The following is a 56,308-nucleotide window of genomic DNA, read 5'->3' as shown; positions in this document are numbered from 1 at the left end:
GGTCTTCATCCTGTTCTTCGGCGGCCTGGCCTGGCTCGCCGCTGTATCGAACTGACCGCCATGACCGCCTCCGACAGCACTGAACGCTTCAGCAGCCGCGTCGCCGACTACGTCCGCTACCGGCCCGATTACCCGCCCGCGCTGCTGCAATGGCTGCACGGCCCGATGGGCGTCAGCCATCAGGCGCAGGTGGCCGACATCGGTGCCGGCACCGGCATTTCCAGCCGCCTGTTCCTGGCCACCGGCCATCCGGTGGTGGCCGTTGAGCCGAATGCGGCCATGCGTGGCGCCGCCGAAGCATGGCTGGCACCGCAGTATCCGCAGTTCCGGGCGGTCGACGGCCGCGCCGAAGCAACCGGCCTGGACGCTGCCAGCATCGATCTGGTCAGCGTCGCGCAGGCCTTCCACTGGTTCGACACCGTGGCGGTGCGCGCCGAGTGGCAGCGCATCCTGCACCCGGGTGGGCTGGCGCTGATCTACTGGAACTCGCGCCTGCTCGACGCCAGCCCGTTCCTGGTCGGCTACGAGCAGCTGCTGCTGGACTACGGCACCGACTACAGCGCGGTGGCCGAGCGCTACCAGGACGATGCCACCATGCAGGCCTGGTTCGGTAGTGGGCTGCGCGGCATGGTGCAGCTGCCGAACGTGCAGTACCTGGACCTGGACGCCCTGCGCGGTCGATTGCTGTCTTCCTCCTACGCACCGCAACCTGGTCATCCGCGCCACGCGCCGATGATCGATGCCCTGCAGGACCTGTTCGCCGCCCACGCGGTCGACGGCCAGGTCGCTTTTGAATATCAAACCCGAGCCTTCCTCGGCACGCTGGACTGAACCGACGCATGTATTCGCTTGCCCGCCCCTTCCTGTTCTCGCTCGACGCCGAGCGCGCCCACGGCCTCGGCCTGTCCGCACTGGACCTGGCCTATCGCACCGGCACCACGCCGCTGCTGGCCGCCCGCATCGCGCCGATGCCGAGCACCGTGTTCGGGCTGACCTTCCCCAATCCGGTCGGCCTGGCTGCCGGCCTGGACAAGAACGGCGAGCACATCGATGCGCTGTTCGCGCTCGGCTTCGGCTTCGTCGAGATCGGCACCATCACCCCGCGCCCGCAGGCCGGCAACCCGCAGCCGCGCCTGTTCCGCCTGCCGGAACACAACGCGATCATCAACCGCATGGGCTTCAACAATGCGGGCGTGGATGCGCTGGTGCGCAACGTCGAGCGCGCGCGCAACCGCCGTGGCCTGCTCGGCATCAACATCGGCAAGAACAAGGACACCCCCAACGAACAGGCCGTGGATGACTACATCGCCTGCCTGGACAAGGTGTACCCGTTGGCGGACTACATCACCGTCAACATCTCCTCGCCCAACACCGCCGGCCTGCGTGAACTGCAGGAGGAAACCGCGCTGCGCCAGCTAGTCAGCCAGCTGCGCGACCGCCAGGAGGCACTGGCCGCACAGCACGGCCGCCGCGTGCCGATGCTGGTGAAGGTGGCGCCGGACCTGAGCGAGCGTGACATCGATGCCGCTGCGCGCGTGCTGGGCGAACTGAAGGTGGACGGCGTGATCGCCACCAACACCACCGTCGACCACAGCAAGGTGGCCGGCGACCCGTTGGCCAACGAAGCCGGCGGCCTGTCCGGCGCACCGGTGCTGGAGCAGTCCACGCTGGTGCTGCGCCGCCTGCGCGCGCGCCTGCCCGAGTCGGTACCGCTGGTCGGTGTCGGCGGCATCCTGTCCGGCGCCGATGCAGTGGCCAAGATGGCCGCCGGTGCCGCGCTGGTGCAGTGCTACAGCGGCCTGATCTTCCGCGGCCCGGCGCTGGTCTCCGAGTGCGTGGAGGCGATCCGTCGCCGCCGCGAAGCGCCCAGCCGTGGCGCGGTGGCGCCTCTGTGAGCGCGCCCATGGACACCGCCGACGGCGCCGCACCGCTGCGCTGGACGCTCACCCGCAATGCGCCGCTGCAGGCGCTGAACACCTTCCACGTGCAGGCCAGCGCCGCACAGCTGCTGGAACTGCACGACCCCACACTGTTGCCGGACGTGCTGGCGCTGCCCGAGGTGGCCAACGGGCCGCTGCTGGTGCTGGGCAGCGGCAGCAACGTGCTGATCGCCGACGACCTGCCCGGCACCGTGCTGGTGTTCGGCAACCGTGACATCAGCTTCCTCGAACACCGCGCCGATCATGCGGTGATCCGTGCCGGTGCCGGCGTGCCCTGGCACGGTCTGGTGATGTGGTCGCTGCAGGAGGGCCTGTCCGGGCTGGAGAACCTGGCGCTGATTCCCGGCACCGCCGGTGCCGCGCCGATCCAGAACATCGGCGCCTATGGCGCACAGATCGGCGAATTCATCCAGGCCGTCGAAGCCTGGGACTGCCACGAGCAGGCCTGGGTGCGGCTGGACAACGAACAGTGCGGCTTCGGGTACCGCGACAGCGTGTTCAAGCAGCAGATGGACCGCTACCTGATCACCGCCATCGAACTGAAGCTGCCGCTGCTGCATGACCTGCGCATGGACTACGCCGGCATCCGCGAGGAACTGCAGGCGCAGGGCGTGGAACTGCCCGGTGCGGTGGACGTGGCCAATGCGGTGATCGCGATCCGCCGCCGCAAGCTGCCGGACCCCGACGTGCTCGGCAACGCCGGCAGCTTCTTCAAGAACCCGGTGCTGCCGCTGGAGCAGGTCGATGTGCTGCTGCAGCACTTCCCCGATCTGCCGGTGTTCCCGTCCGACCAGGAAGGCAAGCGCAAGGTCTCGGCGGCCTGGATGATCGAGTCCTGCGGCTGGAAGGGTTTCCGCGAGGGCGATGCCGGCGTGGCCCCCAGCCATGCACTGGTACTGGTCAACCACGGCAACGCCACTGGCGCTGAACTGCTGGCACTGGCGCGCCGCATCTCGGCCTCGGTGCTGGAGAAGTTCGGCGTGCCGATCGAACCGGAGCCCCGCCTGCTCGGCGCACAGTGGTGAACACCCCCACCCTCTCCCCAGGCGCCACCCCGATGCGGGCGGCGCTGCTGATGCTCGGCAGCACGATGGCGTTTGGCCTGATGGCGGTGGCGATCCGCTATGCCACCCGCTACGTGCCGACCCAGGAAGTGGCATTCTTCCGCAACGCCTTCGGCCTGCTGGCGCTGTTGCCGATGCTGCTGCGCCCGGGCCACGCACCGCTGAAAACCCAGCAGTTGCCGCGTTATTTCCTGCGCAGCGCGATCGGCCTGGGCTCGATGCTGTGCGCCTTCTGGGCGCTGGGCCATCTGCCGCTGGCGCAGGCGGTTTCCCTGTCCTACTCCACCCCGCTGTTCGTCACGATTGCGGCGGTACTGTGGTTGGGCGAAACCGTGCGCGTGCGTCGCTGGGCAGCGGTGGTGGTCGGCTTCATCGGCGTGCTGGTGATCGTGCGCCCGGGTACCGCCGGCTTCACCGCCGGCAGCCTGGTGGCCGTGGCCGCCGCCCTGCTCAGTTCACTGGTGGCGATCCAGATCAAGCAGCTCACCCGCGTCGACAGCGCCGACACCGTGGTGCTCTACACCTACGTCTTCTGGGTGCCGCTGTCGCTGGTTCCGGCCCTGTTCGTCTGGGTCTGGCCAACCGGCACCGCCTGGTTGTGGCTGCTGGCCACCGGCGTGCTGGGCACCATCGGCCAGCTGTTGTGGACACGCGCGTTGCGTCTGGGCGAAGTCTCGGCACTGACCCCGATCAGCTTCCTGCAGCTGCCGCTGGTGACGCTGTTTGGCTGGCTGCTGTTCAACGAAAGCGTGGACCGCTGGACGATCATCGGCGCCGGCATCATCCTTGCCGCCAACGCCTACATCGCCCACCGCGAAGCCGTGCTGTCACGCCGCGCCGCCAGTGCCGCCGCCTCCGCCGCAGCCAAACCTGCCGAGTAGGTCTCCCTGTAGCGTCGAGCCATGCTCGACGCATCGCGCGCAGCGCGAAGCCTCATCAATGGCAGGTGACGTGCGTTTACAGCGCCCGATACGCCCGCTCCGCCGCATCGAACACATTGCCCGGAGCAAACTGCTCGCCCAGGTAATGCAGCGATTGCCGGCGCAACTGCGGAGAACGCTCTTCTCCATCGCTGCCCAGCAGGACCTGCTGGAACTCGATCAGGTCCTGCAGGATGCGCCAGTGGCGGTACCACGCGATCCAGCGCGGATCCCCCAGGTCGCTGCCATAGCCCGCTGCGAAATCAAGCGGATTCTCGCGACCCCAACGCCCACCCACGGCGCCACCGATGAACATCAGGTCGCGCTCGCGTGGCGCCAGCGACAGGCCATCCCAATCGATCAGATGCAGGCCACCATCGTTCCCCATCAGTAGATTGCCGGCATGCAGGTCGGTGTGGCACAGGTGCAGATCGACCGGTGCATCCTTCAATGCAGCGTGCAGCTCCAGCGCGCTCGCATGCAGCGCCGCGATGCGCGCATGCTGCTGATCCCAGACCGAAGCGAATGCGCGGCCCAGACCGTCCTGCGCCACCGCCAGCCCCTCACCCACCAGCCACTGCCCGACCGTCTCCAGGGCGCCGGTTTCCATCCGCACGGTGGGCAGCGCCTGCTGCAGCTCCGCTGGCAGCTGCGCCGCGTGCAGGCGCTGCAGCACTTCGCCCAGCCGCTGCCACTGCGTGCGGCTCAGCGCCGCCTCGAAGCCGGACTGCCCTTCGATGTAGGGGAACAAGGTGAACTGCAGCCCCCAGCGTTGTACCGACGCGCCTCCCGTCAACGCCGGCCAGGGCGCGACGATCTCCTCGATACCCAGCGTGCCGCGCAGCCAGTGCAGGCTGTCCCAGACTGCTGGATCGACCTGGTAGGTGCGGCACTTCAACCACCATTGCCCGCGCCGCGCATCGACGCGATACACGCTGGCGTTGGCATCGGCGCCCACCGGGCGCGGCACCACTGCGTTCGCCGTGATGGCATAGGACTGCTGCAGGACTTCGCCGAGATGCTGCGCCGAAGCGGATGACATGGATGCAAACGGAAAGTATTACCTGCCGCTACTATCGCAGATGCGTTCGCTACGACACAGACATGTCCGTCACAACATCGTGCGTCGCGACCCAAGGGCTAACCCGCGATGCGCCGCATCACCATTTCCAGAGGGCCGCGCGCGAACTGCCATGACCACAACCACGCCGCCCCGGTCGCCAGCAGCAGGAACAGCAGCGCCCACAGCAGCACCGAGGCGAGCGAGGCACGGCCATCCAGCAGGCCCAGGCTTTCCAGCGTGCCCATGCCCAGCAGGATGTGCGCGACGTACAGGGTCAGGGTCATTCGCCCGGCCGCGGTGAACGGTGCCAACCACTCGCCCGAGCGTAGACGCGCCAGCCACAGGCAGGCCGCGATGACACTGCAGGCCGCGCCCGCGCCCGTCAGCACATAGGCCGGCCCCGGCGGCATCGGCTGCGTTCCCAGCCACGGCTGCCAGGGCGTTCCCTGCGCCAGCTGCTGCACGCCATGCCCGGTCCCGATCAGCAGCAGGCCCAGCACCAGCAGTGCGCGCTGCGCCCGAGGCTGCGACAACGGCAGGCGCGCCAGCAGCATGCCCAGCAGAAAGAAGCACAGCCACGGCAGCAACGGATGGAAGCCGTTGAACAACAGGTTGCGCGCCATGCCAGGCCACCGCCACAGGCCGGCATACTCCAGCGTCTGCCAGTTCCAGCCTTCGCTGTAGTCCCACTGCAGCAGCGCCCAGAACGAACCCGCGGCCAGGCCGACGATGCTGGCCAGCAACAACCATGGCGACGCACGCAGCCACAGCACCGCCAGCGCGAAGTACACCGCGTAGTAGTGCAGGATATCGGCCGGGAACAGCGTCAGGTTGAGCAGGCCCAGCACCAGCAGGAACAGTGCGCGCCGCCAGGTCTGCACGCTGGCCGGCCACCATCCCTGCCGCCGCGTGGCCAGCACCAGTCCCAGCCCGGCCAGCGTAACGAAGGTGGCCGAGGCCTTGCCTTCCAGCAGGTGGAAGAAGCCTGCCAACCCACCCGTACCCTCTGCGGGCACGGCCATCGCCAGGCGGAAATTGACCAGCACCATGCCGGCCAGTGCGAGGTAGCGTGCCAGGTCCAGGCCGTGCAGGCGCCGGTCATCGACGCTCATGCGCGCGCACCCAGCAGCAGCGCCAGCAGCCCGATATCCAGCGGCTCACCATCCGCCTCATCGGCCTCGCCCAGCCCTCGGCGCAATGCATCGCTTTCGATGGCATCCAGCAGCACCTGCGCCTGCAGTGGCGGAGCCAGCGCCGGGCGCCGCCGCTCGCGCTGTGCCACGCGCTGCAGGGCATCGGCCAGAGCCTGTTGCAGCTGCCTGCGATTGGCCGCGAAAGCCTCGGCCACGGCGGGGGTACGTGCACTCTCGGCCAGCACCTCGACCGCAAGCGTCGCCCACTGCGGCTGCCGGCACAACGCATGCAGATCCAGCAGGAACGCCATCACCTGTGTGCGCTCGCCGTCGGCGGCCGCCAGCCGCTGAAGCATCGGTGCCAGTTCTTCGCTCTCGGCCACTGCTACCGCGAGGATGATCGCCTCCTTGCCCGGAAAATGGTTGTAGAGGTTGCCCAGGCTGACGCCGGCCGCCTGCGCGATGTCGCGCATGCTGGTCTGGTGGAAGCCCTTGGCCAGGAAGCACTGCAGCGCCGCCTGCAGGATCAGGGCCACGCGCTGCTCATTGCGTTCGATTCGGCTCATGGCGCGAATAATGAACGAACGTTCGTCCATTTCAAGCGCCCGCGAAGCCACCGGCAGGCCGGCGTTCAGCCCCCGCTCGCTTCAGAAGAACTCGTCGAGCAATCGATAGAACGCCAGCCGCCGCTCATCGGCGATCACGCCGTAACGCTGGAACAGCGGCGCCACCCAGCGCGTGTCACCAAAATTGTGCACGAGGCTGCGCGCGGCCAATGCCAGGTCCTGGTAGCGGTCGGCCACGCCCAAGCGCCCGCAATCGATGAAACCGCTGAAGCGGCCGTCAGCCACCATCAGGTTGGGCAGGCAGGCATCGCCATGGCAGACCACCCGGTCTTCGTGCGCCGGCCGGCTCGCGCAAAGCTCGACAAAGACCTGTTGCGCGCTCTGGCCCAGGCGTTCGTCATCGAAGTCGTCGGCGTCGACCACACCGGCTTCGACGCGTGCCTGCGCGGCATGGAGGCGCGACGCCAACCGCTGGTCGAACGGACAGGCTGACACCGGCAAGGCATGCAGGTCGCGCAATGCGTCAGCCAGCACCACTACCACCTGTCGGGGTGGCAGATCCACTGACGTGGCCAGGTCGCGGCCTGGCAGCGCACTCATCAGCAACCAGCGCCGGCCCGCTTCTTCGGCAGTGGCCATCACCGTCGGTGCGGGCTGCCCCTGTGCCTGCAACCAGCGCAGGCGTGCGATCTCATCACCCAGTTCACTGAAGGCATCGATCACTTCCGATTTCAGGAACGCATCGGCCTGCCCGGGCCGGTGCACGCGGGCAACATCAGCGCGCGAAACGCCGATCGACTGCCGCTCAAAACGCGCGCCGGCCAGCGCTTCCTGCCAGGCGTGAGGCAGGGGCATGCCATCCATGCGCGCGTGGGTTGCTTCCATGCCGGGAAACGCCTGTTGCCGATGACTGCACGGATTCTCGCTCATCCGGCATGCCCCCCGTCAACAGCACCAATGATGGAGCTGTGCCTGGCGCGCTGAACATTCCCGTTACGGAACGGCATGCATGGATGGACGAACGGCCACGCGCCGTCCACATTGTCGCCGACTGCCACGGGCCCTGCTGCGTGCTGTCCAACGATGCGCTGGCGATGCTGGACGAGGCCGGACTGGCGGCGCAGCAGCTCCCCGCCGGCTACCCCGAATGGAAGGCGTCCGGCCTGCAGGTGAATCTGCCCCGGCACTGAGCGAGACCACTGTCATGGATGATGCGTTTGCCCCGATGATCGATGCCAGCTGGCGGCGCATCTGCGGGGGTGAGCGCATGCTGCAGGACGATCCCCTGCTGTACCTGGCCTGCAGCGATGATTTAGACGAGGGTGAGGACGGCATGCTGCTGCAACCGTTTGCTGGTCCTGCGCGCGCGGTGCTGCGCCCAGTCCTGGCGGAACGCCTGCAACTGTACGCACGCGCGCATTGGACACTCGCACAGCTGCGGCAGCGGCTGATCGACGTCGGCCAGCGCACGCATGGCGCCGACCGCCTCTTCTATTTCCCTGCTGCAGAACTTGCGGCACTGGCCGAGCACCCTGCACCGCCCCACATCCGCCGCCTCGCTCCAGCCGACACTGCTGTGTTCAGTGCGTTCCAGGCCAGCGCCAGCAAGGGGGATCTCGATGCGGCCTGGGTCGAGCTCGACCACTGGCAGGTGTTCGGTGCCTTCGACGGCGAGCAGCTGGTCGCGGCCGGCAGCCTGTACCCGTGGAGCCTGGATCCGGCACTCGCCGACATGGGCGTGCTGACACTGCCCGAAGCCCGTGGGCGTGGTCATGCACGCCGGCTCGTGCAGACGATGGCCATATCCGCCCAGGCCTCCGGGTTGCAGCCGCAGTACCGATGCCAGCTCGACAACACGGCCTCCATCACCACTGCCGAACGCAGCGGCCTGCGCGCGTTCGGCGACTGGGACCTCATCCTGGCGGCCCACTGATGCCGCCACTGCACAACCAAGGAAGCAACATGAAATTGATGATCATCGGCGCTAGCAGAGGCCTGGGACGCGCGTTCGTGGAAGGCCTCTGTGCCCCGGGTGACACTGTGATTGGTGTCTCGCGCACCCGCCCGCGCGGCATCGCCTGCCCTGACGACGTCACTCTGCAATGGATCGAAGCAGACCTGTCCCGGCCCACCGCAGCGGCCGACCACATCGCAGCGCAGGCACCGGCCGATATCGATGTGCTGATCCACAACCTGGGCATCTGGGAAGACAAGGCCTTCAGCGACGAATACGCCTTTCTCGATGAAAGCGATACCGCGCTCGCGCAGCTGGTCGACGTCAACATCACCGCCACCCTGATGCTGCTGCAGCGCCTGTTGCCCCGTGTATTGAATGCAGCACGGCCACAGCTGGTGCTGACCGGTTCCACCTCGGCACTGCCGCGCAGCGGCCGCCCGGAAGTGGCCTTCGGCGCTTCGAAGTTCGCGCTCAACGGCATCGCCGATGCGCTGCGCGAAGGCTTCCGCGAGCGCCGCCTGGCGGTCACCAGCCTGCAGCTGGGTTATCTCAATACCGACGACGCACTGGCGGTACCGGTGGCTGACGCCGCAGCGCGCGGCGAAGGCGGGCTGGTGCCCGTGCACGACGTGGTGGCCATGGTGCGTGCACTGCTGCAGCTGTCGCCCTCGGGCTTCGTGCGCGAACTGGTGCTACCGGCCATCGCCGACCCGCGCTACTGACCACGGCGGCCAGCGCAGGGAGGCGTCAGTGGCCGCGCGCGCGGCCGTGGTTTACCCTGCTCCTCACTGGCCGTCGGTCACAGGCGGGAACCTGCTATGGATGCGCTTTCACGGGTTACGGCCCAGGTCCTGGACAGTGCCCTGCCCAGCCTGCCGCTGTACCTGCTGCAGGCCACCGCCGTCATCGGCATGATCGGCGTGCTGCTGATCGCCACCCGCCGCGCCGGCCATGCCATCGAAGGGCGCCGCCTGTATGTGGGCGTGGCGCTGGGCCTGATCTACCTGTTCAATTCCTGGTTCGTGGCCCGCTATACCCAGGGCGTGGTCAAGCTCCACCTCGGCTTCGACATCCTGCTGGTCAGCGGCCTGCTCGGTGGCTGGCGCGGCGGCCTGGCCTGCCTGGCCGCCAGCCTGCTGGCCCGCTACCAGTTCTCCGGCACCCAGTTCTTCCTGCCCGCGGCCCTTGAATCCCTGCTGCAGATGCTGGCCGGCATCTGGCTGCGCAGGCGCCTGCACCCGCGCATGCTCAACGAACTCTCGCTGCCGATGATCCTGCAGGCCTGGGGCGTGCGCATCGGCGTGACCGCGCTGGGCCTGGCCCTCGGCGTGGCGATCATCGGCGCCGATCAGCTGCCGGTAACAGAACTGGCGATCCAGCGCCTGCTGGCATTGCCCGTGTCGCTGTTGATGCTGGGCGCCGTGTTCGCACTGGTCTACAACGATGCGCAGATCGATGCCCAGCGCCAGCGCGAGCAGGCCTGGCTGCGCATCGACCCGATCAGCGGCCTGCCCAACATGCGCGCGCTCGGCGAACGCCTGCAGCACTATTGGCGCGACAACGACGGCATCGGTCATGCATGCCTGATCGTCGCCGAGATGGGCAACCTGCGTGACCTGCGGCTGCGTTATGGGCCGCTGCAGGACAACGGACTGTGGCGGCGCGACAGCGGCGACGATGTGCGCCGCCTGCTGCCATCACTGCCTGCGGACAGGCTGGAGATCTATCAGTTCGGTGATGCCGCGCTGGCGATCCTGGTGCAGGGCCTGTCGTTGCCGGAACTGCGCACGCAGCCCCGCATCACCGAACTGGCGTCCGGGCTGGCCGAGCGCATCAGCGAGGAGTGGCCAGGCTTCCGGCCGCTGGTCCGCTGCGCGGTGGTCGAACTGAAGCCGCCCGGTGACGCCGACGACGGGCACCTGCCCTTCCGCGCGATCACGCTGGCGTTGAGCGCGATCAAGTCGGGCGTCGTGTTCTTCGACGATCCGGTCCAGCGCGACAGCGAGATCGACGTGCTGATCGAAGGTGCACTGGAACGCTGGCTCCGCCAAGGCGACGCGCCGTTGTGCTACCAGCCCAAGCATCGCCTGCAGGACCGGCGCCTGGTCGGTGCCGAAGCGTTGCTGCGCATGCGCGACGGCGAGGGCCGGATGGTCACGCCGATGCGGGTGATCTCGCTGCTGCGCCGCCAGGGCCGCCTGGCCGACCTGGAATGGGCCACGCTGCAGTCAGCCATCCACTTCCTGCAGCAGTGCCGGGATGAGGGCCTGCAACTGACCGTGGCGGTCAATGTCTCCGCCGAGTCGCTGCGCCTGCCCGGTTTCGGCCTGCGCCTGCAGGAACTGCTGCAGCTGCATGATGTGCCCGGGACAATGCTGCGCCTGGAAATCGTCGAGTGGACCGAGATCGTCGAACGCGATGTGGTCGATGCCAACATCGCGCAATTGCTGGCCGCCGAAGTGACCTTGTCCCTGGATGATTTCGGTGCGGGCTACTCGACCCTGATCCTGCTCTCGCAGCTGGCCATCGCCGAGGTCAAGATCGAGCAGGCGTTGATCGCCACGCTGTCCGATGCCAAGTCACAGTCGATCGTGCGCTTCATCGTTGAAGTCGCGCATCGCTGCGGCGCGATCGTGGTGGCCGAAGGCACCGAGACCCTGGCACAGGAACAGCAGCTGCGCGCACTGGGCGTGGATGTCGGCCAGGGCTATCTGTACTCGGCTGCGCTACCGGCGGATGAATTCCGTCGTTTCGCCGCCGGCTAGATCGCGTAGTAGCCCAGGAACATCGCCACCGCCGACTCGGCCACGCGCGCGCGTTCCTCGGCGTTCAACGGCGCCTGCCCCATCGTCACCTGCGGCCAGAACGCAAAGCTCTTCACCAGGCCGTGCAGCTGGTGCCCGGCAAACTCCGGATCGACCGCACGCAGGCGCCCATCGGCAATCGCCGCACGGATCCACGCACTCTCGCCGCTTTCCTTCTCGCCCATGCGGCACACGATCGCCTGCGCGCGTTCCGGCGAATGGATGATCTCGGCCATTGCCACCCGCGCCAGATCGATGAAGTTGGCGTCGCTGAGCAGCTCCAGCTTCTGCCCCACAAGCTGCAGCAGCTGTGCCGGCAGCGGCTGGTCGGCGCGGTACGGCAGCGTGTCGCTGGCCACGCTGCGCTCCCACAGCTCCTCCAGGATCATCGAGAACAACGCTTCCTTGCTGGGGAAGTGGTTGTAGACGGTGCGTTTGGAGACCCCGGCCGCTTCGGCGATGCGGTCCATGCTGGTGGCTTCGTAACCCGACGCACGGAACTCCTCCACCGCCGCGCGCACGATGGCGTCGCGTTTGCGGTCGGTCAGGCGTTGCGGGGCACGGGGCATGGCAGGGACCAGTCAGCTGAACGGATGCGCGCATTTTACACCGAGCAGTGTACTTTTGAAAAACACGAAACTACACTGTGCAGTGTACTCAGCGGACGTCACCCATGAAGCGCCTGCTCCTTGTCCTTTTGCTTGGAATCCTCGCCGTGACCGCCTACACCTTCTGCAAGTCCTGGTCCCTTCCCGACTTCCCCGATTCGCCGCAGTACCGCGACGGCAAGTTCCGCAACGCCCTGCCGCGGCCGGCAATGGGCCTGCGCGACGGCGCGGAGATCTGGTGGACGTTCCTGTTCAACAAACCCAAGGGCACGGTGCCGGCGCACCCCATTCCGGTGCTGCCGCTGGACCGCGCCCGCCTGGACGCCGCGCCCGACCGCAGCCTGTTCCGGCTCGGGCACTCGACGATCCTGCTGAAGCTGCGCGGCCAGTATTGGCTGACCGACCCGGTATTCTCCGAGCGCGCCTCTCCGGTGCAGTGGATGGGCCCGGCGCGTTTCCACGCGCCCCCGATCAGCATCGACGAACTGCCGCCGATCGCCGGTGTGATCCTCTCGCACAACCACTACGACCATCTAGACCACGCCGCGGTGATGCAGCTGGCCGGCAAGACCGCGCGTTTCATTGCGCCGCTGGGGGTGGGCGACCAGCTCATCGCCTGGGGCGTGGATGCCGCCAAGGTGGAACAGCTGGACTGGTGGCAGTCGACCGAAGCCAGCGGCCTGCGCCTGACCGCCACCCCGGGCCAGCACTTTTCCGGCCGTGGGCTGGGCGACAGTGATCGCAGCCTGTGGGCGTCCTGGGTCATCCAGGACGGCGACTTCCGCATCTTCTTCAGTGGCGACACCGGCTACTTCGATGGCTTCAAGGCCATCGGCGAGAAGTATGGCCCGTTCGACCTCACCATGATCGAAACCGGCGCCTATGACCCACGCTGGGCGTTCGTGCACATGCAACCGGAACAGACCCTGCAGGCGCACCTGGATCTGCGCGGCAAGTGGCTGCTGCCGATCCACAACGGAACCTTCGATCTGGCCCTGCATGCCTGGCAACAACCGTTCGAGCGCATCACCGCCCTGGCGAAGGCAAACAGCGTGCCGGTGGCCACGCCGATGATGGGCGAAGCGCTGGACATGCAGGCGCCGAGCGCCGGCACGCGCTGGTGGGAGCAGGTGCAGTTGTAGCCTGCCACCGCGCCCTGCCTGGAACCCTCTGCCGCCCCCGCCTCGCGCGGGTGCTGCAGCAGCACAGCTGTGGCGGCCCGGGCGGGGACGTACAGCGGGTCGGCGGCCTGATTGTTCGGCTACCCGGATGATGTTGCCGGATCAAGGGGGATTATCCGTCCGGCAATTACGCTCAGGATGACCGTGCGCCATGTGGGTGCGCCTTCCTGGATCTGAACATGAACATCGCTTCCTCAGCCCCCGTTGCCCTTGTCACCGGCGGCTCGCGCGGCATCGGCGCCGCCATCTCCCGCCGCCTCGCCGCCGACGGCTTTGCCGTTGCCATCAACTATGCCGGCCGTCACCAAGAGGCCGAAGCACTGGCCAACGAGCTGATGGCCAATGGCGGACAGGCCATCGCGCTTCAAGCCGATGTCGCCAAGCCGCAGTCCGTGCACTCCCTGTTCGATGCGATCGAGGCACGTTTCGGCGGTGTCGATGTGGTCGTGAACAGTGCCGGGGTACTGGAACTCGCTTCGCTGGCCGAGAGCGAAGACACCCTGTTCGACCGCCTCATCGCCATCAACCTGAAGGGCGCGTTCAATGTGCTGCGCGAGAGCGCACGCCGTGTCCGCGACGGCGGCCGCATCGTCACCCTGTCCACCAGCGTGGTCGGATTCAAGCTCGAGCGCTATGGCGTCTATGCCGCAAGCAAGGCGGCGGTGGAAACCATGAGCGCCATCCTCAGCAAGGAACTGCGCGGCCGCGGCATCACCGTGAACGCGGTCGCACCGGGCCCGACGGCAACGAGCCTGTTCCTGGAAGGCAAATCAGCCGAGCTGATCGACCGGTTGGCAAAGATGAGCCCGCTTGAACGCCTGGGTACGCCGGATGACATCGCCGCTGCTGTGGCCTTCCTGGCCGGTGCCGACGGCGGATGGATCAACGGTCAGGTCCTGCGTGCCAACGGCGGCGCGGTCTGAGCCACGGGGAGACGCCATGAATCCGATCCCTGTTTCCCGCAGTGCCTACGCCCTCGTCACCGTGACCGCGGCGCTCACCGCGGCCTTCGCCGCAGCCGGAGCGCTGCATGCCGGCTGGCCGGTGTGGACGATGTTCATCGGTTGGATTGCCTTTTTCACGCGGCTGCAGGGCACGCGCTCGACGATCGAAAACCTGGCCTGCGTCTGGTTCGGGCTGGGCATCGGCGCATTGGCAACACTTGCAGTGGGCCTGCTCTCTCCCTCACTGGGTCCCTCGCTGGCCGTGCCCGCCGTCGTGCTGGTCGTAGCGCTGTGCGTGGTCGCCCTGCGTGGCCTGCCGGTATTGAACAACCTGCTGGGGTACTTCCTCGGTCTGGTCAGCTGGTTCGCGGCCCACCTCGAGCCCTCGCTGGCCCATCTCTCCGAACTGGCCGCGGCCAGCGCCCTCGGTTCACTGGCCGCCTGGACCGCGCACACCGTGCCGCAGCGCCTGTTGGCCCGCGCCCGGCAATGACCCTCTCTTCTTCTGGAGTTTCCATGTCGCACACCATCCTGATCACCGGCGCATCCTCCGGCTTCGGCCTGATGACCGCCAAGGCACTGGCCCTTGCCGGCCACGTCGTCTACGCCTCGATGCGCGAAACGCGCGGGCGCAATGCAACCCGCGTGGCCGACATCGCACAGTGGGCAGACGCGCATCACGCCGACCTTCGCAGCGTTGAACTGGACGTGCAGTCGGACGCGTCCAGCCAGGCGGCGGTCGAACAGGTTCTGGCCGAAGCAGGCGCGCTCGACGTCATCGTGCACAACGCCGGGCACATGGTGTTCGGGCCGGCTGAAGCATTCACCCCGGAGCAGCTGATGCAGCAGTACGACGTCAATGTGCTGGGCACACAGCGGGTGAACCGCGCCGCGCTGCCACACCTGCGCCGCCGTGGCAGCGGCCTGCTCGTCTGGATCGGCTCGTCCTCCACACGCGGTGGCACGCCACCGTTCCTTGCGCCCTACTTCGCCGCCAAGGCCGCCATGGATGCACTGGCGGTGTCCTATTCAACCGAACTGTCGCGGTGGGGCATCGAGACCACGATCATGGTGCCGGGTGCATTCACCAAGGGCACCAATCACTTCCTGCATTCGGGCACGCCCGCCGATACCGCCATCGTGGACGACTATGAGAATGGCCCGTATGCAGGTGTCGCCGACCAGGCACTGAAGGGCCTGGCAGGGCTGGAGCCTGCAGATGCCGATCCCGAGGAGGTCGCGCGGCAGATCGTGCGGGTGGTGGGCCTGCCACACGGACATCGGCCATTCCGGGTACATGTAGACCCCTCACAGGACGGCGCCGAAGTGGTCAATGCCGTTGCCGATCGCATGCGACGCGAAATGTACGCCTCCATCGGTCTTGCAGACCTGCTCTCGCCACGAGGCTGAGCCGGGAAGATCAATGCACCTGCGGGGCGCCTTCGGGCGCCCTTTCTGCAGGCCCCCAGCGCGCGGGTGACAGCGCTGATGCGGCAGCCTGGCACTACGCCTTCGGCTGCAACCTGCGCCCTTCCCGGGCCAGATTCAACTGCAATGCGGCCGCGGCCAGTTCGGCCATTTCCGTGGTGACCTTCTCGCTGCCACGCGCGCGCAACCAACCCAGAATGTCGGCCAGATGCCAGATGGAGGTTGAGCCGTCATGCACCGGGGACGGAAACGACTGCGGGTTGGCCAGCATCAGCTTCCGCATGTTCTGTCGCGACATCCCGAGCAGATCGGCCACATCCGTAAGCCCAACCAGATCGGGGCTCACCTCCACCAGTTCGGCACCCGGCACGGCCCGCTGCACATCATCCACTGCCGAGCACAGGGCGACCGCCGCGCTGTCGGCGTCACGGCAGAAGGCCAGCGCCATCCTTCCCGGCAAGCCGCTGCCCAGAAGCGCGTCGTCACACCCCGCCTCCACCAGCCGCCGCTCAAGCACTCCGACGTCATCGTAGAGTTCGGGCAAGCGGTACTTCAGGGTGAAATTGAATTCCATCATCTGCCACCTCGCTTCCGTCGAAGCCTGATTTCATTGCTCACGACTGCAGTTCTCGACCACGCGGCGCAAGGCGCGCGCATGGTTGCCAGGACTGCGCGGCGTGCTCCAGATGCTCACGACACAGAATTCTCCGCATCGGCAGTCGGTGTCGTTGTAAGGGCAATACATCCGGCCCCACGCATGGCTCCCACCTACACGGAGGCTCCAGCCTCGAGCTTCCGCGAACCGCAGCACCGATTCGATGTCCTTGTCGGGATGACGAGCACGAGACATTCCTTGTTCTCCCTAGTCTGCACATGACAGGCCAGGGTTGTCAAATGACAACCTGCATGCTTTGCCTTGAGCAATGACCCTAGCCAATCCCGGTCATGCGTCCAGAGCCACATCCGTCAGCACTCGTTGCATCGCCTACCGCAGCGCGTCATGTAAACGGTTACAACCCTTGCTAGCGTAGCGCTCGCCCGATCCCGGCCGAACCTGCGAGGTTGTCTGTAATGGCATTTCGCGTTGAACGCTCCACTGTCCTCAAGCTGCCCTCCTCTTTCCGCCTCACCGCAGCCCTGCTGTTTGTCGGGCTGGCGTTCTCCGCGCAGGCCCAGAACCTGCCGGCCCGCGACCAGTGGCGTGCAAGTGCTTCATCGCAGCAGGTCCCGGCCATGGCCATCAGCCACCTGATCGACAACGATCCGAACACGGTGACCGGCGGCGCGTTCAGTCCCGGCCACTGGTTCCAGATCGACCTCGGCGCACCGGCCACGCTCGCTGGCGTGCGCCTGACCTGGGATGTCTCCAATCCCGAGGGCTACACGTTGCAGACCTCGCTGGACGGGACGCAGTGGCAGACCGCCTACACCATGGGCGATTCACTCGGCGGCGTCGAAACGCTGTACTTCGCGCCACGCCAGGCCCGTTACCTGCGCCTGGCCAGTCCGCGGCGCACCTCCGACTGGGGCGTGTCGATCTTCGAAATGGAACCGCTCGATACGTCGCTCAGCGCGCGCGTGGTGGGACTCGATGCCACGCAGTCAGCGGCGCTGTGGCAAGGCGGCAGTGCAGTAGCAATTCCCGCCGGCAGGGGTGGCGTCCATACGCTCGACATCACCTTGCCACGGCCGCAGCCGAGCACCGGGCTGGCGGTGGACTGGGCCAGCGTGCATGGCGCCGCTGCGCTGCAGGCCCAGGATGCAAAAGGCCGCTGGCATGCGCTGGCGATGGATGCGCACGCCGCGACCCGGCAGCAGAGCTGGCTCGCGGCCAGCGCGCCGCTCGACATCCACGCACTACGGTTGACGGTGCACGGCGACGCTCCGCAGATCGCCCGCATCCGCCTGCTGGGCCCGAAGGCGGTGATGACGCCGATGAAGCGTTACCAGATTGCCGCCAGCGGTGCGCAACGTGCCTTGTTCCCCGCCTCGCTGCAGATGCAGCAGACCTACTGGACCGCCGTGGGTGTGCACGCGGGTCGGCAGAAATCGATCTTCGACGAATACGGCAATCTCGAAGCCTTCAAGGGCGCACCGCTGGTGCAGCCGATCTGGCGCAATGCCGACGGGCACGCTGCAGGCGCGGCGGGGCAGACGGTGCAGCATGCCCTGCGCGATGGATGGAAGCCGATGCCGTCGGCCACCTGGGCACCGCAGCCCGGACTGGAGCTGCGCAGCGAGGCCTTCGCCATTGAGCGCGACGGGCAGCCGGTCACCCTGCTTCGCCACCGGCTGCACAACAGCGGCACGACCACGATCAACGGCACGCTGACCCTGGTTGTACGCCCCATGCAGATGAACCCGCCGTGGCAGAACGGTGGCCTGTCACCGATCCGCGATGTGTCCGTCGAAGGTCAGGCGGTGCGCATCAATGGCCGTATCCTGCTGCATTCACTCACCCCGGTGACGGCGTCGGGCGCCGCGCCCTTCGGTGCGGAAGGTGCAAAGGAAATCACTGCCGCCATCGCCACCGGCACGCTGCCCGACACGCAACAGGCACGGGATGACCAGGGCCTTGCCGCAGCGGCCCTCAGCTATCGCGTTTCGCTGGCGCCCGGGGCCAGCGAGGCCATCGTCGCTGCCTTCCCGTTGGGCACCGCCGCCGCCGATGCCAACGGTGCACTGCCGGACGCTCCTCCGCTCGACCTGTCCTCGCTGCCACACGACGCCGATGCAGCGTTCAACACCCTGGGCGCGCAGGCCTCAACGGATTGGCAGGCACGGCTGGGCCAGGTTGGGCTGCGCCTGCCCGATCCTTCGCTGGTCGACATGCTGCGCGCGCAGGCCGCCTACATGCTGATCAACCAGACCGGGCCGGCCATGCAGCCGGGGCCACGCAACTACAACCGCTCCTTCATCCGCGACGGCATGGCCACGTCGGCGGTGCTGCTGCGCATGGGCGAAGCCAAGGTCGCGCGCGACTACCTTGCGTGGTACAGCGAGCACGGCGTGCACGCCAACGGACTGGTCTCGCCGATCCTCAACGACGATGGCAGCGTCAACACCGGTTTTGGTTCGGACATCGAGTACGACAGCCAGGGGCAATACGTCGCACTGGTCGCCGATGTCGCCCGCCTCGATGGCGGGCCGGAGTCGGTGCGCGCGTACCTGCCGAAAGTGAAGGCGGCGCTGCGCTTCCTGCAGCAGCTGCGCGAGCGCACGCTGGTAGCGGGTTACATGGCCGACCAGCCGTCGCCGGAACGCTTCGCCGGCATACTTGCACCATCCATCAGTCATGAGGGCTATCCATCACCGACCCACAGCTACTGGGATGACTACTGGGGCCTGAAGGGCTGGCACGATGGCGCGTGGCTGGCCGACGCACTGGGCGATCACGAAACCGCGGTGTGGGCGCGTCAGCAGCACAAGGCGCTGTACGACGCGCTGCACGCATCGATCCGCGCGACGATGGCGTGGAAGGGCATCGACTTCATCCCGTCCTCGGCGGATCTGGGTGATGGCGATCCCACGGGCGTCTCGATCGCCCTGGATCCGACCGGCGCGCAGAGCGTGTTGCCTGCCGATGCGTTGCGGACCACCTTCGCCCGCTATCTGGAGGACGTGCGCAAGCGCAACCAGCCCGGTGCGCTGTATGCCTACACGCCCTATGAGATCCGCAACGTATTGAGCTACGTACACCTGGGCCAGCCCGAGGCCGCCGATGAACTGCTGCAGGGCCTGCTGCATGACCGGCGCCCGCTGGAGTGGCAGGTGCTGGCCGAAGTCGTGCATTCGCGGTTGCGTTTCCCGCGCTACCTGGGTGACATGCCACACACCTGGATCGGTGCCGAGTATGGTCGCACGCTGTTCGGCATGCTGATGCGCGAAGACGATGATGCGCTGTCATTGCTGCCGGGCACTCCGCCGTCCTGGGTGGCCGGTGATGGGCTGGCGGTGGAGCGACTGCCCACCGCATATGGCACCTTGCAGATGCAGGCGCGGCAGCGCGACGGCGCGCTGACGGTCACGCTGGGCGATGGGCTGCGCAGAGGCACGGCGGTGAAGGTCTGGTGGCCGCAGCGCACGATACCGAAATCGGTGCGTGTGGATGGGCGGCCAGTTGCCGACTTCAATGCCGAGGGCGTGCGCCTGACGAAACCGTTCCGGACGCTGGAAGCGCGCTGGTAGAGTCGAGCTTGCTCGACTGCACTTCGCCGCCCCCCACCCCAGTCGAGCAAGCCCGACGCTACAGGGCCGCGCCGGGCCACACCCGGCGTCAGAGTGCAGGCAACCCCGGAGGATTGGTCTGCGACTGCGGCACCGCTTCCTCGGCCACGTTCCAGCGCGCCAGCGCCTGCGCATACGTGCCGCTGCCGATCTGGGTGTTCAGCGCCTGTGTCACTGCGTCGGCAAGGCCGCTGCCCTTGCGCGTGGTCACCGAGATCGCCGCAGCGTTTGGCCAGCCACCGGGGAACAGGCCGACGCGCCGCACCTTGCCGTCGCGCGCCGAGTAGGCGCCGGTAGCATTGGGTTCGAAGGAGACGTCGGCGCGGCCGGTGATCACCGCAAGCCGCCCCACCACCGCATCATCGAAGTACTGGTATTCCACCGGCTTCAGACCGGCGGCGATGTTCTGCCGGTCCCACTGCCGCAGGATCTGGTCCTGGTTGGTGGCAGCACCGACCACCACCTTCAGCCCGGCCACGTCGGCGGGCTTGTCGATCTTCCGGATCGGCCCATCCCTGCGCGTATAGATGCCCAGCAGGTCGTAGCGGTAACTGGAGAAATCGAACTTCTTCTTGCGTTCCTCGGTGACCGTCACGTTCGACAGCACCGCATCGTACTTGCCCGATTCCAGCCCCAGCGGCCAGTCGGCCCAGGCCACCGGCACGATCACCAGCTTCAGGCCCAATGCATCGGCAATCAGTCGCGCGATGTCCGGCTCGATGCCGACCACCTCCTTGCTGTCAGCACCATAGTCTGCCAGTGGCAGCTGCCCCGGGTGGGTGGCCACGGTGAACGTACCGGGCGTGACGAAGCGGTAGCCCGCGGGAATCAACGCCTGCGCCTTCGGATCGAGTGTGCCTTCCAGCACGGCGGTGTTCGCGCCGGCCAGGCTGGCCACCGCCACGGTGCCGGTATCCGGTGCCTGGCGCACGCGCGAATAGACAATGCCGGCGATGCCGATGACCAGCACGCCCACGATCAACAGAGTGCTGCGCGACGGTCCACGCGATGCTGCAGGGCTCATGGCGTTCCTTTCGGGGTTACGGAGTCTTGGCCAGGAAATCGGCGGTGCGTTGCTGGCGCGGGCGCTGGAACAGGGCCTCGGGCGTGCCCTGCTCGATCACCCGCCCCTGGTCCATCATCACCACGTGGTCGGCCACGCGACGGGCGAAGCTCAACTCATGGGTAACGATCACCAGCGTGGTGCCGGAGCGGGCCAGTTCCTCGATCACGATCAGTACTTCGGCCACCAGCTCCGGGTCCAGTGCCGAGGTCGGCTCGTCGAACAGCAGCACCTTCGGCTGCAGGGCCAGCGCGCGGGCAATCGCCACGCGCTGCTGCTGGCCGCCCGACAGTTGGCGCGGGAAGGCATCGGCCTTGTCGGCCAGGCCCACCCGCTCCAGCAGCGTGCGCGCCTGCTGCTCGGCCTGCGCGCGCGGCACGCCGCGCACCGCGATCGGCGCCTCGATGATGTTCTCCAGCGCGGTCAGGTGCGGGAACAGGTTGAAGCCCTGGAACACCATGCCGACCTCGGCGCGGCGGCGGCGGATCTCGCGCTCCGGCAGCTCGTACAGGGTGTCACCGTCACGGCGGTAGCCGATCAGCTGGCCGCCGACGGCCACGTAGCCACTGTCGGCGCGTTCCAGGTGGTTGATCAGCCGCAGCAGCGTGGACTTGCCGGCACCGGACGGGCCGATCAGTACGGTCACGCTGCCCGCGCGCAGGTCCAGGTTCACGTCTTCCAGCACCGGCTGGTCGCCGAACACCTTGCCTACGCCATGCAACGACACCGATGCACCCTCGCCCGCCTCGACCTGCGCGGCGATGCGCGGGCGGCTGGTGGCGCGCGGCGTGGGATCGTGCTGTGTACGCGTCGGCGACGATACACGCGACACCGAGCGCTCGCGCTGCAGCTGGCCGCGCGCAAAGCGCTGCTCCACCCGTCGCTGCAACAGCGACAGCACGGTCAGGATCACCAGGTACCAGACCGTGGCCACCATCAGCAGCGGCACCACCTCCAGGTTGCGGCGGTAGATCACCTGCACGGTGTAGAACAGCTCTGGCAGCGCCAGCACGTAGACCACCGACGTGCTCTTGGCCAGCCCGATCACATCGTTGAACGCTGCCGGCAGGATCGAGCGCATCGCCTGCGGCAGGATGATGCGGCGCACCTGGCGGCCACGCGGCAGGCCAAGTGCGGCTGCCGCCTCGTACTGGCCATGGTCGACCGACAGGATGCCACCGCGGATCACTTCGGCCGAGAATGCGGCCTGGTTCAACGTAAGGCCCAGCACCGCCGCCGTGAACACACCGATCAGTTGGGTGGTCGGGTACGAGAACAGGCTGATGCCGGTGAACGGCACGCCCAGCTCGATGGTGCTGTACAGGTAGCCCAGGTTGTTCAGCAGCAACAACAGCACCAGCAGCGGGATCGAACGGAACAACCAGACGTAGCCCCACGACACCGCCGACAGCAGTGGCGAGCCGGAGACGCGCGCCAGCGCAAGCAGGGTGCCCAGCGCGAAGCCAAGGCCGGTACCCAGTGCGGTCAGCAGCAGCGTGCGGCCCAGGCCTTCCAGCACCGGGCGCGCGAAGAACCACTCGGCGAACGTGCCCCAGCCCCAGCGTGGATTGCCCAGCACCGATTGCAGGGCAATCAGGATCAGCGCCAACGCCAGCAGCGTTCCGAACACCTGCAGTGGATGCCGGGCCGGCACGATCTTCAGCGCGGGCGCCGGTGCGGGGCGTGCGGCAATTCCATCCAGCGCGGTCGACGGCGTGCTCATGCGTGGGCTCCATGCAGTACAGCCTGCGCCTGCGCGACCCGTGACGCGGGCGCCTGCAGATACTTCTCGAACGGCAGGTGAGCGATGGTTTCCGGATCCGCCTGCAGATCGAACAGCGCGGTGTAGCCATGGCTGAGGTACAGGCCGACCGCTTCGGGCTGGCGGAAGCCGGTGGTCAGGAACACCCGCCGATAGCCCTGGCGCGCGGCCTGCGCCTCCAGCTCCTGCAAGACGCGCCGCGCGATCCCCTGCCGCCGCAGCCCCGGCAGCGTCCAGATCCGCTTGAATTCAGCGGTCTCCGGATCGCGGTGCGGCATGAAGGCACCCCCGGAGATCGCAACGCCGTCGCGCAGCAACAGTACGAACGCGCCTACCGGTGAGGCGAATGCCTGCGCGGGGTATCGCTGCAGCTCCTCGCGGGCACTGCCACCGATGCGTCGGCGCACGTCGGCGTAGCGGCTGTCGTACTCCTGCTCCAGGCCATCGAACAGGGGCCGCGCCAGCGGATCATCCACCGAGGTATAGAAGAAGCGTTCGTTGCTGCTCATGCCACGTCCTTCACCAGGTAGTCTTCGGCCAACCGCGCCCACAGGCTGGCGGCCGGCGCGATGGCGGCGTCGTTGAACACATAGCGCGGACTGTGCAGCGGTGCGCTGTCGCCGTTGCCGACGAACACGAAACTTCCGGGGCGCGCCTGCAGCAGGAAGGCGAAGTCCTCGCTGGCCGTGCGCGGCGCAAAGTCAGGCACTACCTGTTCGGCGCCGAAGCCACGCAAAGCCACCTCGCGGACGTAGGCGGTCTGCTGCGGATGGTTGATTACGCTGGGGAAGCCACGCGGGAATGCAATCTCGGCCCGCGCACCGAAGGCGGCGGCGGTCTGCTCGGCAATCTCGATGGTCCGACGGCGCAGGGTGTCGCGCACCTCGGGCAGATAGGCGCGTACGGTCAACGTCAGTTCGACCACGTCCGGAATCACATTGGCGGCCTGCCCGCCATGGATCGAGCCGACCGTGACCACGCCCATCTGCCGTGGATCGACATTGCGCGATACCACGCTCTGCAGCGCGGTGATGATGTGCGCCGCCACCAGGATCGGATCGACACTGCCCTGCGGCTCGGCACCATGGCCGCCCTTGCCGATCACTTTCAGCCGCGCCCAGTCCACCGACGCCATCGCCGGACCGTCGACGAAGCCGAAGTGGCCCACGGGTACGCCCGGCCAGTTGTGCAGCCCATAGATTGCATCCACCGGGAAGCGCTCGAACAGGCCGTCGGCAATCATCTTCGACGCGCCCGAGCCGGTTTCCTCGGCCGGCTGGAATACCAGCTGCAGGGTGCCGTCGATACGGCCATGGTGAGCCAGGTAATGCGCGGCCGACAGCAGGATGGCGGTGTGGCCATCGTGGCCGCAGGCATGCATCAGGCCGTCGGTCTGGCTGGCATAGGCCAGTCCGGAATCCTCGTGGATCGGCAGTGCATCGATGTCGGCGCGCAGGCCGAGGCGACGGCTGCCCTGCCCGCGCTGCAGTATGCCGACCACGCCGGTGCCGCCGAGACCGGTGGTGACTCCATAGCCCCACTGCTGCAGCAACTCGGCTACGCGGGCACTGGTGCGGTGTTCCTCGAAGGCCAGCTCCGGGTGCCGGTGCAGGTCATGGCGGATGGCGATGGCCGCGTCGGCGCGTGCTGCGATTTCGGGCAGCACACCGCTCGACGTGGGTGTCCGCCGGACCTGGTCCGGCACTGCCGCGGTTTCTCCGCTCATCGCCCTACCCCGCCTTCCGCGCCGGTTCGGCGTCGGTTGCATACCGGCTGGCCTTGTATGGCAGGCCCAGATGCTCACGCAGGGTCTGCCCCTCCAGCTCACGCTGGTGATAGCCGCGCGCCTGCAGGATCGGCAGCACCTGGGTCACGAAATCGTCCAGGCCTTCGCGCTGTGCAGCGAAGCCGAGGATGAAGCCATCGCTGGCACCGGCGTCGAACCAGCGGATCAGCTCACCGGCCACATGCTCCGGCGTGCCGATGAAGTTCGGCCGCGGGCTCACGGCTTCCAATGCCACCTGGCGCAGGCTCAGGCCCTTTTCGCGCGCGTCCTGCTTGATGCGGTCAGTGGTGGAACGGAACGAGTTGCTGCCGATCCCGCCCAACTCCGGGAACGGTGCATCCGGGTCGTACTGGCTGAAATCATGGTGGTCGAAGAAGCGGCCGAGATAAGCCAGCGCGTCCTCAAGCGTGGCCAGCGCGGCAATCGCCTGGTACTTGGCTTCGGCTTCCTCGGCGGTGCGTCCGACGATCGGGCCGATGCCCGGGAAGATCTTCACGTCATTGCCGCTGCGGCCGTGCGCGATCGCCGAGTTCTTCACCTTCTGGGTAAATGCTCGGGTTTCTTCCAGCGACGGCGAATGGGTGAACACCGCATCGGCATACTTGCCGGCCAGCGCGATGCCATCATCGGATGAACCGGCCTGGAAGATCACCGGCTGGCCCTGCGGCGAACGCTGGATGTTGAGCGGCCCTTCCACCTGGAAGAAGCGTCCCTTGTGGTCAAGCCGACGGAACGTCTCAGGCGCGAAGAACGTGCCAGTGTCGCGCTCACGCACGAAGGCACCGTCATCCCATGAATCCCACAGCCCCTGCACCACCTCCAGGTACTCGTCAGCAATCTGATAGCGCAGCGCATGTTCGGGGTGTGGCCGCCCGTAGTTGCGCCCCGAACCTTCCAGCGGCGAGGTCACCACGTTCCAGCCGGCGCGACCGCCGCTGAGCAGGTCCAGCGAAGCAAACTGGCGCGCCACCGTGAACGGGTCGCTGTAGGAGGTCGACAGCGTGCCGGCCAGGCCGATCTTCTTCGTTGCCGTCGCCAGCGCCGACAGCAGCGAGATCGGCTCGAAACGGTTGAGGAAGTGCGGAATCGACTTCTCGTTGATGTACAGCCCGTCGGCCACAAAGCCGAAGGCGATGCCGTTGTCCTCGGCAGTACGCGCGATGTCGATGTAGAACTGCAGGTTGACGCTGGCATCGGCCGGGTTGGACGGATGCTTCCAGGCATGCATGTGGCTGCCGGGGCCCTGCAGCATGATGCCGAACGGAATGTGGCGCGGGGTCGTGCTCATGGGAATCGCTCCTGCAGGTCAGGCCACCGCCGCGCGTGGCGCGGGCGACAGCAGTTCAAGGGATGCCAGGCGTGCGTCGAGGTCGGCCACCGGCGCGTCGAGGATGAACTCGCCCACGCCGAAGCGCCGATGCAGCGCATCCAGTTCGTCTCGCACGTGCTGCGCATCGCCGGACAGCACGCTCGGGCGTGTTTCCTCGATGCGGAAGTCGGCCACGCCTACCTGGCGTGCGTACTCGGCAGCCGCTTCCGGGCTGGGCAGATTCACCGTCTGGCCGGGGCCAAGGTGCAGCTTGTAGACGCGCAGCGCGCCGATATGCCGCGCCGCGGTTTCGGCAGACCGTGCGGCAAAGGCCACCGTGGCCAGCAGTGGTGGCTGCGTCGACGCGCTGCGGTAGGCGTCGAACGCGGCTTCGATATGCTTCGGATCACCATCAAAGTGCGCGGCGTAGACGAAGCGCCAACCGAGCTCGGCCGCCTGCTTCGCACTCTGCGGGCTGGCCCCCAGCAGGAAGCGTTCCGGTGCCTGCTGCGGAAGGGGCCGGGCCAGTGCGTCGCCCTCGGCGCCTGACAGATAGCCTTCCAGGTCGCGCAGCTGCTGGTCGAAATCGGCGAAGGCCGGTCGCCCTGCCGCCAGCGCGGCGGTCGACGCGGGCAACCCGCCGGGCGCCTTGCCCACGCCCAGATCCACCCGTCCCGGCGCCAGCGCCGCCAGCAGGTTGAAGTTCTCGGCCACCTTGTACGGTGCGTAGTGGCGCAGCATCACGCCGCCACTGCCGACGCGGATGCGCCGGGTCTGCGCCAGTACCCACGCCGCCAGCACTTCCGGCGCAGGGCTGGCCAGCGTGGGTGCGGCATGGTGCTCGGCAAACCAGTAGCGGTGGTAGCCCAGCTGCTCGGCGCGCTGCGCCAGCTGCAGGCTGTGGCGCAGCGCCTGTTCTGGCGACGCACCTTCGGCCACCGGGCTCTTGTCCAACACGCTGATCAGGTAGCTCATCGTCGCGTCCTCGCTCAGGGGTGGGCCACGGGAATGCCAAGCAACCCGTTCAGCGCCGCCAGGATCGGTTCGGCACCGGAGATGTACTGGCGATCCTGGTGTGCACCGCTGGCAAGCTCACTGCGCACGCCCTGCGGAAGCACCAGCTTCGGCAACGACTGGTCCTGTTCACCGATCTCGGCGATCACCTCGCGGCGCGGCCGCGCGAAGCCAATGCGTCGCACATCCAGCTGTGCATCGAGACCATCGATGCTCGACAGCGCTCCTTCCAGCAACAGGCTGTGCCGGCAGAAGAAGCGCTGGCCGGGAAGCTGGCCGTCCTCGAACTCACGATCGAGCAGGAACAGGATGGGTTTGTCAGTTGCGTCCAGACTCACGGAGTCGTCCTCATCAGGGCCGGCAATGCAATGCCGATTCGATTTCGATGCTAGAGAAGCCAGCGCCGGCAACAGCGATGCCAGGCGACAATCGGCGGTCATATCCGGCCATGCAGATGCGCCTTGGCCATAAGCAAAGCGCCGCCGGTTATGGCGTCAGGCAATGCGCCGCAGCGGCGCCGGCAACACCCGCGCCTGCGTGGCCAGATGGCCGACCGCACGCTCGGCCGCCAGTGCGATCCGGGCCTGCAAGGCGGCGCTGTGGTTGTGCTCACCGTCGAAGTCGGCCGGCGTGGCATACACCCCTATCGGCAGCGTGTGCGCCTGCAGGAAGCTGAACAACGGCCGCAGCTGGTGATCGATCACCAGCGCATGGCGCTCGCTGCCCCCGGTCGCCGCCAGCAGTACCGGCGTATCCACCAATGCCTCCAGTTCGATGAAATCCACCAGGTGCTTGAACAAGCCGGGATACGAGCCGCGATACACCGGCGCGGCCACCACCAGCAGTTCGGCAGCCTCGATGGCCCGCAGTGCCCGTTCCACTTCCGGCTGCGCCTCGGCGCGCGTCAGCGACTGCCCCAGCGAACGCGCGATCGGCGCCAGTTCCACCAGGTCCACGCTGGCGTGCACCCGCTGCTGCAGCGATTCCAGCAGGTGCCGGACCAGCAGCAACGTACGCGACGTCGCGGAACTGGTCGGCGACCCGACCAAGGCAACCACCTTCAGTGCAGAAGACATGAAACCCTCCCATGTAGAGCCGAGCCCTGCCCGGCTGCTTTCGCCCTTGTAGAGTCGAGCCATGCTCGACTGCCGTTGGCCTGAACCTCAGAACCGGTAATTGACCCGCCCGTACCAGTACGCCCCAACATTGCCCAGCACATCGCCACTGTCCCAGGTGGTCTCGATGCTGGCCACATCGGTGGCACTACGCGCGTACCCGGGCACCTTGCGGGTGCGCTTGTCGAACACGTTGTTGATGCCCAGCGCCGCACTCCAGCCCGCACCCAGTTCCACAGCACCGGAAAGGTTGGTCACCAGCACGGGTGGCTGCTTGTACTCCACGCCGTTGTTCAGGCGCTTGATCGGGCCGTAGTAGGTGAAGTCCACGTTCGAGCGCCAACGCCCGTTCTGCCACCCCAGCCCTGCCACCTGCGTGTAGCTGGGCGTGCGGAAGCGCAGCGCGTACTCGCTGGACTTTGTCAGCAGGTTGATGTTCGGCAGGCCCTGCAGTGCCGCCGGAATGTCGCTGACTTTCTGGATGGTGGTACGGCCGATGTTGGCTGCGTAGCTCCAGCGCAGCTTGCCCCAGGCGGTTTCCTGGTTGGCTTCCAGGGTCAGCTCGACGCCCCGCGTGCGGGTGTTGCCCACGTTGGTGAAGTAACTGGCGTAGAACGCATCACCGGCCAGGATGCTGATGCCGGCCGAACCCAGCAGCGCATCGATGGTGTTCTTCTGCGCCGCGCTCAGCACCGTGCCGCTGTTGTCGGTCACCCGCGCCGGGTCCTGCGCGTTGTAGCCGATCTGGCTGGACTGGCCCAGCTGCCCGCGGATGTCGATCTGGTACGCATCTACTGCCAGATGGAACGCCGGGCTCGGATCCCAGGTCACGCCCAGGCTGTAGTTGGTGGCTTTCTCAGGCTTCAGCGGCGTTGCACCCAGCGCGATCGCCGCCGGCGAGGACACCTGCGCCACCAGCGTTGTGCCGCACGGGCAGCTGCCAGTGGCCTGGTAGAACTGCGCGCCCAGGCTGGGGGCATGGAAGCCGTTGCTGACCGTCGCACGCAGGCCCAGCGCATCGGTGAAATCAAAGCGCGTGGTCAGCCGCCCGGTCGAGACACTGCCGAAATCCGAATGGTCTTCCCAGCGCGCGGCCGCATCCAGGTACCAGCGTGAGGTGATGTTGGTCGCTGCACCCACATACACCGCCTTGCTGTTGCGCGTGGCCTTCACCGCATCGGCCGTGGAGTAGCCGACGAACGCGGCGGCACCGAAGCCGGTGTACGACTCCCACTGCCCAGCCCCGCGCTCGTACTGCTCGTGCTGGTATTCGGCGCCCGCACTCACTTCCAGCGGCGATGCGAACGCCGCCACCTCGAATCCACGGCGCAGATCCAGGTTGGCGATGCCCTGCTGGTAGTCCAGCTTGCCGTCATAGAAATCGGTGGGCGAGCCCGGGTACGGCAGTGAGTAGTTCACCGAGTTGCGCGTGTAGGTGCGCACGGTGCTGCGGTTGCCGGTCAAGCTGGCGTCGTAGTCCCAGCCGGCAAGCTGGCCTTTCACGCCCGCCGTGCCGGTGTACTGCTTCTCCTTGGTGTCCAGCACCGGCAGGAAGCCGTCCGGAAACACGCTCAGCACGCCCGGTGCCTTGTAAGTGGTGAAGATGGTCGCGGGCAGGCGGAAATTCTGGATCGCCTGCGCGGTGCGGTCGCTGGCGGTCGCGTTGGCATAGAACTGCGCGCTTTCACCCAGGCCATGACCCACGTTCACCGCGAAGGCCTTCAAGGCATACGAGGGCGAACTGAGGATGGTGTTGGCCTCGGCATTGCGGTTGGCCTCGGCCGGGTTCGGCGAGGCTCCCGCCGGCAGCCGGTTGTTGGGGCGAAGTGCCACCAGGTTGCCGTTCGCGTCTACCGCCGGGTAGCTCAGGTAGCCATCGATGTAGCGGCGGGTACGGATTGCATGATGCTGGCGCGTGCTGTCGCCGGACAGGTTGACGAAGCCATCGGCGCCCCACGGCAAACCAACATTGGCACGCACGCTGGTACGCGAGCCATCGCCATCGATGCTCTGCCCGCTTTCCACCGACAGATCGCCACCGTGCGCCTGCGATTTCAGGATCACGTTGACCACACCGGTGATCGCGTCCGAGCCGTAGATTGCCGAGGCGCCATCGCGCAGCACTTCCACATGGTCGATGGCAGCAACCGGAATCAACGCCAGATCGGCCCAGGCATGCCCGGGAAACCCACCACCGTTGGCCCCGCTCACGTAGGCGCTGGCATTGCGGCGCTTGCCATTCACCAGCACTAGCGTGTAGCCCGGCGACAGATTGCGCAGCTGGTAGCCGCGGATCAGGCTCTCCTGATCGCTCTGGTAGCCACCGATCTGGCTCAGCGAAGGCAGCGCACGCTGTAGCGCTTCCAGCAGGTTGCCCTGGCCGGTGGCGGTGAGGTCTTCGGCGGAGATCACATCGATCGGCGTGGAGCTGTTTTTCACGGTGCGCGTGCTGGTACGCGAACCGGTCACCACCACGGCGTCCAGCGTGGACGCAGCCACGTTGGCGGTCGCCGCGGTGGTGGCGGGCTCGGCATCGGCTTCAGCGGCATGGCTGGGCGATGCCGCCAGGGCCGCGGCGATCAGGACAGCAAGCGTGCTCAGTACGGGGGTGTGGGCGGCAGGCATGGGGGCTCGTGAGGTGGGCCGGAAACACGCTTCCATTCAAGAGCGTGTTCACCCGCCACGACAGGCGTGATCGCGTCACCCAGCCGTAACATCCGGCCACCCACATGACCGCTGGTCATGACGTTAGGCGGCAACGCGGTCTGCAGCGCTACATGCCTCACAGGCATCACCTCATGCCCGCGCACCGCGCAACGCCTGGCACCGCGGCCCGTAGCATCAAGCCATGCCAACCCTGCCCGCCGATCCCAACGCGCCACTGGTCGCCATCGTCGCCTGCCACGGCCAGGGGCTGTTCGAGTTCGGCTGCGCGGTCGGCCTGTTCGCACCGGTGCGGCCGGAACTGGGCGTGGCCTGGTACCGCACCCAGCTGTGCGCGGGCGAACCCGGCGCACTTCGCATGCTCGGCAACACCCAGGTGCAGCTGCCCTACGATCTAGACAGCGTCGATGACGCCGACACCATCGTCATCCCCGGTTGGCGCGAACCCAGCGAGCGCCCGCCACAGGCACTGCTCGATGCGCTCATCCGCGCCCACGCGCGCGGCGCGCGTATCGCCTCGATCTGCTCCGGTGCCTTCGTGCTGGCCTGGGCCGGCCTGCTCGATGGCCGCCAGGCCACCACCCACTGGCGCCTCACCGAAGCGCTTGCGCGCGACTTCCCCCGCGTCGATGTACGCGAGGACGTGCTGTATGTGGATGCCGGCAGCATCATCACCTCGGCCGGCTCGGCCACCGGCATGGACATGATGCTGCACATGGTGCGCAAGGATTACGGCGCGCGCGTGGCCAACCTGGTGGCCGAGCGGCTGGTGCTGGCGCCGTGGCGTGATGCCGGGCGCAGCCAGCGCGTCAGCCGCGCGATTCCCAACGGCGAGCCCAGCCGCCTGGCGAAGCTGATGGAATGGATGCGCCGCAACCTGCGCGAGCCGCACTCGCTCGGCAGCCTCGCCGAGCAGGCCGCGCTCAGCCAGCGCACCCTGCAACGCCAGTTCCTGGACGCCACCGGCCTGTCACCCATCGACTGGTTGATCCGCGAGCGCGTGGCCTTCGCCCGCGAGCTGCTGGAAACCACCGACCGGCCACTGCAGTGGATTGCCGAGCACGCGGGGTTCGGTTCGCAGGAATCCTTCCGGCGCCACTTCCGCAGCCAGGTCGATGCCAGCCCCACCGAGTACCGCAGCCAGCATCGCAGCGGCATCGGTGCGGATCGCCTGGTGGGCTGCTGACCCCGTTACGCGGCGGGCAGATCCTGCGCGTCAACGCTCCATTCCCTGCCCGATCGGGACAGCAGCTGATCAACCCGCCGTTCCAGCTCCACGGCCTTGAACGGCTTGGTCAGGATCTCCATGCCAGGCTCCAGATGCTCGCCGCCCACCGCAGCACTCGCGGCATAGCCGGTGATGAACAGCACGGGCAGGTCGCGGCGCCGCTGTCGTCCGGCGTCGGCAACCTGCCGGCCGTTCAACGTGCCGGTCAGGCCCACGTCCGTCACCAGCAGATCAAAGTGCTGCCCACTGTCCAGCAAGGCCAACGCCTCACTGCCATTGGCCGCCTCGGTCACCGCGTGGCCCAGTCCCGAAAGCACATCGCGCACCAGCCCACGGATTGCATCCTCGTCCTCCACCAGCAGCACCGATCGGCTGGCCGAGGCCGGCTTCAGTGGCATCGCACTCGGCAGGGCGACATCGACCGCCTGCGCCGGATCGGATTTCGGCAGGTACAGATGCATGGTCGTACCCGCACCCGGTGCCGATTCCACGTCCACCTGGCCGCCCGACTGGCGGGTAAAGCCATAGATCATCGACAGGCCCAGCCCGGTTCCCTGCCCGATCGGCTTGGTGGTGAAGAATGGCTCGAAGACTTTTTCCAGGACGCTGGCATCCATGCCCGTACCGGTATCGCGCACGGACAGGCGCACGTAGTCACCAGCCGGCAGTCCCAACCGCTCGCTGCGCGTTCCTGCCAGCGCTTCGGTGCTGCTGGAAATGATGATCGTGCCGCCCCCCGGCATGGCATCGCGCGCGTTGATGCACAGATTCAGCAGCGCGTTTTCCAGCTGCGGTGCATCGACCCGTACCGCATCCTCGAAACGGGTTTCAATGTTGATCGAAGGGCCGATGGAACGGTTCAGGATATCCAGCATACCGCTCACCAATGCGGCAACGCGCACCGACGACGGCGCCAGCGTCTGCCGCCGGGAAAACGCCAGCAGGCGCTGGGTCAGCGCAGCGGCACGGTCGGCACCGGAGCGCGCCATCTCCAGGTAGCGCTCCAGCCCATCCACGCGGCCCTGCTCCACGCGCATTTCGAGCAGCTCCAACCCCATCGATACCGCGGTCAGCATGTTGTTGAAGTCGTGCGCGATGCCGCCGGTCAACTGCCCCAGCGACTCCATCTTCTGGCCCTGCCGCAGCCGCTCCTCCATCGCCATCAGTTCGGCCGTCCTGGCCTGCACCCGTTCTTCCAGCGTCAACGTCAGCTGCTGCAGGCGCTGCTGGGCAATGCGACGGTCGGTAATGTCCGAGGCCGCGCCGAACCATTCCTTCACCCGCCCATGGTCATCCAGCAAAGGCACCGCGCGTAGCTGCACCCAGCGCACCGAGGCGTCCGGCAGCAGCGTGCGGTGTTCCACCTCCAGCGCGGACGTAGCCTGCAGCGCCTCGTCGATGGCCGCATCCACGGCCAGGCGGTCGCCCGGGTGAACCAGCTGCTCGCGCCAGGAACCCTGCGCATCGTGCAGCTCCGCCGCGTCGCCCTGCCGGTAGATCAGGCTCATCTGCTGCCAATCGGCGGAAATGGAATACAGCGACTGGGTCGCGGCCGAGACCAGCGCCGCCAGGCGCCGTTCGCTCTGCGCCAATGCATCGGCGGCGGTGCGTTCGGAGGTGCGATCGCGGAACACCACCACGAATCCCACCGCCTCGCCTTCCCCGCCGCGCAGCAGCGTCATCGAGCCCTGCGCCCAGAAGCGCCCGCCATCGCGGCGGCGCAGCCAGCGTTCGCCACTCAGCCCGCCGTGCAGCAGCGCATGCTGCATGTTGTGCTGGAAACGGTTCGCCTGCAGATCGTCCTGCAGATACAGCAGCCCGGCATGCTGGCCCAGCACCTCGCTTTCGTGCCAGCCCAGCGTCTCTTCCGCGCCGCGGTTCCACAGCGTGATCAGACCGTCCATGTCGGTGGCGATCATGGCGTAGTCGCGGGCGCTGTCCATGATCTGCCGGTGGCGTGCCTCGGTCAGCGAAAGATGCTGTTCCAGCGCGACCTGCGGCGTCAGATCCAGGCCCTGCACGAAGATGCCGTTGACCTGCCCGGCTTCGTCCTTGCACGGCTGGAACACCACATCAACGATATGCCGTGGGCCAAACCCGGGCTGCGGCACCCCGCTGTCGTAGGCCACCTTGCGCCCGATATACGGCTCGCCGGTACGGTACACCTCATCCAGCAGATCCACGTAGCCCTGGTCCAGAGCTTCGGGAAGGGCCTCGACCAACGGCCGGCCAACCACCTCGCGGTGGCCGATCAGTTTCTCATAGCCCGGGTTGACCAGTGCAATGCGGTGCTCGGGGCCGGTCAGGAAGGCCATGAACATCGGCGACTTCTCGAACAGCGCGATCAACCGCTCATTCTCGCGGGCCAGCTTCTGCTGGGCCACGATCATCCCGGTCACCTCCTTGGTCACGCAGAAGGCGCCCGCCACCTGCTCGTCGCCGCCGTACAGGGGCGAGAACGAGAACGTCCACCAGGTATCTTCCGGTTGCCCGTAGCGGTTCATCGCCACCGGCACGTTCTCGAAACGCGACCCCTGCCCGGCGAACGCGCGCTCGATCGGCTCGCGTACCGCAGGCCAGGCGTCCGCCCACAGGGTGCGGAGCGGCGCGCCCATCGCCTGCGGCAGCCGCGGCCCCAGGATCGGCGCATAGGCATCATTGAACAGGAACACCAGCTCCGGGCCCCAGACCAGGTACATGCTCTCGGGGGAGTTGAGCATCAGTTCAACCGCGCAACGCAGCGACGCGGGCCAGTGGTCCGACGGGCCCAGCGCAGTCGCCGACCAGTCATGGTCGCGGACACGCTCGGCAGCGGCCCCCGTCGCACGGGGGAAAACAGATCGACTCGGTTGCACTTCACATCCTGACGGAGGGCGGGGGTCGCAGCGCCCCAGCGGCATTCAAGCCGCTGCAGGAAATGAGACTGGCCTCGCCAATCTACGCGATCCGCCCACCCGAAAGCGTCAAGACATCGCAACGCGCGCCCGTTGCCGCCAGATCCGAACGCATTGCGCGGCAAACCCCAGCACGAATACCACAGCACACCCCAGCAGCGTCTGCAGGATCACCGGCGCCAGCGGTGCCGCGGCGATCGGGTGCGACAGCGGTACCCGGGTCAGCGTTTCATTCACCCCCGGCACCAGCGACAGCAGGAAGCTGAAAGACAGTCCGAAGGTCGACAGGTATGGCCGCGCGCGGCCGAGGAACGGCAGCCGCCCGGCCAGCACACCGCCGAAAGCGGCCAGCAGCACGATCACGCCGAAGGCGTGGCCCGGATTCAGCCCACCGGTGCTGGACACGGTGAACGAGGTCGCCACCGACAGCACCAGGCCGACCAGATAGGCCTTGCCCGAACGCGTGGCCGGGTCGATGGCGCGGTGTCGGATGAAGCCGTACAGACCGGCAAGCACCGGAACCAGACTGACAGCGGTGTGGATCACCCCGAGGGCGGAAAGTGCGTGTGACATGGGGAAAACTCCTTATGGCTGAATGAACCAACTAGTAGGTAGGCTTAGTATTCAAAAGAAAGGCCTGCGAACCTCGCAGGCCTCAACAACCGGGTTCAGCGGGCGGTGCTCACCCGCGCAATCGCCAGGCGCGCCAGCGTGGCAAACGTGCCGGCATCACCGAAACCGCGCGCGGCCAGCATCGCGCCATGCACCGCCGACATGAATGCCTTGGCCTCATCGGCCGCAGAGCCCTGCAGATGCAGTTGCCCCGTCGCCGCCCCCTTCTGCAGGGTCAGCGCCAGCCAGCCGCTCAGGTCCTCGAAATGGCCGCGCACTTCCTCGGCAATCTCCGCAGGAATCATCGGCGACTCGGCCGCCAGCATCGCGCAGATGCAGAATGAGGACGTGCCGCCAGCGATGCAGGCCGACCAGTAGTCCACATAGGCGTTGAGTTCCTGCAGCGGGTCGTCCAGCTGCCGGTCCAGCAGCGCCAGGCCTTCGCGGGCTTCGACCCGGTACAGCTCGACCACCGTGCGCACCAGGTCCACCTTGCTGGGGAAATGGTGGTGGATGCTGGCCTTGCTGATGTTGACCCGCGCCGAAACGTCGGCATAGCTGAAACCGTTGTAGCCGCCGGCCTCCAGCAGCGAACGGGCGTGGGCCAGGATCTCCAGGGCCTTGGGCGAGAGCGACTCTTTCATATGTAAGAACCTACTAGTAGGTAGGCTCGCAGTCAATACCCCCCCGGTAGTGCCGGCCGCTGGCCGGCATCCCAGGAAACCACCGAGCCCCTCAATGCGAAGACACGTACACCGCCTCTGCCGGCCCCGGCGGCACGGAAAAACTGCGCCGCATGCGTGCCACCTCGGCTGCCGGCGGCAGCGCGAACAGGCGCTTGAACTCGCGGTTGAACTGCGACGGGCTGGCATAGCCCACCGCCAGCGACGCGGCCTCGGCCGTCATGCGCTGGCGCAGCATCAGCAACCGCGCCTGATGCAGCCGGGTCGACTTCACGTACTGCATCGGCGACGTACCGGTGATCGCTCGGAAGTGGTCATGGAAAGTCGCCACGCTCATGCCCGCCTCGGCCGCCAGCTGGCCCACATCCAGGGCCGTGGCATACGCCGAATGAATGGTGCGCAGCGCCTTGCCGATGCTGCCGAAGCGCCCGCGCATGGCCAACGCCTCGCGCATTGCAGCGCCCTGTGCGCCGGTCAGCACGCGGAAGTACAGCTCACGCACCAGCGCCGGCCCGAGCACCGCGGCTTCCAGCGGATCGGCCAACGCTTCCAGCAGGCGCAGCACCGTCGCCTGCATCGGCGCCTGCATCGCGCTGGACATCATGCTCTGTGCGGGTACCTGCCCTGCACCGGCCTGCTCGCCCAGTTCGATCATCAGGTCCGCTGCCAGCTGCAGGTCCAGGTGCAGATAGATCGCCAGCAGCGGCGCCTGTTCCGACGCCTCGGTTTCCATCGTGAACGGTACCGGCACCGACACCGCCAGGTAATGCTGCGCGTCGTACTGGTACACCTGCCCGCCCAGATAGCCACGCTTCACGCCCTGGCAGACGATCACGATGCCGGGGTCATACAGTACCGGCGTGCGCGCCAGCGGCCGGTTGGAACGCAGCAGGCGCACCCCGGGCAGCGGCGTGAGCGTATAGCCCTCCTCCACCGCCAAAGTCTGCAGCAGGCCGACCATGCGCGCCTGCATCTGCGCCTGCTGGGAATCGACCACGGGCACGAGCGCGCCAGAGGAATAGGCAAGACTGGGCGAATCCTAGGCCTGGGTAGCCGTCGGTTCAAGCACTAACGTGCAAGCCCTCCCCAACGAGCCTGATCGCCATGACCTCCTCCCGCCTCATCCTCATCACCGGCGTCAGCAGTGGTTTCGGCCGCGCCCTCGCCCAGCAGGCCCTGCACGCCGGCCACCGCGTGGTCGGCACCGTGCGCAACGACGAAGCGCGCGTGGCATTCGAAGCGCTGGCTCCCGGCCGCGCCTTCGGCCGCCTGCTGGACGTGACCGATGCCGATGCCATCGATGCGCTCGTCGCCGATGTCGAAGCAAACGTCGGCGCCATCGACGTGCTGGTCAACAACGCCGGTTACGGCCACGAAGGCATCCTCGAAGAATCCACGCTGGCCGAGCTGCGCCATCAGTTCGAAGTGAACGTGTTCGGCCCGGCCGCGATGATCAAGGCCGTGCTGCCGCACATGCGCGAGCGCCGTCGCGGCCACATCCTCAACATCACCTCCATGGGCGGCTTCATCACCATGCCCGGCATCGCCTGGTACTGCGGCAGCAAGTTCGCGCTGGAAGGCATCAGCGAAGTGCTGGGCAAGGAAGTGGCGGCGTTCGGCATCCACGTCACCGCCGTTGCACCGGGCTCCTTCCGCACCGACTGGGCCGGGCGCTCGATGGCACGGGCACCGCGCAGCATTGAAGATTACGACGCGCTGTTCGACCCCATCCGCAGCGCGCGCGAGGCGAAGAGTGGCCATCAGCTGGGCGATCCGGTGAAGGCCGCGCAGGCCATGCTGCAGATCATCAACAGCGACGCGCCGCCCAGCCACCTGCTGCTGGGCAGCGACGCGTTGCAGCTGGTGCGCGCGAAGCTGGCATCGATGGCCAGCACCCTCGATGCCTGGGAACAGCTGAGCCGCTCCACCGACGGCGACGCGTAAGGCGCGGCGGCAGCCGATGCGCTCACCGCCTGCCTCCCTCCGGCCGGCTCAGTCCTCCTGCACCAGCTTGAACTCGCGCAGCAGGCCACCAATCTGCGTCCTGTCCAGCTTGTTCATCAGCAGGTTGCGCAGGAAAGCCGGCCCGGGAATGTCCAGCTCCTTGCCATCGCGCAGGCGACCGGTTGCCGCCAGCAGCGAGCGCACGTCATAGGTGGAATTGAACACCTCCGGCACGCCGCGTTCGATACCCAACAGCGTGTACACCGCTTCCATCGGCGTGCGCACCGAATACTCGGTGGTGAAGATGCAGTCGCGCTGCTTCGACTCGGCGAACTGGCCGATGAAGGCGAAGTTCACCGCCCCCTCCGGCACCACGTCCGGGCGGTCACCGGCCTGGCGCGGCATGAAGAACGCGGTCACGTACGGCATCATCACCGGCACCGTCTTCGCACCGGTCGCAGCCAGTTCGTCGATCTCGTCCAGCGGCACGCCCAGGTGGTACAGCCACTCGCGGGTGATCTCCTCGCCGGTGCAGTCCTGCATCGGCTTCTTCACGTAGTCACCGGGCGTATCCACGAACAGCGAATACACCCACACCACGATCTGGTCCTTGGGCTGGTTCTTGAAATGCGGCTGCCGGTTCACCGTCCAGCTCATCAGCCAGCGCGAGTCGCGCACGCTCACGATGCCGCCGGTCACCACCTTGCCACTGAACGGGTCGCGCTTGGCAATCTTCTGGATATAGGCGGGAATGCGCGCATCCAGCGTGGTTACCGTGGCCGATTCCCACTTGGTCTCGGGAATATGCGCACCGAACACGTCCGGGCGCCCGAACGCCGCGTCCTTCGCGGCGATGCGCCGCCACAGGTCCCACGCCGGCGCCGGGCCTTCATTCAAGCGCGCCGCCGTGTGGTGATCGCCATTGTCTGAATTCTCGGTCAGCGAGCCGATGGTCATGAACACCAGGTCATCCGCGCCCACATCGACGCCACCGGCCACGCCATCGCGGGTCCAATGGATGCGCGTGGCCTGCTTGCGGCCGGCCTGCAGATCGAAGTCGACGTCGGTCACCTCAGTGCCGTACTGGAACACCACGCCACGGTCCTGCAGCCACTTCACCAACGGCAGCACCAGCGATTCGTACTGGTTGTACTTGGTGAACTTCAGCGCCGAGAAATCCGGCAGGCCGCCGATGTGGTGGATGAAGCGATGCAGGTACAGCTTCATCTCCAGCGCCGAGTGCCACTCCTCGAACGCGAACATGGTGCGCCAGTACAGCCAGAAGTTGCTGTCCAGGAAATCGCGGCCCAGCACCTCATCGATGCGCTTGTTCTCCATCTCCTGCCGGGTGGCCAGGAACAGCGCGATGATGTCCTTCTGCGCCTGCTCGGTCAGGGTGAACAGGCCATCGGTATGTGCATCCTCACCGCGATTGATCGTGGCCCGCTGCAGCGAATAGTTCGGGTCATCCTTGTTCAACCAGTAGAACTCGTCCAGCACGCTGGCATCGTCGATCTCCAGCGACGGGATCGAGCGGAACAGGTCCCACAGGCATTCGAAGTGGTCTTCCATCTCGCGGCCGCCACGGATCACGAATCCCTTCTCCGGCACCTTCAGGCCGTCCAGCGCGCCACCGGCAATCTGCTGCTGTTCGAGAATGGTGATGCGCTCACCGGCCATGCGGCCGTCGCGCACCAGGAACGCCGCACCGGCCAGCGACGCCAGCCCCGAACCGACGAACCACGCGCGCTTGCCATCAACACCCGCCGGCTTGCGCGGGCGCGCGAAGGCTTCGTAGTTGCCACTGCTGTAGTACATGCACTGCTCCTTCCTGGAGGGGTAACCCCACTGTAAACGCCGCATGCGTCAGCACCGCTTAGGAATGGTTGCGAGCGCTTGCGACCAAATGCCGCAGCAGTGCCCGGCCATGCCTGGTAATCCCTTCCGCAACCACGGTTGACATGCAGGTATTTGCCTGCCTATAGTCCCCCCAAGGACGGCACCCGCCCGCCCATCGCGAGGAACCTGCCATGGTGGATATCGCACACAGGGTCGGCATCAAGGCCCCCGCAAGCCAGGTGTACCAGGACCTGGCCACCCCCGAAGGCGTCGCCGCCTGGTGGGCCGAAGACAGCCACGGCGACCGCGATGTCGGCGGCAAGGTCAACGTGCGCTTCACCAACAACGGCCAGGAAATCGGCGCCATGGAAATGAAGCTGGAACAGCTCATTCCCGGCCAGCTGGTGCTTTGGGAATTCCTCGCCGGCCCCGCCGAATGGATCGGCACCCACGCACGCTTCGCGCTGAAACAGGAAGGCGACTACTGCATCGTCCTGTTCACCCACGAAGGCTGGAAAGAGCGCGTCGAGTTCACCTCCCACTGCAGCACCAAGTGGGCGGTGTTCCTGCTCAGCCTCAAGACCCTGCTGGAAACCGGCAAAGGCCACCCCAACCCGCACGACGTCAGGATCGACAACTGGAACTGAAGACGCCCCGCATGAATGCAGACAAGGTGTTCAAGGCACTGGCCGACCCGACGCGCAGGACGCTGCTGGACCTGCTCTGCGAAGACAACGGGCAGACGCTCGGCCAGCTGTGCGAGCACTTGGACATGGCCCGGCAATCGGTCACCCAGCACCTGGGCCTGCTGGAAGACGCCAACCTCATCAGCACCGTGCGCCGTGGCCGCGAGAAGCTGCACTTCATCAACCCGGTGCCGCTGCACGAGGTGTACGAGCGCTGGGTCCGCAAGTTCGAGCAGCAGCGCCTGAGCCTGCTGCATGACCTGAAACGAGAACTGGAAGGAGAATGACGATGTCCGCAGAGTCCACCCGCTTCATCCACGTGATCTACATCGCCTCCACCCCGCAGAAGGTGTTCGAGGCCATCACCCGCCCCGAGATCGCCAGCCGCTACTGGGGCCATGAGAACGTCTCGGACTGGAAGCCCGGCTCGCGCTGGCAGCATGTGCGTGCCAACGAAACGCGCTCGGTTGAACTGGTTGGCGAAGTGGTGGAAAGCGCACCGCCCTCCCGGTTGGTCATCACCTGGGCTGCCGCCTCGCAAGCCGACAATCCCAATGCCTACAGCCGCGTCACCTTCGACATCGTGCCCTACCAGGACATGGTGCGTCTGACCGTCACCCACGACGAACTGGAACCGGGCAGCGGCATGGATACCGGTATCCGCCAGGGCTGGCCGATCGTGCTGTCGAGCCTGAAGTCGTTGTTGGAGACCGGCAAAGGGCTGGATGTGTTCGCGAAGCCAGCGTAGTCGTCGGGAGGGTTGGCCCGCGCGAGTGGTACCGGGCAGATGGCCCCCTGTCGCCGTCGCCGCGCAATCCCCAATCGCTCCCTAAAATTGCATTTTATGGAACAATAGGGAGCGCATGGTTCTCGAGTTCCGATATGTCCCCCGCGTTGCTAACCGTCGATCAGGCTGCCCAGCAGCTCAGCCTGCACCCCAAAACCGTCCTGCGGCATATCCGTAGCGGCCAACTGCGCGCGACCCGCATCGGCAAGTCCTATCGCATCACCGTCGAAGACCTCGACGTGTTCACCGGCACCGTGCGTCAGCCCTCCCCTGCGCGCCCACAGCTGACCACGGTGGTGGATATTCCCGGATGCGGTGCGGCACGTGCCGCCGACCTGGTGCGTGCCCTGCATGCGCGCGTCACCGGCCGCGAGGCCGACGGTGAGCCGCTGCGCATGGAGACGATCTATTCGCCTGAGCACGATGTGCTCAAGCTGATCGTGATCGGTGGCCTGGCAGGTTCCACGGCGCTGCTGGTCAGCCTGCAGCGTCTGCTGCAGCACCGCAGCGCATGAAGCGGCAGCGCCCAGGCATTCCCACACAGCGCGTGCTTGCCGCCTACCGCCAGGTGCTTTCGGACTGGCCGGTACCACACGAATCGCACCATCTCGCCACCCGCGCCGGTTCGACATTCGTGGTCAGCTGCGGCCCCGAACACTGCCCTGCCCTGGTGCTGCTGCATGGCACCCTCAGCAATGCCGCCAGCTGGATGTTCGATGCCGCACGTTGGAGCGAACACTACCGCGTGCATGCCGTCGACATCATTGGCGAACCGGGCCTCAGCGAAGGCACGCAACCTGCGCTGGACAGCGATGCGCATGCGCAATGGCTGGATGATGTCCTCGACGCACTCGGCGTGGAAAGCGCTGCATTCGTGGGCCTGTCGTTCGGCGGTTTCCTGGCACTGGACTACGCGTTGCGAAGGCCTGCCCGGGTCAACGCACTGGTTCTGGTCAGCCCCTCGGGTATCGGGCGCCAGCGTGCATTCCTGCTCAAGGCGCTGCCACTGCTGCTGCTTGGCCAATGGGGGCGCGAGCGCCTGCGCCGTGCCGTCATGGGTCCCGCGCCACTGCATGCACCTGCACGTGCGCAGCCGCTGCTCGACCTGCTGGCATTGATCCGTGCCGAGGTTCGGCCACGTCCGCTGCGCATTCCCCGCATCAGCGACGAGCGCCTGGCTGCGTTGCATCCGCCGGCAGCCCTTGTCATGGGCGCGCGTGATGCCCTCATCGACACCCCTGCCGCCGCCGAACGCATGAAGCGGCTCGTCCCGACGGCGGACGTCACCCTGCTCGCAGACGCCTATCACTACATCCCCGGCCTGCGCGAAGACATCCTCGCCCGGCTGCGTCAACTGCAGAACCTCCAGCATGAATGATTCCATTGAACACTTCGGCACCACCCGCCTCCTGCGCATTGCGCCGCAGGGCCCCGCACTCGATGCCAACGGCCTGCGCGACCTGGTCGGCGATGCCCTTGGGCATCAGGCCGAGTGGATCGCCGTGCCGGTGCAACGCCTCTCTCCAGAATTCTTCGAGCTTCGCTCCGGCATGGCCGGTCAGTGGCTGCAGATGCTGGTGAACTACCGCCTGCACTTCGCCGTGCTGGGCGATGTCAGCGACTACCGCGCACAGAGCGAATCGCTGGACGCGTGGATCATTGAGTGCAACCGCGGCCACAACGGCTGCTTCGTGTCCGACTGGAATGCCCTGCTGGTTCGCCTTTCGGCCTCGGCCAGCGTGGGCTGAACGCCAGCCCCACGCTCACCCTCACCGAACCCGGTTCCGACCGCACTCCGACGCCGCCCGCCACAGCATCACCCACAGGCTCCCCAGGCGATGTTCGATGAGTGCTTCAGAGGCAGATTCCCTGCACAGCAAAGTGGCGGCGGTCACCCTTGGCTTCTGGGTGATGAAGATCGCCGCCACCACCCTCGGCGAGACTGCGGGCGATCTGCTGTCGATGACGCTCAACCTGGGCTATGTGGCCAGCTCGGCCATCCTGCTCACCATCTTCGGCGGCCTGCTGGCCGTGCAACTGTCCGCGCGGCGCTTCCACCCGGTACTGTTCTGGTCGGTGGTGTTGGCCACCAGCACCGCCGGCACCACGATGTCCGATCTGCTCGACCGCACGCTCGGCCTCGGTTACGCCACCGGCGCCAGCCTGCTGGCCGGCTGCCTGGCGCTGGTGCTGCTGGCGTGGCGAGTGTCGGAAAAGTCGATCTCGGTCAGCAACATCGCATCGCGCCGCGCCGAAGGCTTCTACTGGACAGCCGTACTGTTCTCCAACACGCTCGGCACCGCCCTGGGCGACTTCCTCGCCGACGATTCCGGGCTGGGCTTCACCGGCGGCGCGCTGCTGATCGGCAGCCTCATCGCACTCACCGCGCTGGCCACCCGCATCAAGGGCATCAACCGGGTCATCCTGTTCTGGATCGCCTTCGTACTCACCCGCCCGTTCGGCGCCACCTTCGGCGACCTGCTCACCAAGCCGCTGGAAAAGGGTGGCCTGGGCTTCGGCACGGTGGGATCGTCGCTGGTGCTGTTCACCATCCTCGCGACACTGGTGGCGCTGCCGATGCTGCAGCGGCGCGCGCAGCCCGCCAATTAGCGGGCCGTCCAGCCCCCATCCACCGGCAACGCCGTGCCGGTGATCTGCGCCGCAGCGTCCGAGGCCAGGAACACCACCATCTCGCCCAGCTGCTCGGGCGTCACGAACTGCAACGAAGGCTGCTTTTCGGCCAGCAGCGCACGGGCGGCGGCTTCCTGATCCGTGCCGTCCTTCTCGGCCAACGCCGTGATCTGCTGCTCGACCAGCGCCGTCCGCACCCAGCCCGGGCAGATAGCATTCGCGGTGATGCCGGTGCCCGCATTCTCAAGCGCGGTCACCTTGGTGAACCCCACCACGCCATGCTTGGCCGCCACATAGGCCGACTTGTTCACCGAACCGACCAGCCCGTGCACCGACGCGATGTTGATGATGCGGCCAGCGCCCTGGTGCTTCATGTGCGGCAAGGCCGCCGCCGTTGCATGGAACACGGCCGAGAGATTCAGCGCCAGGATCGCATCCCACTTTTCAGCGGGAAACTCTTCGATCGATGCGGTGTGCTGGATGCCCGCGTTGTTCACCAGGATGTCGATACGGCCCATCTTCGCAACGGCGTGGTCGATCATTCCGCGCACCGCCTCGCCGCGCGAAAGGTCGGCGCCATCATGCGCGACCCGCACGCCGAACTCGGCCTCCAGCTGGGAACGAATGCGCTCAATCTCCGCCGCATCGCCAAAGCCATTCAGCACGATGTCGGCACCCTGCCGCGCCAGCGCCGTGGCGATACCAAGACCGATACCGCTGGTGGAGCCGGTGACGACCGCAACCTTTCCAGAGAACATGGGCGAGCTTCCATCGGAGGGATGACCATCAGTGTAGCCCCGCGGATCCACGCCATACGTGGATGCTCCCTCTCGGCAGGAATCCACATTCCCTCTATATTCACCACCATCCACCCAAGGATGGCTCGATGACCCCCTGCAAGGCCCTGCTGCCCTTCGTTGTCGCCGCACTGCTCGCCCCTGTCCTCAGCCAGGCTGCATTGCCCGCCCAGCCAACCACGCCGCTCACCACCGGCAGCGTGCGGGTGGATATCGCGAGCGGCCGCGTAGAGGGCCATGTGTGCCTGTCCAATTCGCCTGCCAACGCCCAAGCCCACTTCGTGCTCAATGCCGGCCTGAACGTGGCACGGGTCACCGATGGCGAAGGCAAGCCCGTCGGCTTCGATGGCTGGTTCGGCCCGGGCGTGGATGGCGAAGCGCGCGTCTACACCCTGGCCAATCCCACCACCAATATCTGCGTGCAGTACGTCGGCGCGTTCCCGCTGTACCCGAAGCACGATGCCCTGGGCGACTTCAAAGGCATGATGGCCTTCAACGGCGACAGCGCCCGCTTCACCGAACAGTCCGCATGGCTGCCGCAGGCGTTCGACCCCAAAGCGCGCGTGCGCAGCAGCCAGAGCCGTTACGACCTGCAGGTGGACTGCGCCGGCTGCCGCTTCCTGTATCTCAACGGCAGCCCCGCCATCGAAGGCGCGCAGGGCCGCTTCCGCAGCGACAACGCGCGGCCGATCCTGCTGTTCGGCGGCAACGGCCCGATCACCCGCACCGCGCAGGTCACGATCCTCAACGAAACCTTGCCCACGGCCAAGGTCGATGCACTGTCCCGCACGGTGCAGCAGGTGGCCGACGTGCATGCGCGCTACCTGGGCGTGCCGCTGGCCGACCGCCCTACTTTCCTGCGCATGGTCACGCTCAACCAGATCGAGCGCGACCGCGAGGGCAGCGAATGGGGCTTTGCCACCTGGCCGACCATCGCCATGAGCGGCAGCGTCGGCAACGTGGCCGATTCACTGCTGGCCGGTGGCGAGAAAGCCGAGCGACGCGTGCAGTACATCGCGCACGAAATGGGCCATTACTACTTCGGCACGCTGAACCGTCCGCAGGGCCCCTACTTCTGGGTGCTGCTGGAATCCAGCGCCGAATTCCTGTCGATCAAGGCGCTGCGTGAGATCAGTGGCGATGCCGCGGCCGATCGCTATATTGCGCGACTGCAATCGGCCATCGACACGCAGGACACGCCGCTGCCCGCATTCGATGCCATCGACGGCAATTCCGATCTGGGCGAGATGTATCGCTACGTCTATGCCCCCTTGCTGTTGCTCTCGCTGGAGAAACAGGTGGGCGAAGCGAAGATGCAGGCCTTCATGCGCGGGCTGCTGGCCTCTCCTTCGCCGAAGGGCTGGGCAGAGCTGCAGGGCATTGCGCTGAAAGCCGGCATCGATCCCAAGACCTGGGAGCATTGGCGGGCAAGCTGTGTGGCTGGCGGCAGGCAGAGGTGCCAGTAGATCCACGCCATGCGTGGATTCACTCCATCAACGCCCGCACAACTGAATCGCCCAGCACCGTGTCCAAGGCAACTCGCCCCCTAGCCCCTCCATTTGCCAATCAGCGCCGCTGATATCGCCGCACAATCAGAAGAACAGACCGGCTCGATCGACGGACGCCAGCGGATTGGCCTTCCGCACCGCCTCCAGGAACAGCAGGAAATCGCGGTTGAACAGCGTCAGGTTGTTGGTAAACGTCACGCACTTTCTGCCCGACGCTCTGCTGAAGCACACCTGCCAGACATAGCGCCCGTAGATCTTGTCGGACGTTCGTGTGACTGAGGTGATCTGCGAGAGCGGAACCGCCGTAGGCACCGGCCCACGTCGCAGGTAAAAGGACGCCGCATCAAAGAAGTAGTGCTCCCGATCCTCTTTCCCATCCACCATCACCAAGGTCATGGATGTACCGGAGATCCGGCGAGGGGGATCCAAACGCAGCCCCGACTTCACGGACGAGCGAGCAGTTGCTGCCATTCGCCGAAGGGTAAACCAGAGGATCACCAACGGAAGCGCCGCAAGGACAATGAAACCTGCGGTCTTCAAAACAGTTTCCAGCGTGCTGGGCACACAGATCTCCAGGATGAACGTTCAGGCGATGCCCAAGTAGATCCACGCCATGCGTGGATGCTCCCCCTCAACGCCCCATCACTTCCAATGATCCGGCCCCAAAAACGGCAGGCTCAACACAAACACCGGAACCGCCACCGGCACCAACGCAGCCCCCAACACCTTCCCAGCCGCCGTCCCAACCCCCGGCTTGTCCGTATCGTCCGGCCGGATCCGCTCCGCCCGCGCGGTGATCGACTGCGCCAGCTTCGCCTTCGCGGCCAGCGCAGCGGCATCCGGCAATTTCACCCGCTCGCCGTCACTCTCGAACAGCGCGCTGTAATAGCTGCCGCCCTGCCTGGAAAGATTGCAGTCCGGGTTGGCCGCCAGCTCGTAACGGCTCCGGGCTTCAAGGATGTACGGCTGGCGCGTCAACGCAGCGATGGCCTTGGCCACCCTCGGGCTGATCTCCAACCGCTCCAGCTTGAACTGCGCCGCCTGTTCCGGCGTCACCTGCTCCGGCCGCAGCAGCAGCGCGTAGCTGCCGTGCACCTTGCTCCGGTCGGCCGGCACGCGCCAGTCCTCGCGGAAGTACAGCTGCGCGCAGACCACGGCCTCGCGCAGCGGGCTGTCCATCAGGGCACGGTAATCACGGAACGGCGCCGCATCAAAGCGCATTGGTTCGTCATAGACCGGCAGCAGGTACAGCTTGCCGTCGTCGGCCACGAATGCGCTGGTGATCTCGCGATTGGAATGGTGGTAGTCCGGCCCACTGGCGCAGCCAGACAACAGGGCTAGGCACAGGGCGGAGAGAATGAAGCGGATGGACGTTCGCATGTCGTATTGAAGGGCTTCCCTGGAAAACCGGCCCCGCCCCGAAGGACGAGGCCAGCCCGTCATGGTGCCACGGCACCGCATGCGATGCAGAACATGGCTTACTTCAACCGCTCCACCAGCCGCTGCCCGACCTCAAGCGCCGAAGCCGGGTTCTGCCCGGTGATCAGCTCGCGATCCACCACCACATGGCCGGTCCACGGCGCGGTGTTACTGCTGAACTTCGCACCCGCCCGCTGCAACGCGGTCTGCGGGTAGAACTTCATTTCACCGCCGCCCAGCATCGGCTTGGCCTGCTCCTCTTCCTGGTTGCTGATCACCGTCATCTGGTAGCCGCTGTAGATCCATTTCGGCGTGGCCGGCGTCGCGCCCGCTTTCAGCTTCGCTACGAAACCGTTGGCATCCTGCAACGTGGACAGCAACGCGATCGGCCCGTGGCAGACCAGCGCTGTCGTCTTGTTGCGCTTGTGGAAGTCGGCCAGCAACCGGCCCAGCGCGGGGCTCTTCAGCAGATCCTGCATCGGCGCGTGGCCACCGGGAATATAGACCGCATCGAACCGCGCGTAGCCCTGCTGCTCAACGCGCGCCAGGCTGACCACCGGTGAGGCCGTCGGCGAGGTCAGCGCCAGCTTCTCCAGTAGTTCCTTGTGCAGCTTCAGCTGCGCCGCATCGTTGCCGAAGTACGCCGGCGTCACCGAGGACGCATCAACCGTCGGCGCCCGCCCCTGCGGCGTGGCGAAGGTTACCTCGTGGCCTGCGTCCAGCAGCAGCTTGACCGGCTGCATCAGCTCGTTGAGATAGAAGCCGGTGGGCAGCACCTTGCCGTCCTTCAGGTCCAGGTGGTTCTCGTCGGATAGCACCACCAGCACATTGGCGGCCTGCGCGCCGCTGGCGGCCAGGGTCAGGGCCAGCGCTGCGGCCAGCCGGGTCATCATGTTCACGGGGGAGCTCCTATCAGGGAATGGCGGCCACTTTATTCATCGCCCCAGCGGCGATAAATTGGCCCCATCGCAAAACATCTGTTCCCCGGAGAGCCAAATGAGCCGCAAGTTCGACTACCTGGGCGATGTAGAGGTGTTCCTGGCGGTGGTCGAGCACGGCACGTTCACCGCCGGCGCGGTGGCGCTGTCCACCACGCCCTCGGTGCTGAGCCGCGCGGTCACCCGCCTTGAAGCGCGGCTGGGCCGGCAGCTGCTGCAGCGGACCACCCGCCGCGTGGGCCTGACCGACGCCGGGCGGCTGTATCTGGAACAGGTGCGCACGGCATTTGGCCTGCTGGACGACGCCGAGCGCGACGTACTGGCCCAGGACGGTGCGCTGGCCGGCCGCGTGCGCCTGAGCGTGCCCACCACCTATGGCCACTACCGGCTGCCGCCCGTGCTGGCGCGCTTTGCGCAGCAGTACCCGCAGGTGCAGGTGGAACTGAACATCACCAACCGCAACGTGGACCTGGTGGCCGAAGGCTTCGACCTGGCCATCCGCCTGGGCCAGCTGCCAGACAGCGGGCTGGTGGGGCGGAAGCTGGAGGATGCGCCACTGCTGTTGGTGGCTTCGCCGGAGTACCTGCTGCGCCGGGGTACGCCGCAGACGCTGGACGACCTGCAGCAGCACCTGTGCCTGCCGTTTGTGATGCCGCGCACCGGGCGGTTGGCGCCGTGGATCTTCCGCGACGGCGAGCGCGACGTGGACTGGCTGCCGCGTTCGTCCATCGAGACCTCCGACGATGTGCTGGGCGTGGTGTCGCTGGCCGAACAGGGTATCGGCATCTGCCAGAGCTACGAATTCATCGTGCGCGAACGGTTGCAGCGTGGGCAGCTGGTGGAAGTGCTGCCTCAACTGCGGGGGCGGTCGCGGCCGTTCTCGGTGATCTATGCACCGCATCGGCGGCAGTCGGCGGCGGCAAGGGCGATGATTGAGTTGCTGGTAGGGAATACGGCGGTGATTGAGGACGGCGTGGGTTGAGGTTTCTGCCGCCTTCCTGCGGTGTCGGCTTTGGACCGCTTTTCGGCCTGCCTGACTGATCGTGCGGTGCTGCGACCCGGTTCGGAATACGAATTGTTGTAAAGGCGGCTGTCTCGCTATCCCCTGAAGGCACGGGCGATTGCGACGCTCTTGTTCGCGATCAGCAGCGCGACTGCGCGAATGCGTCGGGTCATGAGGCCTACGGCACGAATAGTGCGTGCCACAATAGATTCCCGCTCTCGAATTCTGCGATCTCTTCGCGAATTTCAATTGGTATTCGGAGCGACCGCGTAAACAACATGGCGCGCCACCGACAACGGGTGGCTCCGGGTCTGCAAACCCGCGACGATTGTTGTGCCAGTTGTTTGCGCTTGTCCGTCGGCACCGTCCCCAAGCGGTGTCGGCGGGCAATCCGTCGGCCTGTATGGCGGGCGGTGCGTGGGGGTTTTCGGACCCACCGGTAATGGCACTACTTCGTCCCGGTTTGCAGCCACGCATCGTCCGCCACCTTCTTCAGGGTGGCGCTGTTAAGTACAGCCACGGAAGCCGACGTCATGAAAAAGTCCGACACCTTTTCCTCGTACACCGTTGTTGAGCCCATCAACGACGACACGCCCCTGCCCGACCTGAACTCCCTGCTCGGCATCCTCACGCGCATTCGCGCAGGCGAGGGAGCCGATGGGCTGCCTTGGCCCGAGAACGATGTGTCACCCGGCCGCCGCGTGAGCCTGGCGAAGAGCGAGCGCGCGATGGTGGGCGCGCTGACGGTGCTGGAGGTGCTGCACGCGGCAGACCGCTGCAGGGTGGCGGCGGAGCCGGAGCGGCATTTGGATGAGGGGGTGGTGGATGGGCTGTTTCTGGCTTGCCGCGGGTTGGTTGAGTGGGCGTGCCACGAGGTAAGGCCCGAATGATCCTCGTTGCCCTCATTGGCCCACCACAGACCTCCCCTGAACTGAATGTATGCTTCCGGATATGAGCCGATCTCCACGATTGCAAAAGCATACAGGCTAGTCTTGAGGCACGGAACTTAACCCGCTGTTTAAGCTGTTACCGAATTAGGGCCAGATCTAGATGAAATCTATTTCTTCATCCAAATCTTCATCGTCTTCTTCCTCGTTGCCCGCGAAATGCCCATCAAGCCCACCGCTTGCCAATAGATTCGCTGCATATTCACGGGTCTTTAGATCACCAAGGTTCGAGCAAATTCCGAGGACAGTTCCAGTTACCAGCAATTTCCCACTGTCTCGGACGATATCCTTTACATGCACTAGACTACCTTGATTCTTCGTACCAGAAAGCCATTGGCTTTTTGCCGAACTTGAAGTAGCCTCCCAGCGGTCGAATATAAAGCTAATCTCGACGTGATTGGCCGCCCTATACCCCCGACAAACCTGACCTGGCCCTCTCCCATTCCTCTTCTTCCCAAGAGGCGAGAAGGTATGAGCGCCCTGAACGAAAATAAAGTCTCCCGGCACCAAGGCAAAGCCTAGAACGGCACGCTCGAGCCAATCGGAGACATTTACTATCGGCAGAAGTGATATAACACGATTGAGAATTTCTGACGTATAAAAGTATCGACCAATTATTTTCGGACCTTCGTACTTGTAGAAAAGACTGTCCTGATTGGCGACAGGAGCGGGTAGCCCGACAGGCTCCGCGACCCCCATCGCTACAAGGGTGGAGAAATGGTCGACACGAGTACAGTCAATTTGGAGCTCTTTAGCTATTTCAAAAACGCGGAGTTCATTAATGTAGTTCCAGTTTGAATACTCAAGGCGCATGGACTTCAGTATCGACTCTGAATCAAATCTCCTCACCTCCTCCTGCCAAGCACTTTTCATCCTTGCCAGCGTTTTAGCATCGAGATTCTGCGCCAACTCCTTCTTTGAGTGTGCATCACTATGGTGCGCCAAGCACAATACTGCGAGATTTTCCGGCGCATGAGAACGGCTCCGAGCCCATTCTTCTATATGGTGGACGATGATTGGCAGGCTTGGGTCGCGACAAACACAGCATTGAAATCTATTATCGAAAAGAAGCTTTGAAAGAATATCATCAGGGATTGGCGGACGCTGCTCTTTGAATATCTTCGCGATAAATTCCGCACTAAGCCCCGCAGCCTCCAACTCGTCCTGCGAAGCACTCTTTACTTTCGAAATTGACCATCCATCAATTCTGAGCTTCCGGGCAGTCCCGGAGTCAACCCCTCTTGCGATGAAAGCTTTTTCAGTTCGGTTCACAGGAGTTCTGTCCACTTTCTTGAATTGTTGGCAGTTGCCCCCCCATGGCAGTGCCATAAGCTGGGAGTCTGCCCCCTTTTGTCACCCGGGAATTTGCTTTGGGCCCGTGTTCTCACCCAAATTCCGCAGGAGCCTTCTATGCCAGTGCACGGCGGGGTGGCTTCTCGCTATGGAACGCCCACTACCCATCGATTTTGCTACGTGCAATGGCGCCCAGCAACAGAACGCTGTACGCATTTCAGCGCCCTCCGCCTAATTCACTGCTCGTCAGATGTGCCCACCCACTCCCTTAAACTTATCTACAAACGCGGCGATCTGCTGGAACACGCTCTGCTTCTTGGCCAGGTACTGCGGATTCAAAGGGCTCATCTTGGGCAGCACCGCGTTGAGTTCTGTTCCGTTCTCACTGGCGAACTCGCGCTTGAGTGAGGTAGTGATGTAGCGTATGGCGGCATCAGTATTGAGATTCTCGGCAACGATCAACTCGTGCGCTTCACGGTGCTGTTCCGCCTGGGCAAAAGTGTAGAAGGCCTCAATCACGCTCGCCTTTTCGCCAATCTTGTCCAAGTCGGTCTGATTGATGAAATCAACCACCAGGCCCTCTTTTGCGCGCTGCCCGAGGCTTGCACGTATCACACGCCGCATTTCCTCGACCAACTCTGACTTGCTCTTGATCTTCTTGTTGTGCTCGAAAATCAGCTCCAGAATGTAGTCCAGATTGATTTCCTGCGACCTGAGAAGATCGACCTCAAAAACCACGTCATTCCAGTCTATAGTCGACTGCTCCTTCTCGGCCCCCGCCCTCTCCCGCCGCAGCCAGTCGCGCACATCGTTGTAGGTTGAGCGGTAGTCCTGGATCTTCCGCTCCGCGGGGAGAGTGATGGCTTGCAGAGCAGTCAGATCGTCGTCGCTCAGGTAGTGCTTGACCTTGAAGGACTCCACCTCAGCGGCATCCGTCAGGTCGACGCTCTGAAGCTCCTTCAGGCTGGCGAACTCGTCGTAGTTCTGCAGAATGTTCTCAACGCGTAGGTACTCGCCAAACAACTTGACGAAGGCCTTCTTGTCGGCCTCTCTTTCAATCGCTGTGGGGTCTGGAAAGCGTGCCTCAAGCTCCTGCACCACGTCCTTAAAGCCGCGTCGCGCCTCACCAGTCACCGCGTCGGTGAAGCCTTCCATGTATTCGGAGTAGCTCTTCTCCAGCACTACGTTCTTGGTGTTCTTGTCACCGAACAGAGTGATGGCATCGATGGTGGCCTGTTCAAGGTCGCGGAAGGTGACGATGTTGCCGAAGGTTTTGGTAGCATCGAGGATGCGGTTGGTACGAGAGTAAGCCTGCATCAACCCGTGGAAGCGCAGGTTCTTGTCGACGAACAGCGTATTGAGCGCAGGCGCGTCAAAGCCCGTCAGGAACATGCCCACCACGATGAGCAGGTCGATCTCCTTGGCCTTCACCTGTTTGGCCAGGTCCCTGTAGTAATTCTGGAAGCCGTTGCTATCCACGCTGAAGTTAGTCTTGAACAGCGCGTTGTAGTCGGCAACTGCTGCGCTCAGGAACTCCTTGGCGCTGCTGCTCATGGCCGACACATCAAAGCTCTCGTCCTGGATGTCGCCAATCGCATCCTGTTCTTCGTTGGCCGCGAACGAGAAGATGGTCGCCACCTTCAGTGGCTTGTCACTGGTCTTCTGCAACTCCCGGAAGCACTCGTAATACAGCTTGGCGGCATCCACACTACTGACGGCAAACATAGCGTTGAAGCCCTTGCTACCCGCATGCAGGCGGTGGGTCTTCTGCCGGAAGTGGGTCAGGATGTACCGGGTGATCTCGCGGATGCGGTCCGGATGCAGAAGGGCGTGCTTGTTCTCGGCCGCACTCAGCTTCTTTTCGTCTTTCTCGGTCTCGATAGCCTTGAACTGCGGGCGTACATCGTTGTAATCCACCTTGAACTTCAGCACCTTCTCGTCACGGATTGCGTCAGTGATCACGTACGAGTGCAGCTCACGGCCGAATACGCTTGCAGTAGTCTCGGCTCCCAAAGCGTTTTCCGGGAAAATGGGCGTGCCTGTGAAGCCGAACTGGGTAAACTTTCTGAACCTTTTCTTCAAGTTCTTTTGGGCTTCACCAAACTGACTGCGGTGGCACTCATCGAAGATTAGCACTACTTGCTTGCCGTAGATGGGCAAGTCCACCTCGCTCTTCATGAGGTTGTTGAGCTTCTGGATGGTGGTCACGACGATCTTGTTGTCGCCCTTCTCCAGGTTGCGCTTTAGGCCAGCCGTATTCTCCGAGCCATTCACGCTGTCCGGCGAGAAACGCTGATATTCCTTCATGGTCTGGTAGTCCAGATCCTTGCGATCAACTACGAAGATCACCTTATCGATGAAATCCAGCTCTGTAGCCAGGAGCGCCGCCTTGAAACTAGTCAGTGTCTTGCCCGAGCCCGTGGTATGCCATATGAAGCCGCCGCTCTCCTTTCCGCCCCAGTTATTGCCCTGATGGCTGCTGTTGATTTTCCGCAGGATTCGCTCTGTGGCTGCTATCTGATAGGGCCGCATCACTAGCAGCGTATTGCTGACGTCGAACACCGAGTAGCGCAGCAGCACGTTGAGCAGCGTGTTCTTCTGGAAGAAGGTGACGGTGAAGTCCTTCAAATCCTTGATAAGCGTATTGTCCGCCTTCGCCCAGTTCATAGTGAAGTCGAAGCTGTTCTTGTTTCGCTGCGTGGTGTTGGCGAAATAGCGGCTGTCAGTGCCGTTGGAGATCACAAACAATTGCAGGTACTTGAACAAGGACTGCTCGCTGTTAAAGCTCTCCTTGCTGTAGCGGTGCACTTGATTGAAAGCTTCACGAATCGCTACGCCGCGCTTCTTGAGCTCCACCTGCACCAAAGGCAAGCCATTGACCAAAATAGTCACATCATAGCGATTGGCGTGCGCGCCCGCCTGCTCGAACTGCTTGATCACCTGCACCTTGTTCCGGGGGATATTCTTCTTATCGAGCAGATAGATGTTCTGAATGCGCCCGTCGTCAAAGACAAAGTCATGAACGTAGTCATCGTGAATCTTGCGGGCCTTCTCGACAATGCCATCGCTGGGCTTGTCGAGCCAGGACTCGACGAATCGCAGCCACTCACCTTCGGCGAACTGAACCTCGTTGAGCGCCTGCAACTGCACGCGCACGTTGGCCAGCAGGTCGGCAGGGGTCCTGATGGACGAAGAAAACTCATAGCCCTGATTGACCAGATCCTGGATCAACTCCCGCTCCAGATCACCTTCGCTCTGGTAGCTCTCGGCAACGTTCCACTCACGGGTGTACTGGTCGAGGACGATGAAGTTCTTGGACTCGGCAATCACCTTGTAGTCGTTCATTGGTCAGGCGCCCTGTGGCTGCCAAAAGGCATGACTGTTTTTCAGGTGGTCCAGCAACAGTTTGACTGTCGCGCTCTCGGCAGGCGATGGCTGCGCAACGGCCTCGCTGGACAGCGTACTGTGGCTGGTAAAATTGATGATGCGCCCGTAATACAGCTGCTTGTCATCTGGCAGAAGCTCAGACCACTTCGGATAGCCCAAGAAGCTGGCCGTCTTCTCGTAGAGATTGCGCAGCAGGGTGAAATGAAACCGCTCAACCCTGCGATCAGCAATGGCCTGCTCGATTGTCTGTAGCAGGTGCAGGTGGTACGAGAAGCTCTTATTTGAATCGCCCTGCTTTTCCGTCAACGTGTAGCTGCCGTCTTCGAAACGCTCCAGCATGTAGCAGGTCTTAGTCTTAAGCTCATTGAACAGCACGTTGTAGAACAACGGACTGTGCGTGGTGATGATGAACTTCAGGCCGGATTCACTGGATTTGATCAGCCCAGCCAAATTCACCGCTAGCTCGATCAAATGATTCTCATCCAATGAGCTCACCGGGTCATCCACGAAGATGTGACCCAGATTGTTGAAGACATCGGTGGAGCGGTCGGCCACTTCCGGGATGTTCAGCTCTGCAAAAACCTGCTCCAGCAAGGCATTGAAAACACTCCATATAAAGTTGCTTTCTTCACCTTTGGAAATTTTTATGTGGGGCTCATGCGCCTCATTTCCACGTTCAAACGAGAAACTGACCGAGGAAAAATCCACGCCAAAATGGGGTGTCAACTTGTCGCTAGTGTAGCGCTGAAAGGTGGTAATGATGCTTTGGTCCTGGCCTTGCTCCTCCAGCACCCACTTAGTGAACGCATTGGGCTGGATCTTCAGCATGGGCTCGGCATCTCGCCCCAAATCATTGTCCCAGTAGAACAGATCTTCGGTAAAAGCGCTGTAGTAAAGCACCTTCTTATCGGCCAACGCCGACGGCATCGTTTCGTCGCCCGCCTCCTTAGGAGAAATCAACTGATTGAACGCCCGCGACAGCCGCGTCTTTCCTGTCCCATTGAAGGCATAGATCAACTGCACCTTCTTGTTAGCGTCCTGCAGTTGTTGAGCGACATCCGCGAGCGTCTTGCTCATGTTACGCCTCTGACCTGCCCCCTTTCTCAGGGCCACTAGCTACTTAGTAGAGTCCAGGTTGGGGAGCATACCGCTCCGGTGGGTCAG

54 protein-coding genes (1 of these 54 cut by a window edge) are annotated in these 56,308 nt (G+C 65.3%); 26 read left to right on the top strand and 28 right to left on the bottom strand.

The features are described 5' to 3' along the window. The 5 genes in view from O0J73_RS00875 to O0J73_RS00855 are tightly spaced (at most 32 nt apart) and all read left to right on the top strand, a layout consistent with a single transcriptional unit that may run on beyond the window. Positions 1-55, top strand: partial view of a DUF4190 domain-containing protein gene (locus O0J73_RS00875; RefSeq protein ID WP_049457225.1) — the end only. The gene continues 230 nt to the left of window position 1, outside the view; the window shows 55 of its 285 coding nt (coding positions 231-285); its start codon lies beyond the left edge, outside the window; it ends in the stop codon at positions 53-55. A gap of 5 nt (positions 56-60) precedes the next feature. Beyond that, positions 61-831: a class I SAM-dependent methyltransferase gene (locus tag O0J73_RS00870; RefSeq protein ID WP_308307782.1), complete on the top strand. Its 771-nt coding sequence runs from the start codon at positions 61-63 to the stop codon at positions 829-831. Positions 832-839: 8 nt separating this feature from the next. After that, positions 840-1,895: a quinone-dependent dihydroorotate dehydrogenase gene (locus tag O0J73_RS00865; RefSeq protein ID WP_053508872.1), complete on the top strand. Its 1,056-nt coding sequence runs from the start codon at positions 840-842 to the stop codon at positions 1,893-1,895. Positions 1,896-1,903: 8 nt separating this feature from the next. Then, the gene (gene murB, locus O0J73_RS00860; RefSeq protein WP_308307781.1) at positions 1,904-2,965 is read left to right on the top strand and encodes a UDP-N-acetylmuramate dehydrogenase; all 1,062 of its coding nucleotides are present in this window, start codon (positions 1,904-1,906) and stop codon (positions 2,963-2,965) included. A 32-nt stretch (positions 2,966-2,997) separates the two neighbouring features. After that, on the top strand, positions 2,998-3,885 hold the full coding sequence (locus O0J73_RS00855) for a DMT family transporter (RefSeq protein ID WP_053508874.1): 888 nt from the start codon (positions 2,998-3,000) through the stop codon (positions 3,883-3,885). Between the two features lie 76 nt (positions 3,886-3,961). Here O0J73_RS00855 and O0J73_RS00850 read toward each other — a convergent pair whose 3' ends face one another. The 4 genes from O0J73_RS00850 to O0J73_RS00835 form a co-directional block, all read right to left on the bottom strand. Next, positions 3,962-4,966, bottom strand: coding sequence for an aminoglycoside phosphotransferase family protein (locus tag O0J73_RS00850; RefSeq protein ID WP_308307780.1), 1,005 nt, complete (start codon positions 4,964-4,966; stop codon positions 3,962-3,964). Positions 4,967-5,064: 98 nt separating this feature from the next. After that, on the bottom strand, positions 5,065-6,099 hold the full coding sequence (locus O0J73_RS00845; RefSeq protein WP_006435789.1) for a heparan-alpha-glucosaminide N-acetyltransferase domain-containing protein: 1,035 nt from the start codon (positions 6,097-6,099) through the stop codon (positions 5,065-5,067). Next, positions 6,096-6,686: a TetR/AcrR family transcriptional regulator gene (locus tag O0J73_RS00840; RefSeq protein ID WP_197563003.1), complete on the bottom strand. Its 591-nt coding sequence runs from the start codon at positions 6,684-6,686 to the stop codon at positions 6,096-6,098. Before O0J73_RS00840 ends, O0J73_RS00845 begins: the two co-directional genes overlap by 4 nt. Positions 6,687-6,767: 81 nt before the next feature. Continuing rightward, a complete protein-coding gene (locus O0J73_RS00835; protein ID WP_308307804.1) occupies positions 6,768-7,550 on the bottom strand; it encodes an APH(3')-II family aminoglycoside O-phosphotransferase in 783 nt (260 codons plus the stop codon). A 149-nt stretch (positions 7,551-7,699) separates the two neighbouring features. Here O0J73_RS00835 and O0J73_RS00830 point away from each other — a divergent pair, with 149 nt between their 5' ends. The 4 genes from O0J73_RS00830 to O0J73_RS00815 all read left to right on the top strand — a co-directional run bounded on the left by O0J73_RS00830 (position 7,700) and on the right by O0J73_RS00815 (position 11,408). Further along, positions 7,700-7,876 carry a hypothetical protein gene (locus tag O0J73_RS00830; protein ID WP_308307779.1) on the top strand — a complete coding sequence of 59 codons (177 nt, stop codon included), beginning with the start codon at positions 7,700-7,702 and terminating at the stop codon, positions 7,874-7,876. Positions 7,877-7,890: 14 nt separating this feature from the next. Then, positions 7,891-8,619, top strand: a complete 729-nt coding sequence (locus O0J73_RS00825) for a GNAT family N-acetyltransferase (protein WP_197563001.1) — start codon at positions 7,891-7,893, stop codon at positions 8,617-8,619. 29 nt (positions 8,620-8,648) lie between these two features. Further along, positions 8,649-9,365, top strand: a complete 717-nt coding sequence (locus O0J73_RS00820) for an SDR family NAD(P)-dependent oxidoreductase (RefSeq protein ID WP_308307778.1) — start codon at positions 8,649-8,651, stop codon at positions 9,363-9,365. A 96-nt stretch (positions 9,366-9,461) separates the two neighbouring features. After that, a complete protein-coding gene (locus O0J73_RS00815; protein ID WP_308307777.1) occupies positions 9,462-11,408 on the top strand; it encodes a bifunctional diguanylate cyclase/phosphodiesterase in 1,947 nt (648 codons plus the stop codon). Here the strand turns inward: O0J73_RS00815 and O0J73_RS00810 are convergent. Next, positions 11,405-12,016 carry a TetR/AcrR family transcriptional regulator gene (locus tag O0J73_RS00810; RefSeq protein ID WP_053449559.1) on the bottom strand — a complete coding sequence of 204 codons (612 nt, stop codon included), beginning with the start codon at positions 12,014-12,016 and terminating at the stop codon, positions 11,405-11,407. The genes O0J73_RS00815 and O0J73_RS00810 overlap by 4 nt on opposite strands. 104 nt (positions 12,017-12,120) lie before the next feature. On the opposite strand from O0J73_RS00810, the gene O0J73_RS00805 reads away from it, so the two are divergent. The 4 genes from O0J73_RS00805 (at position 12,121) to O0J73_RS00790 (ending at position 15,590) form a co-directional block, all read left to right on the top strand. After that, a complete protein-coding gene (locus O0J73_RS00805; protein WP_308307776.1) occupies positions 12,121-13,197 on the top strand; it encodes an MBL fold metallo-hydrolase in 1,077 nt (358 codons plus the stop codon). Positions 13,198-13,415: 218 nt separating this feature from the next. After that, entirely contained in the window at positions 13,416-14,159 is a 744-nt protein-coding gene (locus O0J73_RS00800) for an SDR family oxidoreductase (RefSeq protein WP_308307775.1), read from the top strand. A gap of 16 nt (positions 14,160-14,175) precedes the next feature. After that, entirely contained in the window at positions 14,176-14,673 is a 498-nt protein-coding gene (locus O0J73_RS00795) for a DUF1097 domain-containing protein (RefSeq protein ID WP_197562995.1), read from the top strand. A gap of 23 nt (positions 14,674-14,696) precedes the next feature. Further along, entirely contained in the window at positions 14,697-15,590 is an 894-nt protein-coding gene (locus O0J73_RS00790; protein WP_308307773.1) for an SDR family oxidoreductase, read from the top strand. 94 nt (positions 15,591-15,684) lie between these two features. Here O0J73_RS00790 and O0J73_RS00785 read toward each other — a convergent pair whose 3' ends face one another. Then, entirely contained in the window at positions 15,685-16,182 is a 498-nt protein-coding gene (locus tag O0J73_RS00785) for a DNA-binding protein (protein WP_308307772.1), read from the bottom strand. 33 nt (positions 16,183-16,215) lie between these two features. Then, on the bottom strand, positions 16,216-16,458 hold the full coding sequence (locus O0J73_RS00780) for a hypothetical protein (protein ID WP_006435629.1): 243 nt from the start codon (positions 16,456-16,458) through the stop codon (positions 16,216-16,218). A gap of 221 nt (positions 16,459-16,679) precedes the next feature. Here O0J73_RS00780 and O0J73_RS00775 point away from each other — a divergent pair, with 221 nt between their 5' ends. Further along, positions 16,680-19,796, top strand: coding sequence for a discoidin domain-containing protein (locus O0J73_RS00775; RefSeq protein WP_308307771.1), 3,117 nt, complete (start codon positions 16,680-16,682; stop codon positions 19,794-19,796). A gap of 88 nt (positions 19,797-19,884) precedes the next feature. Here O0J73_RS00775 and O0J73_RS00770 read toward each other — a convergent pair whose 3' ends face one another. The 9 genes from O0J73_RS00770 to O0J73_RS00730 all read right to left on the bottom strand — a co-directional run bounded on the left by O0J73_RS00770 (position 19,885) and on the right by O0J73_RS00730 (position 30,509). After that, entirely contained in the window at positions 19,885-20,859 is a 975-nt protein-coding gene (locus tag O0J73_RS00770) for an ABC transporter substrate-binding protein (RefSeq protein WP_308307770.1), read from the bottom strand. A gap of 16 nt (positions 20,860-20,875) precedes the next feature. Further along, a complete protein-coding gene (locus tag O0J73_RS00765; RefSeq protein ID WP_308307769.1) occupies positions 20,876-22,621 on the bottom strand; it encodes an amino acid ABC transporter permease/ATP-binding protein in 1,746 nt (581 codons plus the stop codon). After that, positions 22,618-23,169, bottom strand: a complete 552-nt coding sequence (locus tag O0J73_RS00760; protein ID WP_006435457.1) for a GNAT family N-acetyltransferase — start codon at positions 23,167-23,169, stop codon at positions 22,618-22,620. Before O0J73_RS00760 ends, O0J73_RS00765 begins: the two co-directional genes overlap by 4 nt. Beyond that, positions 23,166-24,386, bottom strand: coding sequence for a M20 aminoacylase family protein (locus O0J73_RS00755; protein WP_308307768.1), 1,221 nt, complete (start codon positions 24,384-24,386; stop codon positions 23,166-23,168). Before O0J73_RS00755 ends, O0J73_RS00760 begins: the two co-directional genes overlap by 4 nt. A gap of 4 nt (positions 24,387-24,390) precedes the next feature. Next, positions 24,391-25,734 (bottom strand): LLM class flavin-dependent oxidoreductase, encoded by a 1,344-nt coding sequence (locus tag O0J73_RS00750; protein WP_049457243.1) that lies wholly within the window; start codon positions 25,732-25,734, stop codon positions 24,391-24,393. A gap of 18 nt (positions 25,735-25,752) precedes the next feature. Further along, positions 25,753-26,730: an MsnO8 family LLM class oxidoreductase gene (locus O0J73_RS00745; protein ID WP_308307767.1), complete on the bottom strand. Its 978-nt coding sequence runs from the start codon at positions 26,728-26,730 to the stop codon at positions 25,753-25,755. A gap of 14 nt (positions 26,731-26,744) precedes the next feature. Further along, positions 26,745-27,107 carry a DUF3088 family protein gene (locus tag O0J73_RS00740; RefSeq protein WP_197562979.1) on the bottom strand — a complete coding sequence of 121 codons (363 nt, stop codon included), beginning with the start codon at positions 27,105-27,107 and terminating at the stop codon, positions 26,745-26,747. A gap of 156 nt (positions 27,108-27,263) precedes the next feature. Beyond that, complete coding sequence (msuE, locus tag O0J73_RS00735) at positions 27,264-27,845, bottom strand: FMN reductase (RefSeq protein WP_308307766.1); 582 nt, start codon at positions 27,843-27,845, stop codon at positions 27,264-27,266. An 87-nt stretch (positions 27,846-27,932) separates the two neighbouring features. Beyond that, the gene (locus O0J73_RS00730) at positions 27,933-30,509 is read right to left on the bottom strand and encodes a TonB-dependent receptor (RefSeq protein ID WP_308307764.1); all 2,577 of its coding nucleotides are present in this window, start codon (positions 30,507-30,509) and stop codon (positions 27,933-27,935) included. A gap of 223 nt (positions 30,510-30,732) precedes the next feature. Here O0J73_RS00730 and ftrA point away from each other — a divergent pair, with 223 nt between their 5' ends. Next, positions 30,733-31,734, top strand: a complete 1,002-nt coding sequence (gene ftrA / locus O0J73_RS00725) for a transcriptional regulator FtrA (RefSeq protein ID WP_308307763.1) — start codon at positions 30,733-30,735, stop codon at positions 31,732-31,734. Between the two features lie 5 nt (positions 31,735-31,739). Here the strand turns inward: ftrA and O0J73_RS00720 are convergent, their stop codons facing one another. From O0J73_RS00720 to O0J73_RS00705, 4 genes are all read right to left on the bottom strand, one after another. Continuing rightward, positions 31,740-34,496 (bottom strand): PAS domain S-box protein, encoded by a 2,757-nt coding sequence (locus O0J73_RS00720; protein WP_308307762.1) that lies wholly within the window; start codon positions 34,494-34,496, stop codon positions 31,740-31,742. A gap of 243 nt (positions 34,497-34,739) precedes the next feature. After that, positions 34,740-35,243 (bottom strand): hypothetical protein, encoded by a 504-nt coding sequence (locus O0J73_RS00715; RefSeq protein WP_006435418.1) that lies wholly within the window; start codon positions 35,241-35,243, stop codon positions 34,740-34,742. 95 nt (positions 35,244-35,338) lie between these two features. Continuing rightward, entirely contained in the window at positions 35,339-35,926 is a 588-nt protein-coding gene (locus O0J73_RS00710) for a TetR/AcrR family transcriptional regulator (protein WP_308307761.1), read from the bottom strand. Between the two features lie 91 nt (positions 35,927-36,017). After that, positions 36,018-36,962, bottom strand: a complete 945-nt coding sequence (locus O0J73_RS00705; protein ID WP_308307760.1) for an AraC family transcriptional regulator — start codon at positions 36,960-36,962, stop codon at positions 36,018-36,020. Positions 36,963-37,069: 107 nt separating this feature from the next. On the opposite strand from O0J73_RS00705, the gene O0J73_RS00700 reads away from it, so the two are divergent. After that, entirely contained in the window at positions 37,070-37,909 is an 840-nt protein-coding gene (locus tag O0J73_RS00700) for an oxidoreductase (protein ID WP_006435415.1), read from the top strand. Between the two features lie 48 nt (positions 37,910-37,957). Here the strand turns inward: O0J73_RS00700 and O0J73_RS00695 are convergent, their stop codons facing one another. Next, positions 37,958-39,727 carry an oleate hydratase gene (locus tag O0J73_RS00695; RefSeq protein ID WP_308307759.1) on the bottom strand — a complete coding sequence of 590 codons (1,770 nt, stop codon included), beginning with the start codon at positions 39,725-39,727 and terminating at the stop codon, positions 37,958-37,960. Between the two features lie 212 nt (positions 39,728-39,939). Here O0J73_RS00695 and O0J73_RS00690 point away from each other — a divergent pair, with 212 nt between their 5' ends. The 7 genes from O0J73_RS00690 to O0J73_RS00660 all read left to right on the top strand — a co-directional run bounded on the left by O0J73_RS00690 (position 39,940) and on the right by O0J73_RS00660 (position 43,831). Next, a complete protein-coding gene (locus tag O0J73_RS00690; RefSeq protein ID WP_308307758.1) occupies positions 39,940-40,395 on the top strand; it encodes an SRPBCC domain-containing protein in 456 nt (151 codons plus the stop codon). Between the two features lie 11 nt (positions 40,396-40,406). Further along, a complete protein-coding gene (locus tag O0J73_RS00685) occupies positions 40,407-40,721 on the top strand; it encodes a metalloregulator ArsR/SmtB family transcription factor (RefSeq protein ID WP_005416268.1) in 315 nt (104 codons plus the stop codon). A gap of 2 nt (positions 40,722-40,723) precedes the next feature. Continuing rightward, positions 40,724-41,182 carry an SRPBCC family protein gene (locus tag O0J73_RS00680; protein WP_308307757.1) on the top strand — a complete coding sequence of 153 codons (459 nt, stop codon included), beginning with the start codon at positions 40,724-40,726 and terminating at the stop codon, positions 41,180-41,182. Positions 41,183-41,316: 134 nt separating this feature from the next. Beyond that, positions 41,317-41,736 carry a helix-turn-helix domain-containing protein gene (locus tag O0J73_RS00675; RefSeq protein ID WP_308307756.1) on the top strand — a complete coding sequence of 140 codons (420 nt, stop codon included), beginning with the start codon at positions 41,317-41,319 and terminating at the stop codon, positions 41,734-41,736. Then, positions 41,733-42,599: an alpha/beta fold hydrolase gene (locus tag O0J73_RS00670; protein WP_006435389.1), complete on the top strand. Its 867-nt coding sequence runs from the start codon at positions 41,733-41,735 to the stop codon at positions 42,597-42,599. Before O0J73_RS00675 ends, O0J73_RS00670 begins: the two co-directional genes overlap by 4 nt. Beyond that, positions 42,592-42,969: a DUF4180 domain-containing protein gene (locus O0J73_RS00665; RefSeq protein WP_308307755.1), complete on the top strand. Its 378-nt coding sequence runs from the start codon at positions 42,592-42,594 to the stop codon at positions 42,967-42,969. Before O0J73_RS00670 ends, O0J73_RS00665 begins: the two co-directional genes overlap by 8 nt. Positions 42,970-43,066: 97 nt before the next feature. Beyond that, positions 43,067-43,831 carry a hypothetical protein gene (locus O0J73_RS00660; RefSeq protein ID WP_308307754.1) on the top strand — a complete coding sequence of 255 codons (765 nt, stop codon included), beginning with the start codon at positions 43,067-43,069 and terminating at the stop codon, positions 43,829-43,831. Here O0J73_RS00660 and O0J73_RS00655 read toward each other — a convergent pair. Beyond that, the gene (locus tag O0J73_RS00655) at positions 43,828-44,610 is read right to left on the bottom strand and encodes a 3-hydroxybutyrate dehydrogenase (protein WP_308307803.1); all 783 of its coding nucleotides are present in this window, start codon (positions 44,608-44,610) and stop codon (positions 43,828-43,830) included. The genes O0J73_RS00660 and O0J73_RS00655 overlap by 4 nt on opposite strands. Positions 44,611-44,738: 128 nt before the next feature. On the opposite strand from O0J73_RS00655, the gene O0J73_RS00650 reads away from it, so the two are divergent. Next, positions 44,739-46,115 carry a hypothetical protein gene (locus tag O0J73_RS00650; protein WP_308307753.1) on the top strand — a complete coding sequence of 459 codons (1,377 nt, stop codon included), beginning with the start codon at positions 44,739-44,741 and terminating at the stop codon, positions 46,113-46,115. Between the two features lie 126 nt (positions 46,116-46,241). Here O0J73_RS00650 and O0J73_RS00645 read toward each other — a convergent pair whose 3' ends face one another. From O0J73_RS00645 to O0J73_RS00635, 3 genes are all read right to left on the bottom strand, one after another. Then, positions 46,242-46,721, bottom strand: coding sequence for a hypothetical protein (locus O0J73_RS00645; protein ID WP_308307752.1), 480 nt, complete (start codon positions 46,719-46,721; stop codon positions 46,242-46,244). Between the two features lie 78 nt (positions 46,722-46,799). Beyond that, complete coding sequence (locus tag O0J73_RS00640; RefSeq protein WP_308307802.1) at positions 46,800-47,537, bottom strand: hypothetical protein; 738 nt, start codon at positions 47,535-47,537, stop codon at positions 46,800-46,802. A 98-nt stretch (positions 47,538-47,635) separates the two neighbouring features. Then, positions 47,636-48,475 (bottom strand): type 1 glutamine amidotransferase domain-containing protein, encoded by an 840-nt coding sequence (locus O0J73_RS00635; RefSeq protein WP_308307751.1) that lies wholly within the window; start codon positions 48,473-48,475, stop codon positions 47,636-47,638. Between the two features lie 97 nt (positions 48,476-48,572). Here O0J73_RS00635 and O0J73_RS00630 point away from each other — a divergent pair, with 97 nt between their 5' ends. Together O0J73_RS00630 and O0J73_RS00625 are read left to right on the top strand one after the other, a co-directional pair. Beyond that, the gene (locus O0J73_RS00630; protein ID WP_308307750.1) at positions 48,573-49,496 is read left to right on the top strand and encodes a LysR family transcriptional regulator; all 924 of its coding nucleotides are present in this window, start codon (positions 48,573-48,575) and stop codon (positions 49,494-49,496) included. Between the two features lie 554 nt (positions 49,497-50,050). Continuing rightward, complete coding sequence (locus tag O0J73_RS00625) at positions 50,051-50,407, top strand: hypothetical protein (protein ID WP_053508934.1); 357 nt, start codon at positions 50,051-50,053, stop codon at positions 50,405-50,407. A gap of 156 nt (positions 50,408-50,563) precedes the next feature. Here the strand turns inward: O0J73_RS00625 and O0J73_RS00620 are convergent, their stop codons facing one another. The 3 genes from O0J73_RS00620 to O0J73_RS00610 form a co-directional block, all read right to left on the bottom strand. Then, complete coding sequence (locus O0J73_RS00620) at positions 50,564-51,736, bottom strand: HNH endonuclease signature motif containing protein (protein WP_308307746.1); 1,173 nt, start codon at positions 51,734-51,736, stop codon at positions 50,564-50,566. Positions 51,737-52,003: 267 nt separating this feature from the next. Further along, a complete protein-coding gene (locus tag O0J73_RS00615; RefSeq protein WP_308307745.1) occupies positions 52,004-55,102 on the bottom strand; it encodes a type I restriction endonuclease subunit R in 3,099 nt (1,032 codons plus the stop codon). Between the two features lie 3 nt (positions 55,103-55,105). Beyond that, complete coding sequence (locus O0J73_RS00610) at positions 55,106-56,221, bottom strand: anticodon nuclease (RefSeq protein ID WP_308307744.1); 1,116 nt, start codon at positions 56,219-56,221, stop codon at positions 55,106-55,108. Between the last annotated feature and the right edge of the window lie 87 nt (positions 56,222-56,308).

The sequence above is a fragment of the Stenotrophomonas sp. Sm6012 genome, assembly GCF_030985895.1.
Lineage (GTDB): Bacteria > Pseudomonadota > Gammaproteobacteria > Xanthomonadales > Xanthomonadaceae > Stenotrophomonas > Stenotrophomonas forensis.
Note: the sequence above shows the minus strand (reverse complement) of the source record. Positions and strands in the feature narration are given on the sequence as shown.

Coding starts and splice junctions, on each gene's coding strand:
- O0J73_RS00630 (WP_308307750.1), top strand. CDS start 48,573: ATGAGCCGCAAGTTCGACTACCTGGGCGATGTAGAGGTGTTCCTGGCG.
- O0J73_RS00830 (WP_308307779.1), top strand. CDS start 7,700: ATGGACGAACGGCCACGCGCCGTCCACATTGTCGCCGACTGCCACGGG.
- O0J73_RS00755 (WP_308307768.1), bottom strand. CDS start 24,386: ATGAGCGGAGAAACCGCGGCAGTGCCGGACCAGGTCCGGCGGACACCC.
- O0J73_RS00710 (WP_308307761.1), bottom strand. CDS start 35,926: ATGAAAGAGTCGCTCTCGCCCAAGGCCCTGGAGATCCTGGCCCACGCC.
- O0J73_RS00750 (WP_049457243.1), bottom strand. CDS start 25,734: ATGAGCACGACCCCGCGCCACATTCCGTTCGGCATCATGCTGCAGGGC.
- O0J73_RS00695 (WP_308307759.1), bottom strand. CDS start 39,727: ATGTACTACAGCAGTGGCAACTACGAAGCCTTCGCGCGCCCGCGCAAG.
- O0J73_RS00650 (WP_308307753.1), top strand. CDS start 44,739: ATGACCCCCTGCAAGGCCCTGCTGCCCTTCGTTGTCGCCGCACTGCTC.
- O0J73_RS00730 (WP_308307764.1), bottom strand. CDS start 30,509: ATGCCTGCCGCCCACACCCCCGTACTGAGCACGCTTGCTGTCCTGATC.
- O0J73_RS00720 (WP_308307762.1), bottom strand. CDS start 34,496: ATGCTCAACTCCCCCGAGAGCATGTACCTGGTCTGGGGCCCGGAGCTG.
- O0J73_RS00810 (WP_053449559.1), bottom strand. CDS start 12,016: ATGCCCCGTGCCCCGCAACGCCTGACCGACCGCAAACGCGACGCCATC.
- O0J73_RS00690 (WP_308307758.1), top strand. CDS start 39,940: ATGGTGGATATCGCACACAGGGTCGGCATCAAGGCCCCCGCAAGCCAG.
- O0J73_RS00815 (WP_308307777.1), top strand. CDS start 9,462: ATGGATGCGCTTTCACGGGTTACGGCCCAGGTCCTGGACAGTGCCCTG.
- O0J73_RS00855 (WP_053508874.1), top strand. CDS start 2,998: ATGCGGGCGGCGCTGCTGATGCTCGGCAGCACGATGGCGTTTGGCCTG.
- O0J73_RS00655 (WP_308307803.1), bottom strand. CDS start 44,610: ATGTTCTCTGGAAAGGTTGCGGTCGTCACCGGCTCCACCAGCGGTATC.
- O0J73_RS00780 (WP_006435629.1), bottom strand. CDS start 16,458: ATGTCTCGTGCTCGTCATCCCGACAAGGACATCGAATCGGTGCTGCGG.
- O0J73_RS00775 (WP_308307771.1), top strand. CDS start 16,680: ATGGCATTTCGCGTTGAACGCTCCACTGTCCTCAAGCTGCCCTCCTCT.
- O0J73_RS00800 (WP_308307775.1), top strand. CDS start 13,416: ATGAACATCGCTTCCTCAGCCCCCGTTGCCCTTGTCACCGGCGGCTCG.
- O0J73_RS00680 (WP_308307757.1), top strand. CDS start 40,724: ATGTCCGCAGAGTCCACCCGCTTCATCCACGTGATCTACATCGCCTCC.
- murB (WP_308307781.1), top strand. CDS start 1,904: ATGGACACCGCCGACGGCGCCGCACCGCTGCGCTGGACGCTCACCCGC.
- O0J73_RS00675 (WP_308307756.1), top strand. CDS start 41,317: ATGTCCCCCGCGTTGCTAACCGTCGATCAGGCTGCCCAGCAGCTCAGC.
- O0J73_RS00640 (WP_308307802.1), bottom strand. CDS start 47,537: ATGCGAACGTCCATCCGCTTCATTCTCTCCGCCCTGTGCCTAGCCCTG.
- ftrA (WP_308307763.1), top strand. CDS start 30,733: ATGCCAACCCTGCCCGCCGATCCCAACGCGCCACTGGTCGCCATCGTC.
- O0J73_RS00660 (WP_308307754.1), top strand. CDS start 43,067: ATGAGTGCTTCAGAGGCAGATTCCCTGCACAGCAAAGTGGCGGCGGTC.
- O0J73_RS00610 (WP_308307744.1), bottom strand. CDS start 56,221: ATGAGCAAGACGCTCGCGGATGTCGCTCAACAACTGCAGGACGCTAAC.
- O0J73_RS00715 (WP_006435418.1), bottom strand. CDS start 35,243: ATGTCACACGCACTTTCCGCCCTCGGGGTGATCCACACCGCTGTCAGT.
- O0J73_RS00850 (WP_308307780.1), bottom strand. CDS start 4,966: ATGTCATCCGCTTCGGCGCAGCATCTCGGCGAAGTCCTGCAGCAGTCC.
- O0J73_RS00820 (WP_308307778.1), top strand. CDS start 8,649: ATGAAATTGATGATCATCGGCGCTAGCAGAGGCCTGGGACGCGCGTTC.
- O0J73_RS00615 (WP_308307745.1), bottom strand. CDS start 55,102: ATGAACGACTACAAGGTGATTGCCGAGTCCAAGAACTTCATCGTCCTC.
- O0J73_RS00625 (WP_053508934.1), top strand. CDS start 50,051: ATGAAAAAGTCCGACACCTTTTCCTCGTACACCGTTGTTGAGCCCATC.
- O0J73_RS00785 (WP_308307772.1), bottom strand. CDS start 16,182: ATGGAATTCAATTTCACCCTGAAGTACCGCTTGCCCGAACTCTACGAT.
- O0J73_RS00665 (WP_308307755.1), top strand. CDS start 42,592: ATGAATGATTCCATTGAACACTTCGGCACCACCCGCCTCCTGCGCATT.
- O0J73_RS00795 (WP_197562995.1), top strand. CDS start 14,176: ATGAATCCGATCCCTGTTTCCCGCAGTGCCTACGCCCTCGTCACCGTG.
- msuE (WP_308307766.1), bottom strand. CDS start 27,845: ATGTCTTCTGCACTGAAGGTGGTTGCCTTGGTCGGGTCGCCGACCAGT.
- O0J73_RS00790 (WP_308307773.1), top strand. CDS start 14,697: ATGTCGCACACCATCCTGATCACCGGCGCATCCTCCGGCTTCGGCCTG.
- O0J73_RS00685 (WP_005416268.1), top strand. CDS start 40,407: ATGAATGCAGACAAGGTGTTCAAGGCACTGGCCGACCCGACGCGCAGG.
- O0J73_RS00700 (WP_006435415.1), top strand. CDS start 37,070: ATGACCTCCTCCCGCCTCATCCTCATCACCGGCGTCAGCAGTGGTTTC.
- O0J73_RS00835 (WP_308307804.1), bottom strand. CDS start 7,550: ATGGATGGCATGCCCCTGCCTCACGCCTGGCAGGAAGCGCTGGCCGGC.
- O0J73_RS00745 (WP_308307767.1), bottom strand. CDS start 26,730: ATGAGCTACCTGATCAGCGTGTTGGACAAGAGCCCGGTGGCCGAAGGT.
- O0J73_RS00845 (WP_006435789.1), bottom strand. CDS start 6,099: ATGAGCGTCGATGACCGGCGCCTGCACGGCCTGGACCTGGCACGCTAC.
- O0J73_RS00865 (WP_053508872.1), top strand. CDS start 840: ATGTATTCGCTTGCCCGCCCCTTCCTGTTCTCGCTCGACGCCGAGCGC.
- O0J73_RS00840 (WP_197563003.1), bottom strand. CDS start 6,686: ATGAGCCGAATCGAACGCAATGAGCAGCGCGTGGCCCTGATCCTGCAG.
- O0J73_RS00765 (WP_308307769.1), bottom strand. CDS start 22,621: ATGAGCACGCCGTCGACCGCGCTGGATGGAATTGCCGCACGCCCCGCA.
- O0J73_RS00770 (WP_308307770.1), bottom strand. CDS start 20,859: ATGAGCCCTGCAGCATCGCGTGGACCGTCGCGCAGCACTCTGTTGATC.
- O0J73_RS00670 (WP_006435389.1), top strand. CDS start 41,733: ATGAAGCGGCAGCGCCCAGGCATTCCCACACAGCGCGTGCTTGCCGCC.
- O0J73_RS00805 (WP_308307776.1), top strand. CDS start 12,121: ATGAAGCGCCTGCTCCTTGTCCTTTTGCTTGGAATCCTCGCCGTGACC.
- O0J73_RS00825 (WP_197563001.1), top strand. CDS start 7,891: ATGGATGATGCGTTTGCCCCGATGATCGATGCCAGCTGGCGGCGCATC.
- O0J73_RS00760 (WP_006435457.1), bottom strand. CDS start 23,169: ATGAGCAGCAACGAACGCTTCTTCTATACCTCGGTGGATGATCCGCTG.
- O0J73_RS00870 (WP_308307782.1), top strand. CDS start 61: ATGACCGCCTCCGACAGCACTGAACGCTTCAGCAGCCGCGTCGCCGAC.